This is a genomic window from Mesorhizobium sp. C120A (assembly GCF_030323105.1).
GTDB lineage: Bacteria > Pseudomonadota > Alphaproteobacteria > Rhizobiales > Rhizobiaceae > Mesorhizobium.
Map to the genome: position 1 here is coordinate 4535675 of NZ_CP100476.1, position 55963 is coordinate 4591637.

Consider the following 55963-nt stretch of genomic DNA (forward strand, 5'->3'; position numbering starts at 1 on the left):
CGCCATCTTGACGCCGTGCTGGCGGAACAGGCCGACCGGCGGCTTCCTGGTTTCGCGGATGAAATAGTAGGCGCCGGGCAGGATGGTCGCCACGGTGCCGGCCTTGGCCATCGCTGCGGCGCCGGCCTCGTCGGTGTATTCGAGATGGTCGGCCGACAGCGCGCCATAGCGGGCGGCGAGTTCGGCGCCATGCAGGTTGGACAACTGGTCGGCATGGAGTTTGACCGGCAGGCCAAGCGCCTTGGCCTTGTCGAACACGCGGGCGATTTGCTCCGGCGAGAAGGCAATGCCTTCGCAGAACCCATCAACGGCATCCGCCAGGCCCTCGACGGCGATGGCGGGCAGAATATTGTCGACGATATTGTCGATGTATTCGTCGTTGTCGCGATAGGGCTCCGACGGCACGGAAAGATCGCCCAGATTCTGCGGTAGTGTGTGTGCGCCGAGAAAAGTGGTGACCACGGACACATCCCGCATTGTGCCCAGCCGCCGCGCCGCACGTAGCGACCATCTCTCATGCATATGGCTAAGGCCGTAGCCCGACTTGATTTCGACGGTCGTCACGCCCTCGGCAATCAAAGCGTCGAGGCGCGGCAGGCTCTGCCGGACCAATTCATCCTCGTGCGCTGCACGCGTGGCTTTGACCGTCGAGACGATGCCACCGCCGGCTCTGGCGACCTCTTCATAGGTGACGCCGGCCAGCCGCATCTCGAACTCGTTGGCACGGTTGCCGGCATGGATGAGATGGGTGTGGCAGTCGATCAGGCCGGGCGTAATCCAGCGGCCTTCGCAATCGGTAGTCTCGCTGCCCTGAGCCAACGCTGACGGCATGTCGGCTTCCGGACCGGCATAGACGATGACGCCGTCACGGGCGATGATCGCGCCCTTTTCGACGATGCCCAGTCCGGCAACGCCTTCCGCCATGGTTGCCAGGCGCGCATTGCGCCAAAGCTGAAGGCCCCCTGCCCGGCTTTTGTCTTGTGCCGCCATCATCTTTTTCCGTTGCTTGGATGGCGATTATGTATATACATATTGAAACGCACTGCAAGTGCATTGTTCATGGAACGCGGAGAAAAACGTGACGGCGATCTTTGCGGAACAGGCGCTGCTGACCGATGGCTGGCATGACAAGGTGCGGATCGTCGTCACGGACGGTCGCATCGCGACGGTCGAGCCGGGCTCTTCGCAGCAGGCCGACGACGAACGCCACGCCATTCTGGTACCCGGCATGCCGAACCTGCACAGCCACGCCTTCCAGCGCGGCATGGCCGGGCTTGCCGAACTGCGCGGTCCCTCCGCCGACAGCTTCTGGAGCTGGCGCGAGGTGATGTACCGCTTCGCGCTGTCGATGACGCCGGACCAGGTCGAGGCGGTCGCCGCGCAGCTCTATGTCGAGATGCTGGAAGCCGGTTTTTCGCGCGCCGGCGAATTCCACTATCTCCACCATGACCGCGATGGAAATGCCTATGCCAACCTTGCCGAAATGGCCGAGCGCATTGCCGCTGCATCCGCCGAGACCGGTATCGGCCTGACGCTGCTGCCGGTGTTTTATGCGCATTCGTCCTTTGGCGGCGCTGCGCCCAATGAAGGCCAGCGGCGATTCATCAACGATGTGAATTGCTTCTCCCTGCTGGTTGAGAAATGCCGCGAATCGGTTCGTGCGTTGAATCAGGCTGTCGTCGGCGTCGCCCCGCACAGCCTGCGCGCCGCGACGCCGGAGGAACTCAGCGCTGTTGCCGCCATTGCGCCGGACGGACCGATCCACATCCACGTCGCCGAGCAGGTGAAGGAGGTCGAGGATTGCCTGGCGTGGTCGGGTGCGCGACCGGTCGAATGGCTGCTCGCCAATGCGGGGATCGACAAGCGTTGGTGCCTGATCCACGCCACCCACATGACCGAGGCTGAGACAACCGGCATGGCCAGAAGCGGCGCCATTGCCGGGCTTTGCCCGATCACCGAGGCCAATCTCGGCGACGGCACCTTTTCAGCACCTCTGTTCATCGAACATGGCGGCCGCTTCGGCGTCGGCTCGGATTCCAACGTGCTGATCGGCCTGCCGGATGAATTGCGCCAGCTCGAATATTCGCAGCGCCTCGCACACCGCGCCCGCAATGTGCTGGCGGTGGCCGGCGGCTCGACCGGGCGGGCTCTGTTCGACGCCGCCCTCGATGGCGGCAGCACCGCACTCGGCGCCGGCCCGTCGCGGATCGCCGCCGGCGCCGCGGCTGATTTCGTCTCCCTCGACGAAAACCATCCTTCGCTGGCCGGAAAAAGTGGCGATGCGATCCTCGACGCCTGGATCTTTGCCAATGGCGGCAAGGTCGATTGCGTCTGGGTGCATGGGAAAAAGCAGGTCAGCGGCGGCCGGCATTCCAGGCGCGAGCCGATTGCAGAGCGCTTTCGCCAGGTGATGACGGCGCTTGCGGCATGAGCATGATTGAGACAGCGGCGTCGGAAGGCGGCGGCTCGCTGCACCAGCGCATCCTGTCCGACATCAGCGAGAAAATAATGTCCGGCGCCTGGGCGCCGGGCCACCGCATCCCGTTCGAGCACGAGCTGACGGCGCAGTATCATTGCTCGCGCATGACGGTGAACAAGGCGCTGTCGCAACTGGCCAAGGCCGGGCTGATCGAGCGCCGCCGCCGTTCGGGCAGTTTCGTGCGCCAGCCGCAATCGCAGGCCGCGGTGCTGGAAATCCACGACATCAGGATCGAGGTCGAGGCGCTTGGCCTGGCCTATCGCTACGAGCGCGTGGCGCGGCAGAAAAGGCGCAGCAGCGCCGAGGATCGCGCCTTGCTGGAATTGGGAGCGGCTGGACAGGTGCTGGCGCTGGAATGCCGGCATTTCGCCGGCAAGCGGCCGTTCGCGCATGAACAGCGGCTGATCAATCTGGCCGCCGTCGCGGAAGCTGGCAATGAAGAATTTCTCGACATCGCCCCCGGCCCTTGGCTGATCGGCCGCGTGCCCTGGAGCGAGGCCGAGCACCGCATCCGCGCTGTGGCGGCGGACAAGCGCATGGCCGAAGCGCTCGACATCGCAGCCGGCGCGCCCTGCCTGGTGGTCGAGCGCCGGACCTGGGGCGCCGAGCACCCGGTGACGCAGGTGAGGTTCACCTACGCCGCGGAGAGCCACACGCTGGTGGCGCGGTTCAGGCCTTCGCAGGGGTAGCTCCTTTACCCTCCCCTTGTGGGGAGGGTCGCTGCGAAGCAGCGGGGTGGGGGTCGGCGCCAGCCCCCACCCGGACCTTCGGTCCGACCTCCCCACAAGGGGGAGGTAGAAGGCTGCACTTTAAATCGCCGCCGTGACGATAATCTCGACAGTGTATTCCGGCCCTGCAAGCTTGGCCTCACCCGTGGCGCGGGCGGGCGTGTTGCCTTGCGGGACCCACTTGTCCCATTCCTTGTTCATCTCGGCGAAGGTGCCCATATCGGCCAGCCAGATGATCGCCTGCAGGATCTTGGTCTTGTCGGTGCCGGCCTTGGCCAGCAGTTCGTCGATGGATGCGAGGATCGACCTGGTCTGTTCGCCAACGCTGGCGCCGGGCGTTCCGACCTGGCCGGCGAGATAGACGGTGTTGCCGTGGATGACGATCTGGCTCATGCGCGGGCCAACATCGATGCGACGAATGCTCATGGGATGGTTCCTTCGTTTGTCGGTGCGCCTGTTTAGAGTCGCTGCCGCCTCCGGGCAAGGCCAACAGCGCGAAACCTCTTGAGCCTGGGGGATCTTGGGCCGCAAATGTCTATCTGCGCCGAGGGATTTCTTTCCGGCGCGGATTGCCGACCTCGTGTGAGAGTGGCAAGACTTCGCGCCAAACCAGGTTGAGAGGATGAGAGCCATGGAATATCGAGAAATCAGCGAGGACTATTCGGTCTCGGGCCAGATCCAGCCCGAAGATGCCGCCGCCATCAAGGAAGCCGGTTTCAAGAGCGTGATCTGCAACCGGCCGGATGACGAGCAGCCCGACCAGCCTTCGGCCGACAGCGTCAAGGCGGCGGTCGAAGCCGCGGGGCTGGCCTTCCGCTACATCCCGGTAATCAGCGGCCAGATCACAGCCGAGAATGTCGAAGATCAGGCCAAAGCGCTCGACGCGCTCGAAGGCCCGGTGTTTGCCTATTGCCGCTCCGGCGCGCGCTGCACCAATCTCTACGGGCTGATTCAGCAGTCCAAGGGGTGAGCATCTGAGGCGCTGGCGATCCCTCACACCCCCCTCTGTCCTGCCGGACATCATCTCCCCCGCAAGGGGGGAGATCGGATGTCGCCTTCGCTTTTCGCCAATCGCCGACGTTGCAGGATGAGCGCTATCGACAAAGCTGCTGATCTCCCTCCTTGCGGGAGAGATGGCCGGCAGGCCAGAGGGGGGTGCTGTCCCGCCGACGTATCAACTGAAACTCTCTCAAACTAGATCGGCAGCGCCCCGGTCTCCTTCAGCGTCTCCAGCACGATCGCGGTCTTCACATGCTGCACCGATTCATGCGGCAGCAGCACGCCATTGACGAATTCCGACAGCGATTTGAGGTCGGGCGTCACCACCTTCAAGATATAATCCATCTCGCCGGTCAGCGCGTGCGCCTCCTGCACCTCCGGCAGCCGCGCCAGCAGCTCGCCGAAGCGCCTGGCATTGTCGCGGTTATGGGTGGCGAGCGTCACCGAGATGACGTTGACCAGCGAGAAGCCGAGCTTGTCGCGGTCGAGCACGGCGCGATAGCCCTTGATGTAGCCGTCTTCCTCCAGCCGCTGGCGGCGGCGTGAGCATTGCGATGCCGACAGGTTCACGCGCTCCGAGAGATCGTTGTTGGTGAGCCGCGCGTCGCCCTGCAAGAGAGCCATTATCTTGCGGTCAAATTGATCGATGCGCGCTTCATTCATCGATTCATCTCCAATCATGCATGAATTACGCACGAGATGATCATTTCAAGCGTTTGAATGCAAGCACCGTGCGGTCGCTTCGCACTATCATGCGTCATCTCGTGGTCCGATGCGGCCACCATCCGTTTGGAGGAATGCCATGGGTCCCTTCCCGCACGACGCCCCGCCCGCAAAGATCAGCAAGGAAAACCCCGCCGGCACCGACGGTTTCGAGTTCGTCGAGTTCGCGCATGCGGAGCCGCAGAAGCTAGCCGAACTGTTCACCCGCATGGGCTATGTCGCGGTGGCCAAGCACCGCACGAAGGACATCACCGTCTGGCGCCAGGGCGATATCAACTATGTCGTCAATGCCGAGCCGGGCTCGCATGCGATGAAGTTCGTCGACAAACACGGCCCTTGCGCCGCCTCGATGGCCTGGCGTGTTGTCGATGCCAAGCACGCATTCGACCATGCGGTGTCGAAAGGCGCGACGCCCTATGAAGGCGACGACAAGGCGCTCGACGCGCCGGCCATTGTCGGCATTGGCGGCTCACTGCTCTATTTCATCGAAGCCTATGGCAAGAAGGGCTCGGCCTATGATGCCGAGTTCGAGTGGCTGGGCGAACGCGACCCGCGGCCCCAAGGCGTCGGCTTCTATTTCCTCGACCACCTCACCCACAATGTCTATCGCGGCCAGATGGACAAATGGTGGGACTTTTATCGCGAATTGTTCGGCTTCAAGCAGATCCATTTCTTCGACATCGACGGCAAGATCACCGGCCTCGTCAGCCGCGCCATCACCTCGCCCTGCGGCAAGATCCGTATCCCGCTGAACGAGTCCAAGGACGACACCAGCCAGATCGCCGAGTATCTGAAGAAGTACAATGGCGAAGGCATCCAGCATATCGCCGTCGGGACCGACGACATCTACGCCGCCACCGACAAGCTTGCCGACAACGGGCTGAAGTTCATGCCCGGTCCGCCGGAGACCTACTACGACATGTCGTACAACAGAGTGAACGGGCATGACGAGCCGATCGAGCGGATGAAGAAGCACGGCATCCTGATCGACGGCGAAGGCGTGGTCGACGGCGGCATGACCAAGATCCTGCTGCAGATATTCTCCAAAACCGTGATCGGCCCGATCTTCTTCGAATTCATCCAGAGGAAGGGCGACGAAGGTTTTGGCGAAGGCAATTTCCGCGCGCTGTTCGAGTCGATCGAGCAGGACCAGATCAAGCGCGGCGTGATCAAGGTCGATGGCAAGGCGGCGTGAACCGTGAACGTCTCCATAACCGAAGCAAAGGCCAAACTAACGGAACTCGTCGGCCGCGCGGAGGCCGGCGAGGAGATAGTCATCACTCATCACGGCAAGATCGCGGCGCGGCTCGTGCCACCAGTTCGAGAAGACTTGTTGTCGCGCATAGGTGCCCTGAAGGGCAAGATTTGGATTTCTGACGATTTCGACAAACTCGGCCCTGAATGGAACGAGTACACCAGATAAAGGTCAGAGGCCCAGCCGCACGACCTCTTCCCTCCTCACCTTCAAATCATAATCGAGCAAGAACTCGTCCAGCTGCGGCGGCGCGACCGAGCTGCCCGAGAGCATCGCGTGAACCTGGCCGCGATGGTGGATGTCGTGCAGGAAGACATGGGCGAGAATGTCGCCGATCTTTTCGGGGATCATGCCGTCCTCGCGCCGGTCGGTGATGACCTGACGGTCGAGATCCGCCTCCGACAGCTTCTCGCAAAAGGCGATCAGGCGTCGATCTGCTGCGACCTGGGCGGCAAACAGCGCCTGCGGCACATCGAACGGCACGTAGTCGTCATGGGCGGCCGCACAGACGCCGCCTTCTTCGAGAAAATCGAGATAGAGATGATCGACCGCAAGGATGTGGTTGAGCGTTGCCTTGATCGACGGGAAGAAGCTGGTGCGTTCGGCTTCGAATTCGCCGGGCTTCAGCGCAAGCACAGCGCGGTAGAGCCGGTCATTCGACCAGAGATTGTTGCCGGCCATGCGGCTGAAGTGGGTGAGAATATCCATGTTATGCGCTTGGCCAACCGACCAAGTCCACCAACTTCAGAATGACGAGTATGGCAGCTGTCCCCAGAAGACGAGCGTTCATACCGCGGCGCAGTTCTTGCGTTCCTGCATCGCTTGCGACTTCCCGGTTCAAAGCGACGTACACAAGCCTCGGCAGGCGCGCCTCGCTGCTGAAATTACGCAGCCTTTCAGACCGATCCTCGACCTGCCGGCAGAGCCGAATTGCGGAAATCAAAAGCCAGCCGGTTGCGACGCTGCAAAGCCCAAGAAACCAAAGATAAGAAGCGGTATAGGCCATCTGCCATTCACGCTCCCGTCGATCGCATCAGATACAAGCCTGCCGCCATCACCGCGAAGCCGGCGACAACGATCAGCAACAGGCGGTTCATGCGCCGCCGCATCGCCTGCGTCTCCTCGTCCCGCGCCACATTGGTGTTGGTGATGGTGTGGAACATCATCGCCTTGCGCGGGTAGCCACTGCGGTTGGTCAGATCGGGCGAGCGCGCCTCGATGCGGTAGCTCAGCCGGATCGCCTGGATGAAGACCACCAGAATGGCCAGCGCCCAGACGCCGGCCAGCAGGTAGAACGCCTCTCCCGTCACTATTGCCCCCTCTTATGCCTGGGACTTCTCGACCTTCTGCTCGATGGCGCCGAAGATCGAGTTTCCGCTTTTATTCTTCATCTCGATACGCACCGTATCGCCAAAGCGCAGGAACGGCGTCTTGGGCTCGCCAGACTCAATGGTCTCGATCATGCGCAGTTCAGCGATGCAGGAATAGCCGGCGCCGCCGGCCGCCACCGGTTTGCCCGGCCCGCCATCCAGCTTGTTGGAGACGGTGCCGGAACCGATGATGGTGCCGGCAACCAGCGGCCGTGTCTTTGCGGCATGGGCAATCAGCGCCGGGAAGTCGAAGGTCATGTCGACGCCGGCATTGGCACGGCCGAACGGCTTGCCGTTGACGTCGGCGAGCAGAGGCAGGTTGACCTTGCCGCCATCCCAGGCGTCGCCGAGTTCGTCCGGCGTCACCGCCACCGGCGAAAAAGCCGAGGACGGCTTCGACTGGAAGAAGCCAAACCCCTTGGCGAGCTCGGGTCCGGTGAGCGCGCGCAGCGTCACATCATTGACCAGCATGACCAGCCGGATGGCGGCGCGCGCCTGGTCGATACTGGCGCCCATCGGCACGTCGTCGACAATGACGGCGACCTCTGCCTCCATATCGATGCCATAGGCTTCGCCGGCCATGCGGATCGGCTCACGCGGCGCGATGAAGGAATCCGAGCCGCCCTGATAGATCAGCGGATCGGTCCAGAAGCTTGCCGGCATATCGGCCCCGCGCGCTTTGCGCACCAGTTCGACATGGTTCACATAGGCCGAACCGTCGGCCCATTGATAGGCGCGCGGCAGCGGCGAATGGGCGTCATGCTCATGGAAGCGCGCCGACGGCACCGCATTGTTTTCCAGCGATTCCGCGATGGTTGCCAGATGCGGCGAAACCCGCTGCCAGTCGTCGAGCGCGGCCTGCAGCGTTCGCGCCAGGAACGAGGCGTCGGTGAAGCGCGTCAGGTCGCGCGAGACGACGACGAGTTTTCCATCGCGCGTCCCGTCCTTCAATGTGGCAAGCTTCATGCATCCTCCCAGTGGTTATTCTTAGTATGCGGTTATTCGTGAGATTTGCCGGCATAGAGAATTTTGGCGGCGGCTTTCCAAGGATTTTCGTCAGCTAGGAATGTCGGCCCATTGTCTTGGACGCAGGCGACCGCCGCTTCAAGAAATGTGGCTATCGAGCCATTGTACCAGCCATTCCAGCCGGGGTCGGATGGTCCGGGCCTCGCGTCCTCCTTGCGGTCGGCGTCCTCGCGGTCCTTGCGCAGCGCATCGATGAAGCGGACAAAGGACAGCAAGTCCTCCACTCGTTCGAGAAACAGAGAGAGCTGCGCCCAGGATGCCTCCCCGGATTTGCGTACCTCTTCCCAAAGCGCGTCGTCGGCCATCGTTACTCCCGAAACCCCACAACAAGGCCGTCGCGGGCAATCGTCAAGTCACCGGCCCACGATTTCCTGACGGCAGCCTCCCAGTCGGCCTCACCGATCGCGGGATCGTCGGCCGGAATGAGGTGATTGAGCACCAGTCTCCCGACGCCGGCATCGCTGGCGATGCGCCCGGCTTCCTCGGCAAAGCTGTGGCTGGCGAGCAGATGCTCCTTCAGCCGCGCGCCATTGCCGGTCCTGGTGACGAGACGCTCGATGCCTTCTTCCAGCATGGCCTCGTGAACAAGAATGTCGGCATCTCTGGCGAAACCGGCGAGCGGCGGGAAGAAGGCGGTGTCGGCCGAGAACACGACGCTTTTGCCGGCACGGTCGAAGCGCAGCGCAAAGCAGTCGGTTACGGGGGGATGGTCAACGCGCAGCGCCGAGACCTTCAGGCCGCGCTGCGTAAAAATCTCACCCTCGCCGAATTCGACGATCGAAACCAGTTCGCGGATGTCCGGCCTGCCTTCGTCAACGATGCGGATCTCGATGTCGAACTCCATCGCCTGGCAGAAGCGCCGCCAGTAATGGCCGGTGCCGGGCGGTCCGAACAACGTCACCGGATTGGCCAGACCGGCGGTCCAGGCGGTGTGGAGCAGCGCCCCTAGTTCCAGCACATGATCGGAATGCAGATGGGTGACGAAGATCAGGTCGAGCGCCTTCAGGCTGACGGCGGAATCGACCAGGCCGCGCGTGACGCCGAGCCCGCAATCGACGACGATGGTTCGCCCGCCCAGTTCCAGCAGCGACGAACTCGGCCACGGCCCGCCCGGCCGCAGCGCCGGGCCGCCCTTGGAGCCGAGAAGCACCAGCCGGTCGTTCATCGGGCTGATCTCAAGACCAGTCGCCCTCCGGCGTGCCGTTGAAACGCTTCTTCAGATCGGTCCAGCAATCGATGTAATTGTCCTGCCTTGTTTCAAGCTCGGCGCCGTAGCGGGTGAGCATTTGCGGGAATCGGGTCTCGAACATGAAGGCCATGGTGTTGTCGAGCTTGACCGGTTTCAGCTCGGAGCGCGAGGCCTTTTCGAAGCCAGGCGCGTCTGGGCCGTGGGCCAGCATCAGATTGTGCAGGCTGATGCCGCCCGGGACAAAACCTTCCTCCTTGGCGTCATACTGGCCGTGGATCAGGCCCATGAACTCGCTCATGATGTTGCGGTGGTACCAGGGCGGCCGGAACGTATCCTCCGCCACCAGCCAGCGCGGCGGAAAGATGACGAAGTCGATGTTGGCAGTGCCTTCCTCGCCGCTCGGCGCCGTCAGCACGGTGAAGATCGACGGATCGGGATGGTCGAACAGGATGGCGCCGACCGGAGAAAACGTCGCCAGATCATACTTGTAGGGCGCGTAGTTGCCGTGCCAGGCGACGACGTCGAGCGGCGAATGGCCAATCTCGGTGACATGGAAATTGCCGCACCATTTCACCGTCAGCCGGCACGGCGTCTCCTTCTCCTCGAACCAGGCGCAGGGCGTCTTGAAGTCGCGCGGATTGGCGAGGCAGTTGGCGCCGATCGGCCCGCGGTCGGGCAGCGTCAGCTTGGCGCCGTAGTTCTCGCAGACATAGCCGCGCACTTCCTCGTCGATGAGCTCGACCTTGAACACCAGCCCGCGCGGCAGAACGGCGATCTCACCGGGTCGCAGCTCGATGACACCCATCTCGGTGACGAAGCGCAAGGCGCCGACCTGGGGGACGATCAGCAACTCGCCATCGGCATTGAAGAAATGATCGTCGACCATCGATCGGTTGGCGACATAGACATGCGCGGCCATGCCGCTTTGGCCCAGCACATCTCCGGCAGTGGTGATGGTGCGCATGCCGGCGATGAAGTCGGTCGGCTCACTCGGCATCGGCACCGGGTTCCAGCGATACTGCCCGAGCGCCAGTTCGTGGTCGCCGACATTGGGTGCGGTCTTCCACAGGGGATAGCTCGCCGCCTTGAAGCGGCCGGTGTGTTTGACGCTCGGCCGGATGCGGTAGAGCCAGGAGCGCTCATTGGTGCCGCGCGGGGCGGTGAAGGGCGAGCCCGAGAGCTGCTCGGCATAAAGTCCGTAAGCCGGCCGTTGCGGCGAGTTCCGCCCCTGCGGCAGCGAGCCGGGCAGCGTCTCGGTTTCGAAGTCGTTGCCGAAGCCCGGCATGTAGGAAAAGGTCATCCGATCCTCCCTGATCCCGGCCCCGCGATGCGCTGCTTGCCGGCGATGTTGACCAAACTGGTTTCATTTGTAACCATCGAAAATGTAACTATCAAACGCGAACGCATCCACGGTGCAGATGGAAATCCTCGAACTCGAAAGCTTCCTGCCCTATCGGCTCTACCGGCTGGCCGACGCCGTCAGCCGCGAATTTTCAAAAATCTACCGCGACCGCCACGGCCTGACGCGGCCGGAATGGCGCACGCTGTCAGGGCTCGGACAGCGCGGCACCATGACGGCGACAGCGCTTGGCGAGCAGTCGGCCATGCACAAGACCAAGGTGTCGCGCGCCGTGGCCGAGCTCGAGCGGCGACGCTGGCTGGTACGCACAACCGACGAGAATGATCGACGTGTAGAGCATCTGGCGCTGACGAAGGCGGGGCTGGCGGCCTATGGCGAAATGGTGCCGCTGGCGAAGGCGTTTGAACGGGAGTTGCTGGAGAGGCTGAGCACAGAGGAGCGGACAGCGATTGTGAGCGGCGTGGCGGCGCTGGAGGGAGCGTTGGGTGAATAAAGATCTGCTCCGCCGTGATCCTTCACACCCCCCTCTGTCCTGCCGGACATCTCCCCCGCAAGGGGGGAGATCAGATGTCGCGAAGGCTTTCGCCAATCTCCAATGTTGCAGAGGTTGGCGAGCCGTCAAAGCTGCCAATCTCCCTCCTTGCGGGGGAGATGGCCGGCAGGCCAGAGGGGGGTGCTGTCCCGCCGGCTTCTCCAGCTAGAACGTGCCTCTGCGCCTACCAATCCATCACCACCTTACCCGAACTGCCGCTCCTCATCGCATCGAACCCTGTCTGGAAATCATCGATACCGATCCGATGCGTGATGAGCCCGCCGACATCCAGCGGGCCTTGCACCAGCGCGATCATTTTGTACCAGGTCTCGAACATCTCGCGCCCGTAAATGCCCTTGAGATGAAGCATCTTGAAGATGACCTTGTTCCAGTCGATCTCGAAGCCGGTCGGCGCGATGCCCAGAATGGCGATCTTGCCGCCATTGTTCATCGTGTCGATCATGTCGCGGAAGGCGGGCGCGGCGCCCGACATTTCCAGGCCGACATCAAAACCTTCGGTCATGCCGAGCGCCGGCATGACATCCCTAAGCTTTTCCTTCGAGGCGTCGACGACATGCTGGACGCCGAGCTTTTTGGCCAGCGCCAGCCGCACCGGGTTGATGTCGGTGATGACGACTTTTCGCGCGCCCACACATTGCGCCACCAGCGCGCCCATGATGCCGATCGGACCGGCGCCGGTGACCAGCACATCCTCGCCGACCAGATCGAAGGACAGAGCGGTGTGGACCGCATTGCCCAACGGATCGAAAATCGCCGCGATCTCGTCGGGCACATCGTCGGGGATAGAGACGACATTGTGCTGCGGGATCGCCAGATACTCGCCGAAGGCGCCGGGACGGTTGACGCCGACGCCGAGCGTGTTGCGGCACAAATGGCCCCTGCCCGCGCGGCAGTTACGGCAATGGCCGCAAACGATGTGGCCTTCGCCGGAGACGCGCTGGCCGACCTTGTATTCGGTGACCGCAGCACCAAAATCGGCAACCGTGCCGACGAATTCATGGCCGGTCACCATCGGCACCGGCACCGTTTTCTGCGCCCACTGGTCCCAATTGTAGATGTGCACGTCGGTGCCGCAGATCGCCGTCTTCTTGACCTTGATCAGCACGTCGTTGGGGCCGATCTCCGGCACCGGCACCTCTTCCATCCAGATGCCCGGTTCGGCCTTGGCCTTCACCAGCGCCTTCATCATGTTCGACATGCTACAACTCCTTACCCTCCCCCTTGTGGGGAGGGTGGCCCGAAGGGCCGGGTGGGGGTCAAAAAACTGGCGGAGGTCGTGACCCTGCAGACCCCCACCCCGCCTCCCGCCCGCTTGCTTCGCAAGCGGTCGAAAGTCGACCCTCCCGACATGGGGGAGGGTAAAACTCTCAGCCAATCACGCCCAATTCCTTGCCGACCGCCGCGAATGCCGCCACGGCGCGATCGATGTCGGCGCTGGAATGCGCCGCCGACATCTGCGTGCGGATGCGCGCCTGGCCTTTCGGCACCACCGGGAAGGAAAAGCCGATGACATAGATGCCGCGCTTCAGCATGCGCGCCGCCATTTCCTGCGCCAGGCTGGCATCGCCCAGCATCACCGGAATGATCGGATGATCGGCGCCGGCCAGCGTGAAGCCGAGCTTGCCCATTTCGGAGCGAAAGCGCGCCGCATTGGCATAGAGGCGTTCGCGCAGGGCGTCGCCATTGCGGATCAGCTCGAACACCTTGATGGAAGCGCCGGCAATCGCCGGCATCAGCGTGTTGGAGAAGAGATAAGGCCGCGAACGCTGGCGCAGCCAGTCGACCACTTGACTTTTGCCCGAGGTGTAGCCGCCCGAGGCGCCGCCCAGCGCCTTGCCGAGCGTGCCGGTGATAATGTCCACCCTGCCCTCGACGCCGCAATGTTCGGCCGAGCCGCGGCCGTTTTTGCCGACGAAGCCGACGGCATGGCTGTCGTCGACCATGACCATGGCGTCGTATTTTTCCGCGAGGTCGCAGACGCCTTTAAGATTGGCGATGATGCCATCCATGGAGAACACACCGTCGGTGGCGATCAGGCGGAAGCGGCAGTCTTTCGCCTCCTTCAGCCGGGCTTCGAGATCGGCCATGTCGTTGTTGGCGTAGCGGAAACGCTTGGCCTTCGACAGCCGCACACCGTCGATGATCGAGGCATGGTTCAGCGCATCGGAAATGATCGCATCCTCCTCGCCGAGCAGTGTCTCGAACAGGCCGCCATTGGCGTCGAAGCAGGAGCCGTAGAGGATGGTGTCGTCCATGCCGAGGAATGATGAAATCGTTGATTCAAGCTGCTTGTGCTCTTCCTGCGTGCCGCAGATGAAGCGCACCGAGGCCATGCCGTAGCCGTAGCGGTCCAGCGCGCCTTTGGCTGCATCGCGCAATTCTGAGCTGTCGGCGAGGCCGAGATAGTTGTTGGCGCAGAAATTCAGCACCTTGTCGCCGCCGACTTCGATCTCAGCCGACTGGGTCGAGGTGATCACCCGCTCGGATTTGTAGAGCCCGGCGGATTTCAGCCCTTGCAGTTCGTTGTCGATATGGGAGAGGAATGCCGCGCTCATGGATCAGGTCCTGTTGAGATTGGCGCGACTGTCGCGCTACGCGCACTAAAAATCCATCGCAAAAGCGACCGTTTCGGTGGCACGGCGGGCTCAACCCTGGCGCGACACGATCGCATGGCCCGCATGCTGGAGTAGCAGGCACGCGAATACGGCCATGCCGCGAAAGAACATGATAACCATCTCGGCAGCTTTCGTTTACTGCCGAAGCAACAGTTCCGCCGGCTTCCAGACCTGTTAACCCTTTCAAGCCAATGGTCTTCTCGCCACGAATCGGTGGCAGAATCAGTTCGACCGAGGGGTCACCTAGAATATGTCGCAGCAGCCGGCGCAAACCGTCTCGGGCAAACTCATCCTGCTGATCAAGAGCGGCTACTGGCTGGCGCTGCTGATCATCGCCGCCATGGTGATGGCCTCCTTCATCCTGCTGCAGCAGATGATGGCGGCGCAACAGCACAACCATACTCTGCTCGACATCGTCAGCACCCAGAAGGCGCTGTCGCAGCGCATTGTCTTTTTGACCAGCGCAACCGGCTCCGCCGCGCGTGACAAGCAGCCGGCCCTAGTTGCCGCGCTGAAACAGGCGACCGCCGAGTTCGAGACGAACTACGACCTGCTGCTCAAACAGACGGGAGCCGACCCGCTGTCGCCGGCATTGTCCGACCCAAAGTCGATCGAGAGCGTCCTTTACGGCAAGCCGTTCCACCTCGACTATTTCTCGGTCGGGCTGGTCGCCAATGGCGAAAGGCTGATCTCGTCCTTCGAATCCCAGCTCTCCGGCAATGCCGCCTACAAGGGCGGCGGCGAGCGCGTCAATCTCGATGCTTCCGTCGCCAATGCGACGCTGTCGGGTTATGCCGCGCTCGGCCAACGCATCGCCGCATTCGCCGACGAGCGGTCGGAAAAGCTCCTCGATCTCCACCGCACCTTGTTCTACGCCACCATCGGCGTCATCGTGCTGGTGGCGCTTTTCATCTTCCGGCCGATGTCGAAGGCGATCCTGCGCAAGACGCACGAGCTTGTCGATGCCCGCAACTCGATGGCCTTCATCGCCGTACATGACGGGCTGACCGGCCTGCACAACCGCACCTTCCTGACCGATCACTTCGAAACGCTGATCAAGGGCGCGCATCGCCGGCGCGAGAGGCTGGCGGTCATCCAGCTCGACCTCGACCGGTTCAAGCAGATCAACGACACACTCGGCCACGCCGCCGGCGACTATGTGCTGGTCGTCACCGCGCAGCGCATGCGCGATTCCTGCCGTGCGTCGGATCTCTGCGCGCGCCTTGGCGGCGACGAATTCGTGATGATCCTCAATGGCGCCGGCGGCCCCGAGGACATCAACATGCTGGCCCGGCGCATCCTGGAGGAGATCAACGAGCCGATTACCTTCCAGGGCACGACCATCCTTCCAGGGGCCAGCGCCGGCATTGCCGTCTATCCCATCGACGCCGACAATGCCGAGGATCTGCTCGTCCACGCCGACCTCGCGCTCTATTCCGCCAAAAAGCTCGGCGGCGGCAGCTTCTCGTTCTTCTCCGAGGAACTCAGGCGCGAGCTAGACTACCGCAAGCAGCTCGAGCACGACATCAAGGTCGCGATTTCGGAGAACGCCTTCCAAGTCTATTTCCAGCCGCAGGTGTCGCTGAGCAACGGCGCCATCAGCGGCATCGAGGCGCTGGTGCGCTGGAAGCATGCCGAGCGCGGCATGATTGCGCCGGGCGAGTTCATTCCGGTCGCCGAAAAATGCGGCTTCATGCCCGAGATCGGCCGCATCGTCTTTACCAAGGCGATCGAGCAAGCAGCCGAATGGGATCGCGCCGGCATCGCTTTCGGCCGGCTTGCCGTCAACGTGTCCGGCACCGAGCTGCGCGAACCCGACTTCGACCGCTTCCTGTTCGCGACGCTGGAAAAGGCCGGCCTTGCTCCGCAGAAACTGTCGCTGGAAATCGTCGAATCCGTCATTCTCGACGACGAGAAGACGGGCATCGCGGCGAAGCTGCGCCACATCCGCGCTGCCGGCGTCCATCTTGAGCTCGACGATTTCGGCACCGGCTATGCCTCGCTCAGCCACGTCAATCCCAACGAGATCGACCGGCTGAAGATCGACCGCCGCTTCGTCCAGAACATCAACGAGAATGGCGACAACACCAAGATCGTGCGCGCCATCACCGAGCTGGCGCGCGGTCTCGGCATTTCGATCGTCGCCGAGGGCGCGGAAACCGAAGCCGAGCTCGATTCGCTGATGGCAATCGGCTGCGATCAGGTGCAGGGCTATTCCATCGCATTCCCGATGCCGCAGGACAAAGCGCGCGAATGGCTGCTGGCGCGCAGCCCGAAGAAAGCCAAGCTGAAGGTGCTTCAGGGCAATTTAGCCTAGACTATTGCCCACCGGTGCCGGTCATTTGGCCGGCGCGACATTCGCCCGCAATGCCGCCAGCACCTCGGCGAACTCCGCCAGCCTGTCGTCCGGCAATCCCGCGCGCAGCCGCTTGTCGAAGATGAGAGCCGCCGCCCGCAGCTTCAGGAACATCGTTTCGCCCGCCTGCGTCAGTTCGACCAGATGAACCCGGCGGTTGTCCGGATCGCGGCGGCGCGTCAGCAAGCCTTGCGCCTCCATGGCGTTGAGATGGTGGGTGAGCGTGGCGCCCTGGATGCCGATCATGCCGGCAAGTTCGCGTTGGTTGGCAAGCTCGCTCGACTTGACCGAAAGCAAGGTCAGCCACACCGGCAGCGTGCCGCCGGCCTCGACCAAAGCGGCGTCAAAGGCCTGCGCCACCAGCTTGGAGGTGCGCGCGAGATTCATGCCGATTGGCGGACGGTCAAAGGGAGTCATGCGCCGACAGTAGAACAAGGCGCCGAGCGATGGAACGCGGCATTATACATTGACATCGAACCATTTGATACCTAACTATCATGCGTGTCGATCTACCCAGTTCGTATCATCCTGCATTCGACAGGGATCCGAGGACGGGCGGCGGGCAAGGAGGAAGCGGTCATGCAATATGTCTACATCGTCGTTATCGGCCTTCACGTCATGGCCGGTGTGTTCTGGGCCGGCACCACCATCACGCTTGCCCGCGACCCCGAGATCAGGGCGGAGCGCTTTATCGGACCGCAAATGGGCTCGGCCGGCATGGTGTTCGTGACCGGCGCCCTGCTCTGGTATTTCTTCCACGGCGCCTATTTCGGCTCGATGGAAATGGTGCTGGCGCTGGGCATCCTGGCCGCCTTCGCCGCTGCCGGCGTTCTCAGCGTCGTCGTCCGCAAGACAAGCCGGCAGCTTGCCGGCGCGGACGCCGCAACGGAAGCGGCGCTGCGCACCAAAATGGCCCGCGGCGAGCGCATCGCCGCCTGGCTTCTGGTACTCACCGTACTTTGCATGGCGACGGCCAGGATGATTTGAGCCCTGCCGCGCGTTGCCTCCCGGTTGAAAAGCATTCCGCATCGTGCGTCGCCTGGCTCTCGGCTGGTGGCGTACGCGGCGCGCAGTTCGGACGGATGTGCAAGGTGGCTCTCCGCACAGAGGTTTGGCTGCGCGCCACCCATCACTTTGATCGATCGAGTTGCGCCCGTCGGAAGGGTGAGATCGAGCTTTGGAACAAGCCGTAGGCCGGCTTGTAGGCTCAAACCCGCAAGCCGAACCTGATGCCGTCATAGATGGCGGCATGGATGTTGCGCGAGGCGACCGCATCGCCGATGCGCAACAGCACGAAGCCCCCTTCGGGGTTGCGTGAAGGAAAAATATCGCCGCCGCCGACCAGCCGCTCGTAATCGACCGCGCCACCATTCTTCGACAGCGGTTTCAGCTGGAGATAGAGATCGTCGAGCGGCGCCGTGCCGTGCTCGACCACCACCTGGTCGACCCGCCTCTCGCCGCGCCAGCCGTCGGCAAAGTCGGAGGCGAGTTCGGCGACCAGCTGGTTGCCCTCGCGCCGTACCGAGCGCAGCCTGGTGTTGATGGTGATGGTGACGCCCTTCTCCTGGAAGGCGCGCATATAGGGCACGTGGTTCATGCCGCCCATTTCGGGGGCGAAGAAGCGCTCCGGCGAAACCAGCTCCAGCTTCGAACCGGCATTGGCGATCAGCTCCGCCGCGCCCATGCCCTGGTGGCCGCCATTGTCGTCGAAGAGCAGCACGTTCTCCGCCGGCTTGACGCTGCCGGCCATGATGTCCCAGCTCGACGTGACGAGATTGTCGCCTGATGTCAGCGGCGGGTTCTGCGGCAGGCCGCCGGTGGCGATCACCACCACATCGGGCGACAGCGCCAGCACATCGTCCTGCTCGGCCCATGTATCGTAGCGGATCCCGACGCCGAGCCGGTCGAGTTCGGCCAGCCGCCAGTCGATGATGCCGATCAGTTCCTTGCGGCGCGGGTTCTGCGTCGCGAGCCGGACCTGGCCGCCGGCCTGACCGGAGGCTTCAAGCACCGTGACATGATGGCCACGTTCGGCCATGACGCGAGCTGCCTCGAGCCCGCCAGCGCCAGCGCCAACGACGACGACTTTCCGCCTGGGCCCTTCGGTCATGACGATGATTTGCGGAATCTCGGCCTCGCGGCCGGTCGCGGCATTGTGGACACAGAGCGCTTCGCCGCCTTCATAGATACGATCGAGGCAATAGGTGGCGCCGACGCAAGGCCGGATCTCGTGCTCGCGACCTTCCATGACCTTCTTGATGATGTGCGGGTCGGCGATATGGGCGCGGGTCATGCCGACCATGTCGAGCTTGCCGGTCGCGATGGCGTGGCGCGCCGTGGCCACATCGGAAATCCGCGCCGCATGGAAGGTCGGAAATTTCGTTGCCGCCCTCACCTCGCCGGCGAAATCGAGATGCGGGGAAGAGCGCATGCCGGTCACCGGGATAACCTTGGTGAGCGCCGCGTCGCTTTCGATCGAGCCGCGGATGATGTTCAGGAAATCGACCTTGCCGGAATTGGCGAGCCGTCTGGCGATCTCGACGCCCTCCTCCTTCGACAGGCCTTTGTCAAAATCCTCATCGGCGACCATACGGATGCCGACGACGAATTTTTCGCCGACCGCCGCCCGCACGGCATCCAGCACCATGTCGGTGAAGCGCAGCCGGTTGTCGAGCGAACCGCCGAACTCGTCGTCGCGATGGTTTGTGGCGGGCGACCAGAAGCCGTCCATCAGATGGCCGTAGGATTCGAACTCGATGCCGTCGAGGCCGGCGGCCTGGCAGCGCTGCGCAGCCGACGCATAGTCGGCGACGATGCGCTCGATGTCCCAGTCCTCGATGGTTTTGGGGAACGCGCGGTGCGCCGGCTCACGCACCGGCGAGGCCGACAGCACCGGCAGCCAGTCGGCCTTGTTCCAGCCGGTGCGGCGACCAAGATGGGTGATCTGGATCATCACCTTGCAGTCATGCTCGTGGCAGGCGTCCGCCAGTTCGGCCAGCCACGGCACGATGCGGTCGTCATAGACATGCAGATTGCCAAAGGCGGCCGGGCTGTCGCGCGAGACGATGGCCGAGCCCGCCGTCATGGTCAGCGCCATGCCGCCCTTGGCCTTTTCGGCATGGTAGAGCCGGTAGCGCTGTTTCGGCATGCCGTCCTCTGAATAGGCCGGCTCGTGGCTGGTCGACATCACCCTGTTCTTCAGCGTCAGGTGTTTGAGCTGGTAAGGCTGGAGAAGCGGGTCGTTGCTGGTCATCATCTTCCTGCCATTCCAGTTTGTGTCGGAGCAGCGCGCGCTGCTCCAGTTCTTGTCTTAAGCATCGAATTTATCCGAAAATCGCTGCACACTTTTTGATCCGATGCTAATGAGCGCGGAAAATCCCCAGGAAAACCACGATGATCGATACCAAAACCCTCACCCAGCTCGGCGCCCACGTCGAGACGCCACAGAGCCCGGAGACCGCGGTCCTGGAGACCGTGCCGTTCCAGCGCGGCGACGGACCGCCGGCGATCGTGCGCTTCACCTGCCCGGAATTCACCTCGCTCTGCCCGGTAACCGGACAGCCGGATTTCGCTCATATCGTCATCGACTACGCACCCGATACCACGCTCGTGGAATCGAAGTCGCTCAAACTGTTCATGACCTCGTTTCGCAACCATGGCGCTTTCCATGAAGACTGCACGGTGATGATCGGCCGCCGCATTGTGGCGGCAACGAAGCCGCTGTGGTTGCGCATAGGCGGCTATTGGTATCCGCGCGGCGGCATTCCGATCGATGTCTTCTGGCAGACCGGCGCTCCGCCCGAAGGCGCCTGGTTGCCCGACACCGGCGTTGCCCCCTATCGCGGCCGTGGCTGAACTGACGTCAGCCATAGGCGGCTCGGCAGAGCTTTGTCGCCAGAAAGGGAAGGACGGCATCGCGATAGCGCGGCTGGTCATACCGCAGCAGGTCCACATGGCCCGCTCCTTCGAACCAGACCAGTTGTGAGCCGGCAGCAGCGCTGTGCAGCGCCTGCACCTGGCTGCGATCGATGAAGGGATCGGTGCTTCCCGCAAGCAGCATCAGCGGTTCACCGATCTGGCCGAGGCGATCGACCGGCCTGACATTGCCGGCGCTCAACCCCAGACGAAGCGGCATCTGCGCCAAAAGCACATCGGCCTGAAAACCGCGCCAGAAGTTGAAAGGCATGCGCCATGCCGTGGTCTCGCGCAAACTCGCGTAAAGCTGCTCCAGAACATAGGCATCGGCGGGCGCTTGCTGTGCCGCAAAGACGAAAGCAGCGGCGCCTAGCGACGAGCCGACAGCGCCAAGCTTCTGGCCAGGAAAACGTTGCCTGGCATAGGCAATGATGCGGGCGGCGTCCTGCGCTTCCGTGTAGCCGAAACCTTGAATGGCACCGCCGCTCTCGCCGTGCCCGGACAGGTCGAACAGGACGACGGAATAGCCGGCGTCGAACAAAAGTTTCGCTCTTTGAACCAGGGCCAGCCTGTTGGCGCCGCGCCCATGCAGCAGTACGACCGCGCCGCAGCTGCCCTTTCGATCAGCCGCCCAGCCGACCAGATCAGGAGCGCCGGGCTGGTCGAGCACGACGCGCTCGACGGGCAAATCGCCGGGAGCCGCCAAAGCTTGCCAAGCCGCGCGGGCGATCAGCATCGTGCCGATGTGCCAGTCGAGGCCGCAGCCGGCAGCGCCCAACCCGACCAGCGCGATCGCGAGCAAAACGCGAAGCTTCATTGCCGACCACCCGGAAACAATCGGCGGCTTATTCGCACTGGTACTGGCTGAGCGCCCATTCACCGGTCACCGAAAGCAGATCGGATATCTTCCAGTCGCCGTCGACCTTCTTCAGCTTCCACTCCAGCCGGTGCTGGTTGCCTTCGACGACGAAGGCGACCACCACCTTGGCCTGATCACCATTGACGGCCTCGATGCTCTTCAGGCTCTTGTCGATTGCAAGCTTGTCGTAATCGGCATTGTCGAGCGCCATGTTGGGGTCGAGGCATTCGCCCTGCCCGGATTTGCGCAACGCGTCGCTCTTGTCGAGTACGGTCTTGGCCGGGTCGACGAAGTTCTTGCGCTGGGTCGGATCGAGCTCCAGTCCGAGATGTTCGTAGAACGGCTTGACCACAGCCGTCGGCGAGCCCGCCAGGACGGGCGCGGCCGGCTCGGCCGGCGGCCACCCAACCGGCGGTGTCGCCGGTTCCACCGCTGTCCCGGGTGGATTTGCGGGCGGTGCTGCGCCGGCCGGTGCCGCCACGGCCGGCGCATTGGCTGGCGGCGGGCCCAACAGGCCTTGTGCTGCGGCTGCGCTCATACCCACCGCCAGCACGCACATGGGCGACAGCGCCAGGGCAAGACGGCGGAGCACGGGATCACTCCGGCGCTTTGTCGGGCATGCATTCCAGCGCGCTCAGCGTCCAGCTGCTGGTCTTGGAGGTGATGTCGGCGACCTTCCATTTGCCGTCGATTTTCTTCAGCGACCACAGCATTTCGCGTTTGGAATCATCGCCTTCCGCAAAAAGGCTGAAGGTGGCGGTGACTTCGGCCGTATCGCCATTGACGGTCTCGGCCAGCTTCAATGTCTTGGCAATCGACTTCTGGTCGAAATCCTGCGCGTCGAGGCCGGGATCGAAGTCGAGGCAGGCGACTTCGTCGGGCTTGTTCTTCGTGGCCTGGTCGTTGAGATCGAACAGCTTGGTCACCGGCTCGGTGAAGCGGTCGCGGTACTTTGCATCTCCCTCGAATTTCACCTCGGGCAGATAAAAGAACTTCACGGCGTTGGAAGCCGGCCCGGCCAGCACTGTCGCTGGCAAGGCAATCGAAAAGACAGCGGCAAGCACTATCGGTTTCATGCAGGATCTCCGGACGTTTGGCGGCAAGGTGCAATACCAGACATCCTGCATATCGGCTTTTTTGCGGCTCATGAAGCACCGTCTCAGCCATCAAGCCAGACGTTCTGCAGGTCCATCTCGAAGGTCTGGTGGACGCCGTAGTTCTTCACCTTCTTGTTCATGTGGCTGTAGAGCTTCTGCCAGAAGGGTTGAATGATGACGCCGGAATCCTGCAGGATCTGCTCGACATCCTTCATCACCTCACGCCGCTTCTCCACATCGATCAGCGACAGCGCCTGCTTCAGCTTGGCGTCGAAGTCCGGGTTGGAATAGGCCGATTCATTCCAGGCCTCGCCGGTGCGATAACCAAGCGCCAGGACCTGGACGCCAAGCGGGCGCATGTACCAGATGGTCATCGAATAGGGATATTTCGTCCAGTCGTTCCAGAAGGTCGAGCCCGGCAGCACCGTGCGCTTGACCTTGATGCCGGCGTCGCGCAGTTGGCCGGCAATCGCGTCGCCGGTGTTCTTCTGCCAATCGTCCTCGACGGTGATCAGCTCGTGCTCGAAATCGGCCTGCCCAGCGTCGGCCATCAGTTTCTTGGCGCCGGCCGCGTCGCGCGTCTTCTTGGGCAGCGCGAAATATTCAGGATGGATAGGGCTGACATGGTGGTTTTCACCGACCGTCCCTCGCCCGGCATAGCCGAGTTCCAGCACCGCATTGTTGTCGACCGCCATCTGCAGCGCGTTGCGCACCCGCTGGTCGTCATAGGGCTTGTGGGTAACGTTCGTGCGGGCAACCAGCGTGGTTGCCGTCGCAACCTCGGACTTCTCCAGCCCCATCTTATCCAGGATGTCGATGAAGTCGGCCGGCGTCTCGAAATTGAGGTCTATCTCGCCGGATTCGAAGGCGTTGATCGAAGCGTTGAAGTCGGTGCCGTAGTCGATGAACTCGACGCTGTCGAGCGGCGCTTCACCACCCCACCACTTGCCGTTTTCACGACGCTTGACCACCGCCTTCTGGCCAACATCGTAGGAGACCAGTTCGAACGGGCCCGTGCCGATCGGCTTCTTGACCGGGTCGGCGCCTTCGGCGTCGAAATTGCGGTGGACGACGAGCGCGGGATAATCGGTGAGGTTCGGGATCAGCGAAATGTCGGGCGCGCTGAGCGTCAGCTTGACCGTATTGTCGTCGACCTTGGCGATCGCGCCTTCCCTGGCCTTGCCCGACTTTTCGTCGATCAGCCCGCCGACGCGAGCGGCCATGGAGTTGCCGGCGACCTTCTTCTCGCACCAGCGGGTAACATTGAAGACCACGTCATCGGCGTTGAAGGCATCGCCATTGTTCCAGGTGATGCCCTTGCGCACATGCAACGTGTATTCCGTGGCGTCGTCATTGATGTCCCAGCTTTCGAGCAGCACTGGCTCGAAGGTGAATTCCCTGGTGTAGCGGACCAGCGGCTCCAGCCAGCAGCGCGAGATGTTGGCCAGTTCCACCCAGTCATAGGTGCGCGGATCTTTTTGTGCCTTGACCGACATCGATATGTGCAGCGTGCCGCCCTTCTTCGGCTCCTCGGCAAAAGCCTGTCCCGGCGCGGCAAGGCCGATCATGCCGTAGGCCAGCGCCGTCGATGCGCCGAACGCACTTGCCAATGCAAGAAACTCGCGCCGGTCCATACGGCCAGCACGCGTCTCTTGCGCCATCGCCTCGATGGCCGTCGGCACGCGATCGCCATTGCTTTTGAAAAGTGTCATGTCTTTCTCCCTTGCGGTTCCCATCGGGTCTTCGCCCGTTATCAACTCATTCGTCGTTCTCTTAGCTAACGCTGTCGGGCAGCCTCTCTTCGCGCTGCGCGATAAAGTCCCTGAGGCCCTCGGCAATGCCCTCATCGAGTTTCGGCTCTTCATAGTCGGCCAGCATGTTGCGGGCTTTCTCGCGGCCGCGCGTGTCGTGGTCCTTCGCCCCTCCGGCCTTCCATTGTTCGTAGGAGTTGAAATCCATGATGGTGGGCATGAAGAATGCCGACTCGTAGTGATCGAGCGTGTGCTGGGTGCCGAGGAAATGGCCCTGCGGCCCGACTTCGCGGATCGCCGCCATGGCCTCCTTGAAGTCGTCGAACGACAGGCCGCCGGCATATTTGTACCAGCCGACAAGCTGCTCGCAGTCGGTGGCGAATTTCGAATAGCCGCAGGTGAGCCCGGCCTCGAGCCAGCCGGCGGAGTGCCAGATGTAATTGGCGCCGGCGAGGATGGCGGCATGCATCAGCATGTTGGATTCATAGCCGGCCTGGGCGTCGTTGAGCTTGGAGCCGACATGGAAGCCGGAGGTTCGCCAGGGCAGTTTGTATTTCCGCGCCAACGCGCCCATCAGATACATCATCTGCGCAGCCTCCGGCGTGCCGCCCATCGGCGCGCCGGTCTTCATGTCAACCGTCACCATGAACTGGCCGTAGATCTGGGGCGAACCCGGGCGCAGCAGTTGGGTGAAAGCGACCCCGGCCAATGCTTCGGCATTGACCTGCGCCACCGCGCCGACGGCCGAGGCCGAAGTCGATGCGCCGCACAGCGCAAAGGGCGCCAGGATCAGCGGCTGATTGCTGCGGGCATAGACCTTCATCGCGTCCAGCATGGTGGCGTCCCACACCAGCGGCGAGTTGCAGTTGGTAATCGACACCAGCACCGGATTGTCGCGAACGAAATCTTCGCCAAAGACGATGCCCGCCATCGCCATCGTGTCTTCGGCGCGGTCTTTGGAAGTAACGATGCCCATGAACGGCTTGTCGGAATGCTTCAGCGCCGAATGGATGATGTGGAGATGCCGTTTCGGCACCGCGATCTCCATCGGCTCGCAGATGATCGAACTCGACGAATGCAGCGCCGGGGCCATGTAGGCGAGCTTGTGAAAATTGTTGAGGTCTTCAAGCGTGCCATAACGCCGGTTGTTGTCGAGGTCGCGCACGTAAGGCGCGCCATACATCGGCGCGAAGATGGAGTTCTTGCCGCCGACGCGCACGGTGCGCTCGGGATTACGCGCATTGAGGGTGAATTCGGACGGAACCTTCGCGACCAGTTCCATCAGCAGGCCGCGGTCGATGCGGACGCGTGTCTCGGACACGTCGGCGCCCGCCGCCTTCCACATGGCGATCGCCTCGTCGTCGCGGAACTCGCAACCGACCTCTTCGAGGATGGCGAGTGACTCCTGGTGGATCAGTTCCACCGCCTCGTCCGGGACCATCTGGTAGGTGGGGATCTCGCGGACCAGCGTTGGGAACGAGGTGACGGGGGCGCTCCTCAGCGCCTTGCGTCCGAGGCGACCGCCGCCGCGGCGGTGGGTTTGCTCGGTCAGTTCAGTGGCCGGTGCGTTCATGGAGCCTCCTCATTCCGTCCAACCAAGTTAGCGAGAGGAAATATGGATGTGATGCTGGAAAATCCTGATCTCTTGTATAAGCTCAGCTTATGCGAAGCCTGCGCCACCTCTTGCCCTCGGCCGGCAGCCTGATCGTCTTCGAGGCGGCGGGCCGGCTGTCGAGCTTCACCGCTGCCGGGCGCGAGCTTGGCATGACGCAGGCCGCCGTCTCCTATGCGGTGCGCGGGTTGGAGGAACAGCTTGGCGCCCAGCTGTTCCAGCGCCGCCACCGCCAGGTCGTCCTGACAGAAGCGGGCGAACGCTTCCATGCCGACGTCTCACTCGGCCTGTCGCATATCCGCAAATCGGCGGAGGATCTGCGCCTGCAGGCGACCGGCGGTCATGTCACGCTGGCGGCGTCGACCGCCTTCGGCTCGTTCTGGATGATGCCGCGGCTGCAGCAGTTCCGCGACGAACTGCCGGGCATCGACTTGCGCATCCAGACCGCCGACCGCGATCTCGACATCATCGCCGAGGGCATCCCGCTCGCCGTGCGCGGCGGCGAGCCGCGCGACTGGGCCGACTATCATTCGCTGCCGCTGGCCGACGAGGAGATTTTTCCAGTCGTAGGCGCCAGCTATCTCGCGAAATTCGGCATGCCAAGGAGCGTCGCGGAGCTGGCGACGCATCGCCTGATCCACCTTGAGGAGCCCTACCGCGAGGCGGCTAGCTGGGACGAATGGTTCCAGTCGGCGGGCGGCAGCCTCGACAACACCGCGCGCGGCCTGCGCATCAACGATTACGGCCTCGTGATCCAGGGCGTCATGGAGGGCCAAGGCATCGCGCTCGGCTGGCGGCATCTGGCCGAACGGCTCCTGGCTTCGGGGCTGCTGGTGCCGGTGACCGATCATGTGCTGAGAACCGGCAAGGCGTTCTACGTGGTTTGGCCTAAGAACCGTGAGCTGAGCGAGAATGCGCGGAAAGTCAGGGACTGGCTGGCGGCGCAGGCTTGAAATCGGTTGCAGCGTAGTCACTATCGCGGAGTTCCTTCACACCCCCCTCTGTCCTGCCGGACATCTCCCCCGCAAGGGGGGAGATTGGCAGTTCATATGTCGCGTCACCCTTCAGGCATTGAAGATTGGCGAAAGCCGTCGTGACATCTGATCTCCCTCCTTGCGGGGGAGATGGCCGGCAGGCCAGAGGGGGGTGCTGTCCCGCTGGCGTCTCCAATGTCCGGCATTCATTGAAGCCTTCCGCACACCCTTCGAATCCGCCTATAATACCCCCATGCCCATTCGCCAGCTTTCCGAAACGATGATCAACCAGATCGCCGCCGGCGAAGTCATCGAGCGTCCGGCGAGCGTGGTGAAGGAACTGGTCGAAAACGCGCTCGACGCAGGCGCCTCCCGCGTCGAGGTCGTCACTGCCGGCGGCGGGCTGAACCTGATCCGCGTCACCGATGACGGCTCCGGTATCCCCGAACAGGAACTGGCGCTGGCCATTGCGCGCCACTGCACCTCGAAACTTGCCGACAACATTCACGATATCCGCTCGCTCGGGTTCCGTGGCGAGGCATTGCCGTCAATTGGTTCGGTGTCGCGACTGTCGGTTCGCTCGCGCACGGCTGCAGGCGACGCTGCCGCCGAGATCGCCATCGAAGGCGGCCGCGTTTCGGCGGTCAAACCGGCGGCGGCCAACCGCGGCACCACGGTCGAGGTGCGCGACCTGTTCTTCGCCACGCCGGCCCGGCTCAAATTCATGAAGGGCGAGCGCGCCGAAAGCTCCGCCACCAGCGACGTGCTCAAGCGCATCGCTATCGCCTTCCCCGCCGTGCGCTTTACGCTCGCCGGCTCGGACCGCTCGACGCTGGAATTGCCGGCGACCGACGACACGGCGGAAGGCAGCCTGCGCCGCGTCGCGCAAGTCATGGGCGCCGAGTTTCCCGACAATTCCATCGCTATCGACGCCAGCCGGGACGGCGTGCACCTGACCGGCCACGTCTCGATCCCGTCCTTCACCCGCGCCAACGCGTTGCAGCAATATGCCTATGTCAACGGCCGGCCAGTGCGCGACAAGCTGATTGCCGGCGCGATTCGCGGCGCTTTCGCCGATGTGCTGCCGCGCGACCGGCACGCGGTGACCGTGCTGTTCCTGACGCTCGATCCGGCGACCGTCGACGTCAACGTCCACCCAGCCAAGGCCGATGTGCGCTTTCGCGACCCCGGCCTGGTGCGCGGGCTGATCGTCGGCGCCATTCGCGAGGCGCTGGCCAATGCCGGCATCCGCGCCGCCACCAGCGGGGCCGCCGGGATGGTGGCGGCGTTCCGGCCGGGAGCCGCCTCCTACGCCCATGCGGGTCCTGCCAACGGTCATCGCAGTTATGACGCGGCCTACCGGGCCTCGGGCTTTTCGGGCTTTGACCGCTCGCCACAGCGGCCGCTGGATATGGGATTTGACGGCGCCGGCTTCCGCGAAAACGACCAGGCTGCATTCGACGCCGGTCCGCTCGCCAGCGCCGATGCGCGTGCCGGCTTAGCCGAGCCGGCCGAGACGCTGCTCGGCACCGCGCTGGGCGCCGCCCGCGCGCAGGTCCACGAAAACTATATCGTCGCGCAAACGCGGGATTCTCTGATCATCGTCGACCAGCATGCCGCGCATGAGCGGCTGGTCTATGAGGCGCTGAAGAATGCGCTGCACTTACGCGCGGTGCCCTCGCAGATGCTGCTTTTGCCGGAGATCGTCGACCTGCCGGAAGAAGACGCCGAGCGGCTGGCCATGCATTCGGAGACACTTGCCCGGTTCGGTCTCGGCATCGAGCGCTTCGGCCCCGGTGCGGTGGCGGTGCGCGAGACGCCGTCCATGCTCGGCGAAACCAATGTCCAGCAATTGGTGCGCGACCTTGCCGATGAGATCGCCGACAATGATACAGTCGAGACGCTGAAACAGCGCCTGGACAAGATTGCCGCCACCATGGCCTGCCACGGCTCGGTGCGTTCCGGCCGTCTGCTCAAGGCCGAGGAGATGAACGCGCTGCTGCGCCAGATGGAGGCGACGCCGGGATCCGGCACCTGCAACCACGGCCGCCCGACCTATATCGAGCTGAAGCTTGCCGATATCGAGCGGCTGTTCGGACGGCGGTGAGCACAAGCCAGGTCAGGGCACACGCTCAATTCACCAACAGGCGATAGTCCTTGAATCTATGAGAGAAAACGTAATCCCTTGAGTAGCCGGCGCTACCGCCGCGAAAATTCACGGAGATTGTCTCGAAGCTTCCCCCAACCTGTTTTTGAACATTCATGTAGATGGGAGTCATCAGCATGCCGGCATCGCAATCGTCGTCATCGAAAACGATCTCCTGAACGACCTTCTTTTTCTTCTTGTCGATGACCCGCAGCTTACTCATGCAGACGAGAAAGCCGGCTTTCTCGTAGACCCCGGCAAATCTGTGGGTGGCTGTCTGCGCCCAGAAGGGGATCTCGACGGTGCCGTCAACCTTCGCCTCACCGGTATCGTCGAGGCTTGCGACCTTCTTCAGCACGATCGGGAACTTGTCCAGGCCTCTGTTCCAGGTCCCCGTTGCGCCGCTTTCGCCAAGGTCGAGAGAAAACGGACATCGGGCGGTGTCGACCGGCGTTTTCGATCCAATGACCAGGACCCGGTCGAATTCCTTGTCGTCCGCAATCTCGCAAAGGGAGACGCTGGTACCGGTGATCTTGCCGTACACCGCTATCGGGCTTTGCTTCGCGTCGTAGAAATAGCTTCCTTCGACCGTAATCCCGCTGCCCTGTCATATCTCTGCAGTGACAGATGGACTGGATTAGGCCCGATGGACCCTTCGTAGTTTTCGACCTGGTACCAGCCAGCGAAGGCTTTCCCGGTCAGCAGCAAAACGCAAAAGATTGCCGATATGAACAGTTTTCCCATTCCATCCCCCAGCCAGGCAACTCACCATAACGGTCCTTCCTCCGGGTGTCTGCATGCTGGGGATACGGTTCCCGGTTTGAGTCCGGAAACGGTTCCAACTTTTTGATTTAACGCTTCAAATTCACCACGATCACACCGCCGAGCGCCAGCGCGCCGCCGAGGAGACCGAGCAGTGTCGGCACTTCGCCCAGCCAGAAGAAACCGATCAGGGCAGACATGGGCGAGACCAGATAAAGGAAGTTCGAGGCACGGGCGGCCGGGAGACGCGACAGAGCGGTTGCCCAGGCGGCATAGGCGATCAGGCTGGGCACGATGCCAAGAAAGATCACGGCGCCGATCCCGGCCGTGTTGGCGACCGCTGCCTGCGCAAAGCCGCTTGGCAAAAAGGGCGCCAGGCAAAGTGCGCCAAGGATCATGTTCGAGGCCGAAATGGTCAGCGGGTGATGGCGGGCAAAGAGCGGCTTCTGGACGATCGTGTTGACGGCCGAGCACAGCGCGGAGCCAAGAACCAGCAGCGCGCCGGTGTCGAAACTCAAGCCATTGCCGTCGGCGACCGCAATGATGCCGATGCCGGCGAAAGAAATGGCCGTGCCAAACCAGGCCCACGTTGAGAAACGCTCGCCCAGCAATGCCATTGCCATGATGGCGGTGAAGATCGGGCTGACATTGATGATGAAACCGGCGGCGCCAGCCGACACGGTCAGTTCGCCGTAATTAAGCATGACGGTGTAGAGCGCGACGAAAATGGCGCCGCCAAAGCCGAGGCGCCACACTTCATCGAGCCTCGGCAGTGCCGGGCGCTTGACGGCAAGAAAGATCGCCGCCGGCACCGCGGCAATGGCAAAGCGCAGCGAACCGAGTTCCAGCGGCCCGAAGGCGGCGAGACCCGCACGAATCGCTGGAAAGGCCGATGCCCAGCCGACCACCGTCAGAGCCACGGCGATGGCTGCCGTGGTGTCCATCCGCTGTGTCTGATTCGATGTGCCGGTTACTGCGCTCATCCCACTGTCCTCGCGTTTTTCAGTCATGAACCGCAGAAAGCGCCTTTTCGGCGCCGTTGACAAACGATCAAATCGAGGATCACCTGTGACTATGGATCACAGCTCAGACACAATGGTGCCGCTCGAGACACTGCGTGCTTTCGATGCGGCGGCGCGCACGGGGAGCTTTTCGGCCGCGGCCGAGAAGCTCAACATCACCCATGGCGCCGTCAGCCGGCAGATCGCCAAGCTGGAGGACTGGCTGGGCCTGAAAGTGTTCGACCGCGGGGCCCGCGGCGTCTCGCTGACCATCGAGGGCAACCGCCTGCATCTGCGCACGGCGGCAGCCTTTGCGCTGATCTCCAGCCATTCCGACCGCTGGGTCGAGCCGCGCGGCACCGCCGTGGTGCGGCTGACCTCGATACCCTCCGTCAGCGGGCTGTGGCTGATGCCACGCATGGCGGCGCTGGAGAACAATCCCACCAAGCTGCGCATCGTCCTCGACGTCGACATCCGCCAGGCCGACCTTGCCGATGAAGGCATCGACCTGTCGGTCCGCTGCGGCCGCGGCGGCATTCCGGGCCGCATCTCGGTGAAGCTGTTCGAGGAACATGTCTTTCCCGTCGCCGCGCCCGGCCTTGCCCGCGAGATCGGCCGCGGCGACCCGGCCCGGCTGCTGAGGTTTCCACTGATCAACGATTCCGACGCCTCCGGCTGGCGTGCCTGGTTTGCCGCGCAAGGGATGGACTACCGCCCGCGCCCGCAGGATCGCCGCTTCGAGGACTACAATCTCGTGCTCGACGCCGCAGCTTACGGGCTCGGCATCGCGCTGGCGCGGCCACCGCTGACCGGACACCAGTTGGAGGCAGGCCGCATCGTCGCCGTCGACGAGCGCAGGGCGCTGAACCCGGTGTCGTACTGGCTCGACCGGCCGCTGGGGCGGCCACGCACGGCTGCCGCCGAACTTTCACGCCGTATCGCTGTCGAGGCGGGGCTGGCGATGGACAAGATGGAAGCATTCCTCGAAGCCGAGCGATAGCGGCGATCGTTCGGTGCTCAGCCAAGCACCAGCAAGGCGAGCCCGACAATGGCAACGGCCAGAAACCCGGCAGCCAGCGCCATCAGGCCGACACGCATCTGCTGCCGGCTTCGGGCTGGACCGTGTCATTCGACCCAGACATCGCCTGCCCCCGCTTCGCCGCCGCGTCGGTGGCGGAGGCGCGGCGCGGCGGCGAAACCCCCGGTGCGAGAAGCGCAAACCAGGGCAGTCCTGCCGGCTTTGCGGCAGCGCCATCATCGGCCCTGGCCGGCGGCACCGGCAGACCGCGCTGTGCATCGTCGTTGGCTGGCGTCGCCTTGCCTGTCGCAGCCGTTGTCGGCCCGAAATCGTCGGGCGCCGCGTCACCCGGTTCGGCAAGGGCCAGATAGGCCTGCAGGATCTCGGCTGAACCCGTCTGCTGCCCCTTTGCGGTGGCTGCGGACAACAGCGCCTGCAGCGCCGGCGCCGCTGCCGGCTGCAAAGGCGCACCGGATGGCGTCGGCGGCTGCACCAGCGCCTTTATAAGTGCTGCTTTCGCCGGATCGGCCTTCGCCGACGGCACCGCTGCCAATATCATGGCCTCGCGCAGCAGCGCAGTCAGGCGGGCGGATGAAATGTCCATGCCGGTCCCATAAGAATGGTTTGGAGCCGACAATAGCGCCTCAGCATTGCGTCAAGCTTGACCTTGCCGGCAATTTATGGCGATGAAATCAGCATGAACTCTGGCACCACCCCATGATGAACCGCTTCGAAGGCCCTGGCGGCAAGGAAGCCCGGATCCGCTATCTCGACGGCGACTTCCAGGTCACCAGCCCCGGCGCATTCGTGCGCTGCGCTGTGACCGGCGAGAGCATTCCGCTGGACGAGCTCAAATATTGGAGCGTCGCCAGGCAGGAGCCCTATGTCAGCGCCGCCGCCTCGCTGCGCCGCGAGATCGAGATGCATCCGGACCTGCGCAGCCGGGGTTAAAGGCGCGCACAGAGCCGTTGGTCGCGTTCCTTCACACCCCCCTCTGTCCTGCCGGACATCTCCCCCGCAACGGGGGAGATTGGATGATCATCTTTGCTTTCGCCAAATCACCAGCGTTGCAGAATGAGCGCCATTGGCAAAGCTGCTGATCTCCCTCCTTGCGGGGGAGATGGCCGGCAGGCCAGAGGGGGGTGCTGTCCGCCAGCATCTCCGCGTGACGCTGCACGCCCTACCCTCGCAGCTTGCGCTGTCTCCAGGCATCCAGCGTCTCGTCGATGATGCGCTCCGGCACAGTGTCGAGTTCGAACGTGGCGTCGATCTCCAGCACGGCGAGTTCAGCGAGGAAATCGGCCGGGGCAGCGCCATGGCGCAGCCGGGCGGCGTCCTTGGCGGTGGTGACGAGGCCCAGTCCATCGCGGCGCGCGGTTGCCGCCAGTTCCGCGAGCTCATCAGGGGCATAGAAGTGATGGTCCGGAAACGACCGGGTCAGCGCCACTTCCGCACCGGTGCCGCGCAGCGTCTCGAAGAATTTTTCGGGATGGCCGATGCCGGCAAAGGCGAGGAACCGCCGGCCGGCGAACCGCTCCTTGCCGCCCGGTTCAGCATGCGCCTCGAAGATCGGCCGGCCGGCGCGCGCCGCCTGGCGCACGACCTGGTCGGCGGCGGTGCCCTCGCCCATCTTCAACAGCCCATCGGTGAACACCAGTTGGTCGACGACGTTGGCGCGCAGCGGCCCACCCGGAATGACGCGGCCATTGCCGATGCCGTAGCGGGCGTCGACGACGACCAGCGCATAATCAATATGGATGCGCGCGCTCTGAAAACCGTCATCCATGATCAGGAAATCGCAGCCATGGGCTTCCATGAGCAGCTTGGCGCCGGCGGCGCGGTTCGGGCTTACCGCAACCGGCGCATGCTCGGCCAGAAGCAGCGGCTCGTCGCCGACATGCTTGGCGGCGTCGTGACTGGCATCGACAACATGCGGCTGCGCAAACGAGCCGCCATGGCCGCGCGACAGGAATCCGGGATTGAGCTGCATGCGCCTGGCCTGCTTGGCCAGCGCGATGGCGACCGGCGTCTTGCCGCTGCCGCCGACGGTGAAGTTGCCGACGCAAAGCACTGGTGCGTCGATCTTTTCACGTACCGCCCGGTGCATACGGCGGCCGGCGACCATGCCATAAATCGCTGATAGCGGCGACAGCGCAAAGACCCGCCAGTCCGGCGCTTCCCACCAGAAAGGTGGTGCTTCGGACGCCACCTATCGCCCGTCGGCGCCCTTCAGGCGCGACTTGACGATCAATGGCTGGATATAAGGCTCAAGCGATTTCAGCGTGTGCGCCAGCGCACCGCGCATCTGGTCGACGGTGGCGGCACCGGCCGCCATCATCTCATGGCGCGCGACTTCATTGCTCAACAGGAAATTGACGGCGCCGGCCAGCATGTCGCGGTCGCGCACCAGCTTGGCGCCGCCACTGTCGAGCAGACGCTGATAGGCTTCGCGGAAATTCTGGACGTTGCGGCCGGCAAGCACGGCGGTGTCGAGCATGGCCGGCTCCAGCGGGTTCTGGCCGCCTTCCGAGGTCAGCGAGCGGCCGACAAAGGCGATTTCCGTCAGCCGGAGATAAAGCCCCATCTCGCCGATCGTATCGCCGAGCAGGATATCGGTGTCGGCGGTGATCCTGTCGCCCTTGCTGCGCCGCGCCAGCTTCAGCCCCATGCCGGAAATCTGCGCCGCAAGGGCTTCGGCGCGGTCGGGATGGCGCGGGACGATGATCGTCAGCAGGCCATGGTGGCGCTTGTAGAGCGTGGCGTGGACTTCCGCCGCGACCACCTCCTCGCCGTCATGGGTCGAAATTGCCGCCCAGGTCGGGCGGCCGGCGATCTGGCGCTTCAGCGTCGCCAGCGCCCGTTCGTCGACGGGGGGCGGCAAGGTGTCGACCTTGAGGTTGCCGGACACGGTGACCGGCCGGGCGCCAAGCGCGCGAAACCGTTCGCCGTCGACATCCGACTGGGCAACGACGTGTGCGAGGTTCTCGAACAGCGCCTCGGCGATGTTGGCGCGCTTCTTCCAGGATTTGAACGAACGGTCGGACAGCCGGCCGTTGACCAGCACCTGCGGCACGTGTCGGGCGCCGAGCTCGAGGATGGTCATCGGCCATATCTCGGATTCGGCGATGATAGCCAGGTCCGGCCGCCAGTGATCGAGAAAGCGGCTGACGGCCGGCTTCAGGTCGAGCGGAACATATTGGTGGATGATGCGGTCGCCCAGCCGTTCGTCGGCAACCTGCGCCGAGGTCACTGTTCCCGTCGTCAGCACGATGTTGACACCGTAGTCGAGGATGCTTTGCACCAGCGGCACGACCGCAAGGGTCTCGCCGACGCTTGCCGCATGGATCCAGATCACCGGCCCTTCGGGGCGCGGCCGCCCGGCAACGCCGTAGCGCTCACGGCTGCGGCTGCGGTCTTCCTTGCCCTGCGATGTGCGCCAGGCGACATAGGGACCCATCAGCGGATAGGCGGCTGCACCGGCAAGGCGGTAGGCCGCCAGGAAGGCGCGCGCCCAGCCGACGCTCATGGCCTGCCGTCCACGAGCCGATAGGCCTCGGCGGTTGCGGCATTGAGCGCGGCCGTGACTTCCTGGCGCTTGCGCTCCATTTCGGCCTCGTCGGCATTGGCCGGCACGAAAACCGGCGTTCCGATGACGATCGAGGAGCGGCCGAACGGCAGGTTGATGGTGGTCTTGTCCCAGCTCCTTTCCAGCACCTTGCGGCGGCTGGTGGCGATGGCGGCAGGCATGATCGGCCGGCCGGAAAGGCGTGCCAGCAGAACGATACCAAGCCCCGCGTCGCGCGGCGTGCCGTGGGGAATGTCGGCGATCATGGCGACGTTCTTGCCGGCCACGAGTGACTTTTTCAGGGCGATGAGCGCCTTGGCGCCGCCCTTGTCGAGATGCTTCGTGCTTTCACGCCCGCCGGAGCCGCGCACCGCCTCGATGCCGAATTTTTCGATCATCAGCGCGTTGAGTTCGGCGTCGGCGCTGCGCGAGACCATGGCGACCAGCGGCCGTCCCTTGGGATAATAGGCTGGGGTCAGCAGATGCTGGCCATGCCAGAGCGCGATGATGCCGGGTTCGAATTCGGCGTAGTCGCCGCCTGAAAATTTAGCCGAGCCTTCGACCACGCGGTTGGTCAGGCGCACCAGGCGGACGAACTGGGCGAGCAGGCTGACGATCATGCTCTTGACGATTCGCGACTGCGCCAACGGCTCGCGGATCTTGCGCCAGAATGTCTTCGAACTGCCGCCGCGTCTTCTTCGGACCGCGGCGCCGGTGGGCTGCCCTTTCACCGCTTCATGCTCCATCGCTGTCAACCGGCGGCCTTGCTTTCAGGGTCGAGCAGCCGGTGCAGATGGACGACGAAATAGCGCATATGGGCATTGTCCACGCTGGCTTGCGCCTTTGCCTTCCACGCGGTGTGCGCGGTTTGATAGTCCGGATAAACGCCAACGATGTCGAGCGCGTCGAGATCGCGGAACTCGGTGCCTCCCAGCTTCTTCAGCTCGCCGCCGAACACCAGGTGCAAAAGCTGTTTCTTTCCGTCTTCCGCGGCCATTTCGGTCCTTCACATATTGTGAGTTTGCGACAGGTCTAGCCCAAAGCTGCCGACTTTGGAACCTTCGATCACGCTTCCGTATCGGCAATGACGCCGGCAAGCACGGTCAGCAACTGCCCGCTGCCGGCGACCAGCGCGCCGTGACGGATGATCTCCCCGGCATAAAGCGGCGCGCGGCCATGGCCGTCGAGCACGGCGCCGCCAGCCTCGCGCAAGATGAGATCGGCGGCGGCGATATCCCAGTCATGCGCGTTGGGCTTGACGAAGGTGGCGTCGAGCGTGCCGTTGGCGACCATCGCCAGCCGGTAGGCGAGCGAGGGAATGTGCGCCGCCCGCCGCACCCGGCCCTGCCATTGCGGCGGCATCAGGTCGATCAACTGCTTCAGCCCGCCGATCTCGACCGTCTCGCCCAACTGGCGCACGGCAATCGGCTTGCCGTTGCAGAAAGCTCCATGGCCAGGCAACGCCCAATAGGTTTCGCCCTTGGCCGGACATTCGAGCACACCGGTGAGCGTGCGGCCGTTCTCGACCACGGCGACGCTGACGCACCAGGAGCGCAGACCTTCGAGGAAGCCGCGGGTGCCGTCTATGGGGTCGACGACAAAGGTGCGCCGCGCCAGAAGCCGCGCCGGATCGTCAGTCGTTTCCTCTGATAGCCAGCCATAGTCCGGCCGCGCCGCAAGCAGGGTCTCGCGCAAATAGGCGTCCGCCGCGTGGTCGGCTTCGCTGACCGGCGAGGTGCCGCCCTTCATCCACACTTGCGGGTTCTTGCCGAAATAGCGCATGGCGATCGCGCCCGCCTCGCGGGCGGCGCCGCGCAGCAGATCGAGGTCGTCCGAGGCCCCGGCCGATATGACCGGGTCACGCTCCGGCAAGGGTCATTCCTTCGATCAGCAGCGTCGGTGCGGCGGTGCCGAAATCGCGGTCAAGATCGCTCGCCGGCACCATGTTGAGGAACATCGTCTTCAAATTGGAGGCGATGGTCACCTCGGCCACCGGATAGGCAAGCTCACCATTGTCGATCCAGAAGCCGGATGCGCCACGGCTGTATTCGCCGGTCACCATGTCGACGCCCTGGCCGAACACTTCGGTGACATAAAAGCCGGATTTCAGCGACCTGATCAGGTCTTCCGGCGTCCTGTCGCCCGGCTCGATGGCGAGATTGGTCGAAGACGGCGATACCGACGAGCCGCTGCGCGCGCCGCGTCCGTTGGTGGTCAGCCCCAATTCCCGCGCGGCGGACGTCGACAGGAACCAGTGCTTCAGCACGCCGTTCTCGACCATCAACAGCTTTTCGCCCTCGACGCCTTCGCCGTCGAACGGGCGCGAGGCCTGGCCGCGACGCCGTAGCGGCTCGTCGGTGACGGTGATGGCAGCCGACGCAACCTGCTTGCCCATCATCTCGCGCAAGAAACTGGTCTTGCGCGCCACCGAAGCGCCGTTGATGGCGCCGGCGAGATGGCCGGCAATGCCGCGCGCGACGCGCGGATCGAACACAACGTTGACCGGACCGGTCGCCGCCTTGCGGGCGCCGAGGCGGCGCACGGCGCGCTCGCCGGCCTTGCGGCCGATCAGCTCCGGCGCGTCGAGATCGGAAAAATGCTGGTTCGAGGAGTATTCGTAGTCGCGCTCCATGCCGGTGCCTTCGCCCGCAATAACGCTGGCCGAACGCGAAAAGCGCGATGCGACATAGTGGCCGACGAAGCCGTTCGACGTGGCCAGCACCAGCCCGCCAAGACCGGCGCTGGCGCCGCTGCCGGCCGAATTGGTGACGCCCTTGACTGCAAGGGCCGCTTCCTCGGCGGCAAGGGCCGCTTCCTTCAACTGATCGGCCGAAACCTCGGTGGCGTCGAACAGATCGAGGTCGCGCACCTTGCCGACCAGCAAAGCCGGATCGGCGAGACCCTGATAGGGGTCCTCGGGCGAGACTTTGGCCATGGCCACGGCGCGTTCAGCCAGCGCCTTGGGGTCCGATGCCGCCGTCGCCGAGACGCTCGCCACCCGGTTGCCGACGAAGACGCGCAGCGAGACATCGTCGCCCTCGGACGCTTCGGTGTTCTCGACCTTTCCCAGCCGCACCGACACGCCGATCGAGCGGCCGCGCACGGCAACCGCGTCGGCGGCGTCGGCGCCGGCCCGCTTGGCAGCCTCGACCAGTGCCGCGACGCGGTCGGTCAATTTCGCTGCCTCTGATGTATCGGTCATGCGCGTGGTCCTGGCTGAAGCCGCGCCGGGCGGTAGCGGCTGTTGCACCATCTATTGTCCCAATGCGGCTTGTGCAATGGCGCACGGACAATTGTCCCGCTGCGGCATAGCGCCCGAGCGGAGCGCGAAAGCTATCCGCGGCGGCGGCCGCCAGAGACGCGCGGCTTGACCGGTTTGTGAGTTTAACCGAGGCCGATTTCCGTCAAGGAGTGGCGGCCGGCGTCCAGATCACGTCATCGATCCTCGTCGCGCCCGTTGCCAGCATCACCAGCCGGTCGAAACCGAGCGCCGAGCCGCTGGCTTGCGGCATGATGGCGAGGGCGGCGAGAAAATCCTCATCCAGCGGATAGCGCTCGCCATAGACGCGCTCCTTCTCGTCCATCTCGGCGGCAAAGCGCCGGCGCTGCTCGGCCGGATCGGTCAGTTCGCCAAAAGCATTGGCGAGCTCGACGCCGCAGCAATAGAGCTCGAAGCGCTCGGCCACGCGCTGGTCCTCCGCGCTCGGCCGGGCGAGCGCCGCTTCCGAGATCGGATAGCCGTACAAGATGGTGGCCCGCCCCTGCCCCAGCACCGGTTCGACCTTCTCGACCATTACCCGGCTGAACAAATCGGCCCAGTTGTCATCGTCGGCCGTGCGCAGGCCGGCCTTGACCAGAGCATCATGGAGTGCGGCGCGGTCTGTGCCGCCATCGGCAGAAACGGTGGCAAGAAGATCGATGCCGGCGTAACGCGCAAAAGCTTCCGCCACGCTCACGCGTTCCGGCTCGGCAAACGGATCGGCCTCGCGGCCGCGAAAGCGGAAGGTTTTGGCGCCGGCCCGCTCAGCCGCGAGCTTCAGCAGTTCGGCGCAATCAGCCATCAGGCTCTCATAGGTTTCGCCGACCCGGTACCATTCGAGCATGGTGAACTCCGGGTGATGCAAAGGACCGCGCTCGCGGTTGCGCCAGACGGCGCCCAGGCTGAAGATGCGCCGTTCGCCGGCGGCAAGCAGCTTCTTGCAGGCGAATTCCGGTGAGGTGTGGAGGTAAAGCGGCCGGCGCGCACCGTCGGCGCCGATAGCCTCGGTGGCAAAGGCGGAGAGATGCGCCTCATTGCCCGGTGATATCTGCAGCGCCGCCGTCTCGACCTCGATGAAGTCGCGCTCGCCAAACCAGCTGCGCATTGCGGCAGCTATGGCGTTACGCGCCATCAGCCGCGGCCGGCGGTCGGCGTGAACATCCGGCGTCCACCAGGGCGAAGCGCCAGTCATGGGTTTGCCGGGCAACGGAATTGCTGACAGGGCTGGCGGTTCGGGCCAAGATGCGCTACGGCGACGGCTCTCGCAGCCGATTTGCGCCGAACGATCGTTTCAGGCCAACGAAGTCTAGGATTGAAAACCGTGGTGAAGGTCATCGCCAGTTCGCTCCGTAAAGGCAATGTCGTCGACAAGGACGGCAAGCTTTACGTGATCCTCTTTGCCGAAAACATCCACCCTGGCAAGGGTACGCCGGTCACCCAGCTCGACATGCGCCGCATCTCCGACGGGGTGAAGGTTTCGGAGCGCTACCGCACCACCGAGCAGGTCGAGCGCGCCTATGTCGAGGAGCGCGAGCACACCTTCCTCTACGCCGACGCCGAGGGGTATCACTTCATGAACCCGGAAAGCTACGACCAGGTCGCGGTGCCGGAAAGCGTGGTCGGCGACATGGCGCCCTACCTGCTCGAAGGCATGGCGGTGCAGATCTCGCAGTTCAACGGCATCGCCATAGCCCTGGTGCTGCCGCAGCGCGCTACTTTCGAAGTGGTCGAGACGGAGCCGACGACCAAAGGCCAGACGGCGTCCTCGTCCTACAAGCCGGCCGTGCTTTCCAACGGCGTGCGCACGCTGGTGCCGCCGCACATCGCGCCGGGCACCCGCGTGGTGGTGATGACGGCTGACGGTGCTTATGTGGAGCGGGCGAAGGACTGACGCGCGAGCGCTTCCGTCCGGGTTGATCCGTTGCATTGCCTTCTGCGGCCGCTGGCTCGATAGTCCTGCCGATGTGGCAGACCTTTGTGACCTACTGGCCTCTGATCCTTGTGATCATTCCGATGCTGATGGCCGCCATCGGCATCGTCCACGCAATCATGACCAAGGAAGACGTGCGCGCCGCCACCGGCTGGGTCGGCGTGATGATCTTGTCGCCGTTCCTTGGCGCGATCATCTATGCCATTGCCGGCATCAACCGCATCCGACGCGCCACGATCAGCGCCATGCGGCCCGTCGCCGGTGAAGCCGAGACAGCCAAACACGACCACGACATTGCGCTCGAAACACTCATCTCAGCCGAATTCGGCCAGCGCTTTGCCGGCCTGAAGACGCTAGGCGACAGGGTGGCGCGGCGCGCACTGACGTCGGCAAACGCGATCACGATCCTCAGGACCGGCGACGAAGCTTACGCAGCAATGTGCCGGGCGATAGACAGCGCACAGCGCAGCATTCTGCTCGAGACCTACATCTTCGACAATGACGAGATCGGACGACGTTTTGTCGAATCGCTGGCCGGAGCGGTCCGGCGCGGCGTGACGGTTCGCGTGCTGATCGATGCGGTCGGCGTGCGCTATTCCGTGCCCAGCATCCTTGGGACACTCCGGGAAGCCGGCGTCACCGTCGATCTGTTCAACGGCAACATCGTCATGGGCCTGAGACTTCCCTATGCGAATTTGAGGACGCACAGAAAAATCCTGATCGTCGACGGTGTGGTGGCGTTCACGGGAGGCATGAACATCCGCAAGGGATTTTCGGCCGAATTCGCCGGCAGCGCCAGTTCGGCGGATACGCATTTCCAGGTGACGGGGCCGGTCGTGGCCGACCTGTTCGCGGTTGCCGCCGAAGACTGGCGTTTTGCCGGCAACGAGGCCCTCAAGGACGAGGTTTGGCACGTAGAAAAGCCCTCGCCGCCACCCGGTCAGCCGATCCTGGTGCGGGCGGTGGCGTCGGGGCCGGACGCCAGCATCGAAACCAACCACAAATTGCTGACGGGGGCATTTTCCGTCGCCCGCAAATCGATCCGCATCATGTCGCCCTATTTCCTGCCGGACCGGGAATTTGTCAGCGCGCTGGTCACGGCTGCCCGGCGCGGCGTCGAGATCGACATCGTCGTGCCCGCGGTCAACAATCTCTTCCTGGTCGGCCGCGCCATGACGGCGCAGTACGACCAGGTGCTGAAGCACTATTGCCGCGTCTGGCGCCATGAAGGGTCGTTCGACCATTCGAAGCTGTTGTCGGTCGATGGCGTGTGGGCCTATGTAGGCTCCTCCAACCTCGACGCCCGGTCGCTGCGGCTGAATTTCGAAATCGACCTGGAGGTGCTGGATACCGGCTTTGCCGCCGAGATCGAGGGGCGCATCGGAGCGGCAATCGCTTCCGCCAAACCCGTCACACTCGCAACCCTAAGAGCGCGGCCATTTGTTATCCGGGTTTTTGACCGGTTGTTATGGCTGGGATCGCCCTATCTTTAGAATCAGGACAGATTGAACGCAGGCCTATGGACATAAACGGACGCAGCCTTCCTGAAACAGTGCTCCTGTCGATCCGCGGCAGGAAAGCGCGCAAGGCGAACGCGACGGCGCGCAAGCACATTGAAGGCGCCCAGATGGTGGTCGCCTCCTACAACGTCCACAAATGCATCGGCACCGACCGCAGGTTCGACCCCGAACGCACCGCCCGCGTCATCCGCGAGATCGGCCCCGACGTCATCGCGCTGCAGGAGGCCGACAACCGCTTCGGCGATCGCGCCGGGCTGCTCGATCTTGCCCGGATCGAACACGAAACCGGGCTTGTGCCGGTGCCGGTTTCCGGAAGCGGCAAGGGCCATGGCTGGCGCGGCAACGTGCTTTTGTTCAAGCGCGGCACCGTGCGCGACGTCCATCAGATCAAGCTTCCGGGACTGGAGCCCCGCGGCGCGCTGGTTGCCGAGATCGACCTCGACGAAACGCGCACTCTGCGCGTCATCGCCGCGCATCTCGGCCTGTTGCGCCGCTCGCGTTCGGAGCAGGCCCGCGTCGTGCTCGACATCATGAGCAACCAGGATGAAAGGCCGACCTTGCTGCTCGGCGACCTCAACGAATGGCGGCTGGGCAACCGCTCGGCGCTCAAGACGCTGCACGCCACCTTTGGTTTCACGCCGGCGGCGGTGCCGACTTTCCCCTCAGGCCTGCCGGTGCTGGCGCTCGACCGGATCATGGCCAACCGGCACGGCATGGTCTCGTCGGTGGAAGCCCATGACACGCCGCTGTCGCGGGTTGCGTCGGATCATTTGCCGCTGACGGCGTTCGTCAGCCTGTAACTCATCCGTCCCGCAGCCAGACCAGCATCTCACCGGGTTCACGGTTGTCCCAGGCAAAGTACGGGACGGCGGTGATTTTCGTTTCGCTCACCGCCGGCGGATCGGTGCGATAGAGCCCGGTTTCCCAGTTTTCCTGGGCTTCCTTGCTGGCAAGTGCCGAAAGCGTGACGATGCCGCCGAGCAGGTTCGGCTCGGCATGCGCCTCGATTGTTGCCGTTCGCGGCAGAGCGATCCGATGCAACTGGCCGGGATTGTCGGTCTCCTCGACGCAATAGATCAGCGGACCGCGCGCAAGTGCGACGCGGCCGATGTCCTGACGCACCTCCGGATTGGCGAACAGACGGGCGATCGACATTTCGAGATCGAGTTCGACCCGGTCGCCCTGGCGCCACTCGCGCCGGATCGCCGCATAGCCGTCGCTGGTGATGCCGTCCAGATCGACCGCGGCGCCGTTGATCTTGAGCGCCGCCTTGCCGCACCAGGACGGGACGCGCAGGTGCAAGGTGAATTCCACCGGAGCGTCGGCTTCGATCCGGATCGAGACCGCGCCATCCCAGGGATAATTGCTGGTCTGAATCAGACTGACCGCCCGGTTCGATATGTCGAAGCGCGCGGTGCTGTCGCCGTAGAGATGGACCGCCAGCGCATCATCCGAGAGGGAGTAGAAATAGCTGCCGATGGAGGCGACCATGCGGCCGATATTGGGCGGGCAACAGGGGCAGCGATGCCATTTCCAGCGATTGTGCCTGCCCCGGCTCTCCAACGGGTTCTCGTAGAAGAACAGGGAGCCGTCGAGCGACAGGCCGGAGATCGAGCCGTTGTAGAGCGCCCGCTCCATCATGTCGGCGTAGCGGGCGTTGGGACCCATGCCGAGCATGCGGCTGGCCCAGAACACCAGGCCGACCGAGGCACAGGTCTCGGCATAGGCGGTTTCGTTGGGCAGGTCGTAGTCGCTGGTAAAGCCCTCATTGTGCGCCGACGGCCCGAGGCCGCCGGTGACATAGAGGTTCTTGGTGGTGAGATCGTTCCACAGACGGTCGAGCGCTGCCCTGAGCGTGTCGTCGCCATATTCGGTGGCGATGTCGGCCATGCCGGAATAGAGGTACATCGCCCTGACCGCATGGCCGACGACCTTGTCCTGCTCGCGCACCGGCTTGTGCGACTGGTTGTACTCATAAGTCTTGAAATGATAGGCCTTTGGGTCGGCGCCGCGCGCACGCGCCTCCTCGTCGAAATAATGCGGCTGTTGCCCGCGCTGGTCGATGAAATACCTGGCCAGGTCCATGTATTTCTGCTCGCCGGTCGCCCGCGCCAGCTTGACCAGCGCCAGCTCGATCTCCTCATGGCCGCAATAGCCCTTCTTCTTGCCCGGCTCCGGGCCGAAGGTGTCGGCGATGTGGTCGACATAGCGGCACATGATATCCAGCAGCTTGCGCTTGCCGGTGGCCTGGTAGTAGGCGACCGCGCCTTCGATCAGATGGCCGGCGCAATAGAGCTCGTGACAATCGCGCAGATTGGTCCAGCGCTTGCCGGGCTGGATGCGCTGGTACCAGCTGGAGAGATAACCGTCTTCCTGCTGCAGTCTGCCGTAGAGGTCGATGACGGCATCGATCTTCGTCTCGAGTGCCGCGTTCTTGCGCCGGTAGAGCGAATAGGCCGCGGTCTCGATGGTCTTGCCCCAATCGGAGTCCCAGAACATCTGCGTCGTCACCGTCGAGCCGGTGAAGCCGGGGCTGGCAGCCTCGTCGGGCGACGGCGAATGAAACGGAATGACGACGCCCGGCGAGGGCCGGTCCGGGTCGATCTGCTCCAGCATGCGCGCCTCGACGCAGCGCTCGTAGAGGATGTCGGCTGTGCGCGACGCCACGGCATCGACACGGTCGCCCCAGAAGCCGCGGACATCGACCTGCGGCACCGGCAGTGGGCGGAAGGCGAGTTTGCCGGGCTTGGCGGATGGTTGAACGGTCATCGTGTCACTCCGTTGGATATTGGTCATTTCACGGCGGCTCATTTCACCGCGCCGGCCATCAGGCCGCGGATGTAGAAGCGCTGCAGCAAGAGGAAGAGCACCAGGCACGGCACCATCATCACGGTGACGCCCGCCTGCACCGCGCCCCAGTCGATGGCGCCGAAGCGGCCGGACTGAAGTGCGGTCATCATGATCGGCAGCGTGAATTTGGACTGATCGGTCATCAGCACGAGTGCGGCCAGGAATTCGTTCCAGGCGCCGAGGAAGGCAAACAGTGCGATGGTGACGATGCCCGGCCAGACCAGCGGCAGCATCACCTTCAACAGCATGGTGACGTTGTTGGCGCCATCCATGCGCGCGGCCTCCTCGATCTCGCGCGGTACCGCGTCGAAGGCGTTGCGCATCATGAAGATCGAGAACGGCAGCTGCAGCGTGACGTAGACCAGGACCAGCCCGGTCAGCGTGTTGTGCAGGCCGACCTTGGTCAGCACCAGGAAGATCGGCGTCAGGATCGACTGGAACGGGATCATGATCGTCGACAGGATGACAATGAAGAGCACATCCTTCATCGGAAAGCGGAAGCGCGAAAAGCCGTAGCCGGCCAGCACGCTGACGATCACCGACAGGATCACCGTCATCGAGGCGACATAGAGGCTGTTTTGCGCCGGCAGCCAGAGGCCGTCGCCAAAGGTGTCGAGCGTGCGATAGTTCTCGACCGAGAAGCCTGTCGTCGGCCATGGCGGCAGCGGCGGCTGGCGCGCCTCCTGGGCCGGCTTGAAGGTCGACAGCACGGCCCAGACGATCGGCGCTATGAACAGCGCGGACGCGATCATGCCGGTCGAATGCTCGGCGATCCTGAGCCAGAGGCGGCTGCTGCGGCTTCTTGCCTGCGCCATCAGTCGATGCCCTCCGGCTTGCGCAGCAGCCACAGCTGAACCAGGCTGAGCGCCACCAGTATGGCCAGCAGGATCATCGACAGCGCCGCGCCATAGCCGAGCTTGAACGAGACGAAGGACTGGTTGAAAATCCAGTAGACGGCGGTCAGCGTCTGGTTGCGCGGGCCGCCGCGCAGGATGATGTAGAACTGGTCGAAGGCGAGGATCGAACCGGCGATCGACAGGATCAGCGCCAGCGCCAGCGTGCGGCGCATCAGCGGCAGGGTGATGGCGCGAAAGCGCGCGAACGGCCCTGCCCCGTCGATCATCGCGGCTTCCTGCAGGTCGGTCGGGATCGACTGCAGGCCGGTCATCAGGATGATCATGGTGAAGCCCGCCACCTTCCAGACGACCATGGCGATGATCGACCAGAAGGCCGGCTGGAACGTCGCCAGAAGGTTGAACTTCTTCGCGGTCAGGCCGAAATCGTAGGCGGCCGGGCTGAACAGGCCGGAATCGACATTGAGCAGCCACGACCACAGCAGGCTGGCAGAAGCGAAACCGACGACCGCCGGCATGAAGAAGGATGTCCGGTAAAAGCCGGTCAGCCGCCTGGGCTTTTCGATGAACAGCGCCAGCGGAAAGGCGACGGCGAAGATCACGATGGTGACGATCACGGTGTAGTAGGCGGTGAAACTCAGCGCGTTCCAGAAACGGTTGTCGCGCAGGATCGCCCGGTAATTGTCGAAGCCGATGTAAAAATGCTCGCCCATCAGCGGCCAGTTATGCAGCGACATCCAGGCGGTCATGCCGAGCGGAATGATGAAGAACACGACGACCAGCGCCACGGCCGGCGCGACATAGAGCAGGCCGATCCACTGCCGGCGGCCGGCGCCGACCAGTTTTCTGGCGCGTGGCGGGGTGGTGGTGATGGCGGTCATTTACCCTCCCCCTTGTGGGGAGGGTCGCTGCGCAGCAGCGGGGTGGGGGTGCGGCGCCGCCCCCCCCATCCGAACCGGTCCGACCTCCCCACAAGGGGGAGGTAGGGCGTCGGTGCCATGATTGCGAATGCCAGGGGTCATGCTGCTCTTCCGTTGGATCTCGTAGGGCGGTGGGACACACCTCCCCCACCCCGCTGCTGCGCAGCGACCCTCCCCACAAGTGGGAGGGTAAGGAGCGCCGGCCGCCCGTCCAGGGAGACGGACCGGGCGGCCGGATCAGGACCCGCGACGGCAAGGGCGTTGCACCGCCCTCGCCGCCGGCCAGTCCTTATTTCTGCGCCTGGTCGATGATCGACTGCATGGTCTCTTGTGCATTGGCGACGGCGCCGTCGACGTCGTCGCCGAAGACGACCTCGTTGATCATCTGCGTCCACGGACCGTTGGCCGAGTTGATCAGGTCGTTGAACACCACGGAATAGGGCGTGCGGCCCTTGGCCATGGCTTCGGCGGCGATCTGGTAGCGCGGATCGAGATCTTTCAGCGCCTCCTTGGCGATGTCGCCGCGCACCGGCAGGCTGCCGTATTTGGCCAGGATGGTCTGGCCTTCGAGCGAATAGGCGAAGTCGAGAAACTCCTTCACCACGGCGAGCTTCTTGGTGCCCTTGGTGACGACGAAATTGTCGCCGCCGGCAAACGAAGACCAGCCGCTGTCCTTGCCCGGCAGGAAGGTGACGCCATAGTCGATATCCGGATACTGCGTGTTGAGCGCGCCGATGGCGAAGGCGCCGGACGGCGAAATGCCGATATTGCCGGTGGCGAAGGCGGCAAAGAAGTTGGCGCCGGTGTCGGTCTGCGCGCCGGCCGGCACCAGATCCTTCTTGACCATCGAGCGGTAGAGGTCGATGGCGCCGCGCAGCTGCGGGCTGTCCAGCGTCGCCTTCGAGCCGTCCTCGGAGAGGATGTCGCCGCCCGAGGCCCAGATCAGCGGCGTGAAGGTGAAGATGTTGCAGCCGCCGCAATTGCCGGAGAAGTAGAAGCCCTTGATGTCGCCGCCGAGCGCGTTGACCTTTTCGGCATCGGCCTCGATCTCGGCCCAGTTGGCCGGCCCCTTGTCGGGATCGAGCCCCGCCTGCTTGAACAGCTTCTTGTTCCAGATCAGCACCGAGGCGTCGGCCGAGAACGGCAGCCCGTAAATGTGGTCCTTGTAGGTGCCGGTCTTGACATGCGCCGGCGACAGGCTGGCGAAATAGGGCAGCGATTTCGCCCAGTCGGTGATGTCTTCGAGCTGGCCGGCGGCGGCAAAGGACGGCGTGTAGATCAGGTCGAGCGACAGCGCGTCGGGCGCCGTGCCGCCGGCGGCGGCGGCGCCATATTTCGGGATGATCTCGGCATTGGGAATGATGTCCAGCTTGACCTGGTTCTCATGGCCCTTGTTGAAGGCATCGACGATGCGCGGCATGAAGTTCGAGCCGTCGGCGCGAACCCAGATGTTGGCGGTGTCGGCGGCCATTGCAGGCAAGGCAATGATACTCGCGGCGAGCGCGAACCCGGTAATCACGGTTTTCATGGTTTTCCTCCTCATGGTTCTGTTCTCCTCCCTGTTGCGGCGCAGATCGCGCCGCGCGTTCTCCTAGCCGTCCAATGGGCGGCCGCATGACTGACGCACCACCAGCCGGCACGGCAGTTTTCGAATGCCCGGCGCGGCGGGTTCGCCACCGACGAGCGAAAGCAGTGTGAGGCCGGCCTCGCGGCCGAGCGCTGCCAGGTTCATGTCGACCGAGGTCAGCGGCGGGCGGGTCGCCTCGGCCACGATCTCCCAATTGTCGAAGCCGATGACGCCGACATCGCCAGGCACGCCAAGGCCACGCTCGCGCAGCGCATCGATGACGCCGCGCGCGATCTGGTCGTTGCCGCAGAACACGGCGTCGGGTTTCTCTCCCTTCTTGTTGAAGAGCGTTGGGCCGTCGAACAGCTTTCCGACGGCTTCATGCCCCCAGGCTTCCGACCACGAGCCGAGCAAGGGCTCGGTGACCGGCAGGCCGTGTGCGGCCAGCACATCGCGAAAAGCCTGCGCCCGCTCATTCACCACGGCAAAACTGGCGGGACCGCTGACATGGGCGATGCGCCGCCGCCCGAGGCGGCAAAAATGCTCGACCGCCAGCCGCGCCCCGCCGGCATCGTCGGAGACGAAGGCGATGGCATCGGGATCGGGCTGGCTGAAGGCGTAGATGACGGGCACGCCGAGATTGGCGAGGTCGACCGGCAAATGGCGGTCGATGCGCTTGCCGCTGGCGATGATGCCGTCGATGCGCTTGTCCAGCATCGCCTCGACATGCAGCTGCGCCAGCCGCGGATCGTCCTCGACATTGCACATGAACACCGACACACCGGCATCGACCAGCGCATCCGAAATGCCCGACATGACCGGCAGCGAAAAGCGGCCATAGGTATCATTGGTCAGCAAGCCGACGGTAAAGGAACGCCGCCGAAGCAGGCTCTGCGCCAGGCTGTTGGGGCGAAAGCCCAGACGCTGCGCCGTCTCGCGAATGCGCTGGCGCGTCTCGGCAGTCATCCGCCCCTGCCCGTTCAGCGCCTTCGACGCCGTGGCTACGCTGACGCCCGCCATCGCCGCGACTTCACGCAGGGTGACGGGGGTCTTGGCGGGTGCTGGCGACGTTTCGGAGGGCATTGGTCGGGTGTAAGTCCTCGGTTGGGAAAAGGTTTTCTCTTACTGGGCTGTGGCGTGTCGACATAGTGATCGACGGGCACTGCGAGGTTTGGGAAAAGGTTTTCTCAAAGGGAGATTAGGATGAGAATTTGGGGATGGCAAGGGGGTGTTGCGCGATCCACGAGGTGGCTCGATATAATCACTTTGCGCCAAAAGCGCATTGGACGACCAAATGCCGGAGCAGACCGACTGCTATTCGCCCGCGAAAATTGATATCGATCGTTTAACTTTGCGAAGTCTGGTCGCGGATTGGTCGGAAGGTCAGGCAGGTCCTTGTAGCCTCAGCCATTCCGATCCGTTGAGTGCTACTCGGTTGAACTTCCCGACAAGAAGGGTAGTGAAGTGCTGGTTTTCCGGCTGTCGAAGCTCAGCGACGAATTCCCAGAATACGTTGTCGACCGATGTGAATCGCAGCTTCTTACCATTCTTCTTGACTGTGACAACCTTGCGCGTCGTATCCGGGGCAAAGCTCATCATCACCAAATCGCGGGGGAGTCTGTTCATTCTAAAAGGCTTGTCGACACCATCCACACGCAGAAGAAGGTCGAACTTCTTCTCGTCTAGAACGAGCGTACAGAAGGGAAACGCCGTGGTCTCGGTCAAGCGCACGGCGTCGCATCCAGGTTGCACGCACAAGAGGTACTTTTCGCGTCTATTCGCCCCTTTCCCTGTAATCGAACGAACCAGGACGCCGCCGGTTAGATGGATCGCATCCTTGGCGAGCCTTCGTTGCCCGTCCGCCTCGCGCACGAATGAACCCATTCGCGCAAAGGCCGACATCGATGCCTTAGCGTGATCGTCGTCCTGGAAGAACTGCTCCTGGAGCTTGATCAGATCCTCACGTGTCAGTGGCACCATTTGGCTATCGAGACCGATCTTCACAAGCTTCCCTAGCGAGTTAGCCGTCGTTGAGATGGTGGCCTTTCCATTCTGGGGCGCGACGACCACGCCCTCGTAGAGCCTTTGCGGATCATTGTATTTTTTTACGGTCAAGGTTGCCGCCGGCGTGCGGGCGCTGAGTGCGTGGACTGCCCCGAGAGGACCAAGGATTTCCTTCGTGATGCCCCGATCTAGTATCGAGCAGGAAAACTCGGATGTGAGCAGCGACGTCATCATGTCCTCTGCATCGCTCGGCGACCCAATACCCGCACGCTGGGCAAGATAGGCGGAGTCGAGCGAAACATCGAAGACTGAAAGGAGGTGGTGCGTATCGTCTCGAACCGCCCCTATGCCCTTTAATGCGAACGACTGAAGCAACCCCTTTGCCAGGAACGAGTATTGTTCCAGGACAAACGCTGGCAGCTTCTCCCAGGAAATCGGGCGCGCGCCTGCACCTGTCAACTCGTCCTCCGGTTTCACGGCGCGCGGCTTGTTGGCGAAGGTGATCAGCACATTCTTGCCCGCCAAAGCGCGCCCCTCGTCGTGCGATACGAGATCAGTCAACCCCTGTCCCTGCAGATGCATCAGGAGTTTCGCGCATTCTCCGTCGATACCGCGTTCGCCTGTGTAGACTACCACAAGCCTCAATCGTCCGCCGACACCTTCGTCATCCTTGATGAGTCTTGTGATCAGCTCCCGGGCGGGGCCGGTGTCCTTCGGACGCAGCTGCCAGTCGACGATTGTTGCGTCGACATAGCGAGCAGCATTGAGCGCTGTCTCCACAACACCGGGGTCGTCGTTGGCGGGAAAGTAGAAACCACACGTAATGCGCCGGCTGGCAAAGCCATTGGTGACAGGCTGAACCCAAAGCCGATGTGACTCCTTAGCCGCAGGTTCGGCGGCGGCTGGTGGTTCACCGATTTCTGCCGGCAGCGGAACGGCTTCTCCTTGGTTGGCGCCATACGCAGCCGACTTTGCCACCATTGCAGGCTCACCAGTGGGAGCCTTGGCGATAGCGGGTTCGTTGTCGATAAGTATGGCAGTTCGAACGAAGGATTCGACTGCTGCCTGACGCAAGGCGCCGATCGACTTATGCTTCATCACTCTCTGAAATCTCCCCCTCATTCCGGCGTATTCTAAACACCGGCCGCTCGCTCACCCCAGCATTGAGCAATTCCAGTTCGCAACCGATCTTTCGCAGGGCGTCCCTAGAAATCGCAAGCCCCATCCCTCGGCCACCCGGCTTCGTACTTACGCCGAACTCGAAGATTCGTTCTTCCATGCGCAGTGGAATGCCTGGTCCGCTATTGCTGAAGAGCCATCCTCGATCATCCGCATCCAAGACGACGTCCGCTTCGTCGCCTTGAGCGGTGCCAATCCAGTAGATCGCATTATCGACTAGGTTCAGCGCCGCACCCATGAGCGTGGGTAGGGTGCCCTTGATCACGAATTTCCGAAACGCATCCGTGACAACCAGCCGGGTCTTGGTCTGCTCGAAACGGGATCCAAGCGCCTCGTTAATGTACTTCTCCACGGCGGTGCCGGCAATGTCCGAACTACGACCATGGCGGCGACGACTCAACGGTTCGAACAGCACGAGGTAGTCGCTGATCTCGCCATAGTATGACACGATATCATCGTAGATCGGCCGCAGTGCTGCCGTTCCACTTGCCCACGGCTTGAGTCGTTCGATGCTTTGCCTGAGCCCAGAAGCGACGTTATCGAATTCATGGCCGAGAATGCCAATGGCCGACCCTGCCTGCGCCATATCCGTGTACAAGTCCAAGCGGTCCTGAAGCTCGACATTTCGACGCTCTAACGCGGCTGCCGTTTCTTCCAGATCATCGCTTCTGGTAACTGCTTCGGCAACCGCAGTCAGTTGGTCGCGGACGCCTGACAGCAGCTCGCGGCCGGCCTCCAGACGTCTGTCGAGCTCCCTCTCGATCTCGCGTTGACGCTCGTGTGCCTCGGGCTCGGGTAAGTGATCCAAGTTGGTACGGCTCAATGCGGCGACCAGCGACTCGACGTCGCGCTGAAACGCAGCGATTTCATCCTGCACCGCGTCACGGACAGCGCGATCGACCTTGACCATCGCGTTCTCGGCCTCCTTACGAAGCTTTCGAACTTCAGCAAGTGAGGCGTCGCGCTCACGGCCGAATATCTCGACGGCCCTGCGCTGCCGATCGACGGCAAGCGCTCGGGTGCTTCGAAATTGCTCGAGCGTCGCCACACCCTCGGCGCGCGCAGGCTCGAAGAGATTTTCCTGCATGTTCCCAGCCGCCCGTTCATACGATCGCCAGGCGGCTTCAACGCTTTTAGATGGGGCCAGACCGCGTGGGCGGGTAACCGCAGTCATAGCGCGAAGACGGGCCAGATCGCCGAGAAAATCCGCTTCCATCTCGAGCAGATCCTGTGCGGCGACCTCGCTATCAGTTCGGTCGAACGTACCCAGACGTTCACGCAGAGCTCGCAGCAACTCCGCAACGCTCTGCGCCGGCTCCCCGGCTTCGATCGAAGACAGGGCAGCCGTCAAGTCAGCTGTGAACTTGGCCTTGCGCCCACTGACCGAAGCCTCGCGGCGTTTAAGGCGCTCGTAGTCGGTCTTGATCCGCCCGCGTTCTTGTCGAAAATCGTCACCAAGGTCTGCCCCAGGTTTGAAGTAGTCGATCGCCAGTTGCCGGAAGAAGTTCTCCAGTATTTCGCGAAACTGGCGATATGGCCGGTTCTCCCTGAACCCTTCTCGACCGGCTTTCTCTACGAGACTAGCATTCTCGTCGAATGAGATGTCGACCCAACCGATCATTCTCCGATACGAGAAAAACCAGTCCTTCGCCGCCAGCGTGCGCCTCTGTTCGATATTGAGAAAGTCGTAGTCCGAGTTGCCGTACGGCAGTACCCGAATTCCATCACGATAAATGTAGAGGCCGCCCAGCCTATTGAGTTTATCGTACATCGTGCTGTGCAGATCCCGAGGTAGCTGGCTCTCGTCTTGGAGACCCATCAGATAACCGAGCTTAAGTCGGAAGGGGCCGCAATCGGTTGGTCGTCCCAAAGCCTTGGGCCAGCTTAAAACGTACGGTTCCCGCTGACCGCGATACAGCTGAATGGTGCCCGTGAACTGTCCGAACTCATCGAACCGCCCGTCAAAGTGATGATCGAGCGATACAAATTCGTCGACGGTAAAGAACGATTTGGCTCCGATCAGCTCAGCGAAACGACCATCGGCGTGGTGATCCCGGAACTCTGCGACGAAATCGGCGTCGTCACCGGCCAATGTATTTCCGAATCCAAGGAGCAATCGCTCAAAAGGCGACGACCCCCAAGTTCCTTTGCTATCAATGTCCGCATCTAGGATCGGATCGACATGAGCCACGATGAAATGGGTGCCGTGCCCATTGCCCGCGAGCGAAAGGTCCATCCGACCCTCACGGACAGCGGCAGCGGCCAGCCAATCGGATAGGCCCCGAGGATCGACCAACGCCATAGCATCGAGCGCTTTGACGTGGACCTCGCGTAGAGGGTTGTCGGACAGGATGCGGTCCACGACTTTCCGAAGCTCGGACACGAGCTCTTGCAAATCGGCCCTAGTCGGAAGATAACCGCCAGGATAGGTACGTATCGGTATCTCGATCGCAGACAGATCGATTGCCGGAACCTCAAACAGCCCCCAGTGCACCAGAGCAACGGTCAGTTCATCCTTAACCGCATAGGTCGGGTCTTGCCGGGTCATTACGAAAACGATCGAGCCGATAGCCGCGATCGCCAATCGGCCAATCCCCTTCTCACCCAGGATCTTGCGGGGCTTCAATCCTCTAGGCCCAGGCATCTGCTGGCCGAGATTGACGCCCACCTTGCTTTCGGTCCCGAGAGTAAGCCACTTGCTGACGAAGTCTTGCCCGCTCATGCCATTGCCGTCGTCCCTCAAGACGAGCTGGCGTTGTCCCCGAAAGTAGTCCACCTCTACCCGACGGGCATAGGCGTCGTGGGCATTCTTGAAAAGTTCGTGCAACGCCGTCGGAATGCCAGCGATCTGTTGCCTGCCTAAGAGATCGACGGCCCTGGCCCGAACGGCGAAGCTAACCATGGTCGAGCCACACGGCTTTTCGTGGGCGCAAGCATCGGTGGGCATTACGATACTTGGGGTCTCGCGCAGCCGGTCTTAACATGCCTGCAACCGGACGGGTTGACCTCATCGCTTCGTGGCCATCAGAGCCGCCTTGAACGCAGGAACAAACGCTCCGACCATGTCAGGCGGAACAGCATTGCCTATCTGGGCTGCAATTTGTGACGTATTCCCGATGAACGAATAGTCGTCTGGGAAGCTTTGAAGGCGTGCCGCTTCACGAAGCGTGATCGCCCGATCCTGCTCGGGATGGGCGTAACGCCCTCTGGTCACGTCGGTACAACCCGTCGTCAGGGTGGGGGCTACATCTGACCACGCCATGCGACCGTAGACGTCGGAAAATTCATGCTTCTTTTTGCCCACGTGGCAGCGCAGCTCCAAATGGGCGGGCAGACTGCTGCGGCTTCCGCCATCCTTGGGAATTCTGCGCAGCCGCTCTATTGCGATCGGCAAATGCATTCTCGCACGATGCAATGGATCCCGCGTGCTTGCCTCGCCGGCGCCCAGAGCATCCAGATCAGCAATTGCCTGCATGACGGTCTTTGGAGGTACCCGAACGTCGCTGCGCACGAAGGCATCAACTGCAGCCTGCTTCTTTGCGGCAAACATTATGCACCGGCGCCGGCGTTGAGGCACACCGTAGTCCGCCGCGTCGCGCACCATTGGTTTGGAAAGAGCATAGCCGAGATAGGACAGCTTGTTGCGAACCTCGTCGAGGACGCATCGGTAAGCCGCTGATGCGAGGCCGGGGACGTTCTCAAAGAAGATCATGTCCGAGTCGAGCCGCTCGGCGACGGCAAGCGCTCTGACGATCAGCTGCTCTCGGTCGTCCTTGCCACGAAACCTGTTCTGGCTGCTAAACGGCTGGCAAGGTGCGCAAATCACCAGCAGATTGATATGTTGGGTTCCCACCTTCGTGACGATCCGATCGATCGTGGCATCTTCCTCGATATTCCCTTCGATGAACTTCGTCTTAGGGTGGTTGGCACGATAGGTGGCAGACGCCGTGGGGTCGTTGTCGCAAGCGGCTACGACCTTCCAGCGAGCACTTCGCAGCCCCTGCGACACGCCGCCCGAACCACAGAAAATATCAACAGCAGTTGGCATCGGTCGCTTCTGGTCCCCCGTGCGACTTACAATACATACCGAAAGTAAAGAAGAAAGTGGTTCCTGCGGCCACCAACATCTACGGCACCCGCCGCTCCCGCGCACCGGCTGGGGCGGCGAGTTGCTCAAGCTAGGGACTCGATCCTTATACTTACCGCCACTGCTTCCCGCAACGGGGGCGTCCGCTGGCCTTCGTTGGAAATGGCGACAAGCATTTTTCTCCTGCTCGTCCTTCGTATCTTCATCAAATCGAGCAGGTGCCGTTTCGGCACCAAAGACAAGTAAGGTGTGCCCCCGCAAGAACCAACGGGCGGCGAGCTGATGCCCGCCCAGACACACTCCAGAAACAAAATTGAACAGTTCGGAAAAACCGGCGAAAAGATCGGGTGGCATAAGCTTCCCAGTCGGGATTCCGGATTCTTCCTTTTTGGACCACCAACAAAATCGCAGCGGCGGCGCAGTGCCTGCTGCAGCGGCGG

General features: G+C 63.2%; 54 protein-coding genes (2 of these 54 cut by a window edge). 16 read left to right on the plus strand and 38 right to left on the minus strand.

What is annotated here, in order from left to right; all coding sequences use genetic code 11:
• Positions 1 to 990 carry the 5' portion of an imidazolonepropionase gene (gene hutI, locus NL532_RS22055; protein ID WP_023829520.1) on the minus strand. The gene continues 273 nt to the left of window position 1, outside the view, so only the first 990 of its 1263 coding nucleotides appear in the window; its start codon is at positions 988 to 990; the stop codon falls past the left edge of the window.
• An 88-nt stretch (positions 991 to 1078) separates the two neighbouring features.
• On the opposite strand from hutI, the gene NL532_RS22060 reads away from it, so the two are divergent.
• Together NL532_RS22060 and hutC are read left to right on the plus strand one after the other, a co-directional pair.
• On the plus strand, positions 1079 to 2431 hold the full coding sequence (locus NL532_RS22060; RefSeq protein WP_023829519.1) for a formimidoylglutamate deiminase: 1353 nt from the start codon (positions 1079 to 1081) through the stop codon (positions 2429 to 2431).
• The gene (hutC, locus tag NL532_RS22065) at positions 2428 to 3168 is read left to right on the plus strand and encodes a histidine utilization transcriptional repressor HutC (protein ID WP_023829518.1); all 741 of its coding nucleotides are present in this window, start codon (positions 2428 to 2430) and stop codon (positions 3166 to 3168) included. Before NL532_RS22060 ends, hutC begins: the two co-directional genes overlap by 4 nt.
• A gap of 120 nt (positions 3169 to 3288) precedes the next feature.
• Here the strand turns inward: hutC and NL532_RS22070 are convergent, their stop codons facing one another.
• Positions 3289 to 3633, minus strand: a complete 345-nt coding sequence (locus NL532_RS22070) for a RidA family protein (RefSeq protein ID WP_023672906.1) — start codon at positions 3631 to 3633, stop codon at positions 3289 to 3291.
• Between the two features lie 205 nt (positions 3634 to 3838).
• Here NL532_RS22070 and NL532_RS22075 point away from each other — a divergent pair, with 205 nt between their 5' ends.
• On the plus strand, positions 3839 to 4177 hold the full coding sequence (locus NL532_RS22075) for a protein tyrosine phosphatase family protein (protein ID WP_023689629.1): 339 nt from the start codon (positions 3839 to 3841) through the stop codon (positions 4175 to 4177).
• A 224-nt stretch (positions 4178 to 4401) separates the two neighbouring features.
• Here the strand turns inward: NL532_RS22075 and NL532_RS22080 are convergent, their stop codons facing one another.
• Positions 4402 to 4869, minus strand: a complete 468-nt coding sequence (locus tag NL532_RS22080; protein ID WP_023734215.1) for an Lrp/AsnC family transcriptional regulator — start codon at positions 4867 to 4869, stop codon at positions 4402 to 4404.
• A gap of 139 nt (positions 4870 to 5008) precedes the next feature.
• Here NL532_RS22080 and hppD point away from each other — a divergent pair, with 139 nt between their 5' ends.
• Both hppD and NL532_RS22090 read left to right on the plus strand, forming a co-directional pair.
• Complete coding sequence (hppD, locus tag NL532_RS22085) at positions 5009 to 6124, plus strand: 4-hydroxyphenylpyruvate dioxygenase (protein ID WP_023698020.1); 1116 nt, start codon at positions 5009 to 5011, stop codon at positions 6122 to 6124.
• Between the two features lie 3 nt (positions 6125 to 6127).
• Positions 6128 to 6352 (plus strand): type II toxin-antitoxin system Phd/YefM family antitoxin, encoded by a 225-nt coding sequence (locus NL532_RS22090; RefSeq protein ID WP_023743658.1) that lies wholly within the window; start codon positions 6128 to 6130, stop codon positions 6350 to 6352.
• 3 nt (positions 6353 to 6355) lie between these two features.
• On the opposite strand, the gene NL532_RS22095 is transcribed toward NL532_RS22090, so the two are convergent.
• The 7 genes from NL532_RS22095 to hmgA are packed head-to-tail and all read right to left on the minus strand — an operon-like array spanning position 6356 to position 11069.
• Positions 6356 to 6892, minus strand: a complete 537-nt coding sequence (locus NL532_RS22095) for a DinB family protein (protein ID WP_023829517.1) — start codon at positions 6890 to 6892, stop codon at positions 6356 to 6358.
• 1 nt (position 6893) lies between these two features.
• Positions 6894 to 7190 (minus strand): hypothetical protein, encoded by a 297-nt coding sequence (locus tag NL532_RS22100; RefSeq protein WP_023753720.1) that lies wholly within the window; start codon positions 7188 to 7190, stop codon positions 6894 to 6896.
• A gap of 7 nt (positions 7191 to 7197) precedes the next feature.
• On the minus strand, positions 7198 to 7494 hold the full coding sequence (locus tag NL532_RS22105; protein ID WP_023743661.1) for a hypothetical protein: 297 nt from the start codon (positions 7492 to 7494) through the stop codon (positions 7198 to 7200).
• Positions 7495 to 7506: 12 nt separating this feature from the next.
• A complete protein-coding gene (locus NL532_RS22110) occupies positions 7507 to 8520 on the minus strand; it encodes a fumarylacetoacetate hydrolase family protein (RefSeq protein ID WP_023753721.1) in 1014 nt (337 codons plus the stop codon).
• Positions 8521 to 8552: 32 nt separating this feature from the next.
• Positions 8553 to 8885, minus strand: coding sequence for a hypothetical protein (locus NL532_RS22115; RefSeq protein WP_023753722.1), 333 nt, complete (start codon positions 8883 to 8885; stop codon positions 8553 to 8555).
• 2 nt (positions 8886 to 8887) lie between these two features.
• The gene (locus NL532_RS22120) at positions 8888 to 9745 is read right to left on the minus strand and encodes an MBL fold metallo-hydrolase (protein ID WP_286487462.1); all 858 of its coding nucleotides are present in this window, start codon (positions 9743 to 9745) and stop codon (positions 8888 to 8890) included.
• Between the two features lie 10 nt (positions 9746 to 9755).
• Positions 9756 to 11069, minus strand: coding sequence for a homogentisate 1,2-dioxygenase (hmgA, locus tag NL532_RS22125; RefSeq protein ID WP_023753724.1), 1314 nt, complete (start codon positions 11067 to 11069; stop codon positions 9756 to 9758).
• Between the two features lie 118 nt (positions 11070 to 11187).
• On the opposite strand from hmgA, the gene NL532_RS22130 reads away from it, so the two are divergent.
• A complete protein-coding gene (locus tag NL532_RS22130; protein WP_031203942.1) occupies positions 11188 to 11622 on the plus strand; it encodes a MarR family winged helix-turn-helix transcriptional regulator in 435 nt (144 codons plus the stop codon).
• Between the two features lie 223 nt (positions 11623 to 11845).
• Here the strand turns inward: NL532_RS22130 and tdh are convergent, their stop codons facing one another.
• Both tdh and NL532_RS22140 read right to left on the minus strand, forming a co-directional pair.
• A complete protein-coding gene (gene tdh / locus NL532_RS22135) occupies positions 11846 to 12880 on the minus strand; it encodes an L-threonine 3-dehydrogenase (RefSeq protein WP_023829515.1) in 1035 nt (344 codons plus the stop codon).
• 169 nt (positions 12881 to 13049) lie between these two features.
• Positions 13050 to 14237, minus strand: a complete 1188-nt coding sequence (locus NL532_RS22140; protein ID WP_023829514.1) for a glycine C-acetyltransferase — start codon at positions 14235 to 14237, stop codon at positions 13050 to 13052.
• A gap of 310 nt (positions 14238 to 14547) precedes the next feature.
• On the opposite strand from NL532_RS22140, the gene NL532_RS22145 reads away from it, so the two are divergent.
• The gene (locus NL532_RS22145; protein ID WP_023672920.1) at positions 14548 to 16614 is read left to right on the plus strand and encodes a putative bifunctional diguanylate cyclase/phosphodiesterase; all 2067 of its coding nucleotides are present in this window, start codon (positions 14548 to 14550) and stop codon (positions 16612 to 16614) included.
• Between the two features lie 21 nt (positions 16615 to 16635).
• Here NL532_RS22145 and NL532_RS22150 read toward each other — a convergent pair whose 3' ends face one another.
• Entirely contained in the window at positions 16636 to 17040 is a 405-nt protein-coding gene (locus tag NL532_RS22150; protein ID WP_023672921.1) for a MarR family winged helix-turn-helix transcriptional regulator, read from the minus strand.
• 192 nt (positions 17041 to 17232) lie between these two features.
• Here NL532_RS22150 and NL532_RS22155 point away from each other — a divergent pair, with 192 nt between their 5' ends.
• The gene (locus tag NL532_RS22155) at positions 17233 to 17640 is read left to right on the plus strand and encodes a hypothetical protein (RefSeq protein ID WP_023745497.1); all 408 of its coding nucleotides are present in this window, start codon (positions 17233 to 17235) and stop codon (positions 17638 to 17640) included.
• A gap of 220 nt (positions 17641 to 17860) precedes the next feature.
• On the opposite strand, the gene NL532_RS22160 is transcribed toward NL532_RS22155, so the two are convergent.
• A complete protein-coding gene (locus tag NL532_RS22160; RefSeq protein WP_023753729.1) occupies positions 17861 to 19906 on the minus strand; it encodes an oxidoreductase in 2046 nt (681 codons plus the stop codon).
• Between the two features lie 140 nt (positions 19907 to 20046).
• Here NL532_RS22160 and queF point away from each other — a divergent pair, with 140 nt between their 5' ends.
• Positions 20047 to 20508, plus strand: coding sequence for a preQ(1) synthase (gene queF / locus NL532_RS22165; RefSeq protein ID WP_023672924.1), 462 nt, complete (start codon positions 20047 to 20049; stop codon positions 20506 to 20508).
• A 7-nt stretch (positions 20509 to 20515) separates the two neighbouring features.
• On the opposite strand, the gene NL532_RS22170 is transcribed toward queF, so the two are convergent.
• The 5 genes from NL532_RS22170 to NL532_RS22190 all read right to left on the minus strand — a co-directional run bounded on the left by NL532_RS22170 (position 20516) and on the right by NL532_RS22190 (position 25848).
• Positions 20516 to 21385: an alpha/beta hydrolase gene (locus NL532_RS22170; protein ID WP_023829513.1), complete on the minus strand. Its 870-nt coding sequence runs from the start codon at positions 21383 to 21385 to the stop codon at positions 20516 to 20518.
• A 28-nt stretch (positions 21386 to 21413) separates the two neighbouring features.
• A complete protein-coding gene (locus NL532_RS22175; RefSeq protein ID WP_023753731.1) occupies positions 21414 to 22019 on the minus strand; it encodes a YqhG/Tai3 family protein in 606 nt (201 codons plus the stop codon).
• 4 nt (positions 22020 to 22023) lie between these two features.
• On the minus strand, positions 22024 to 22503 hold the full coding sequence (locus tag NL532_RS22180) for a DUF3828 domain-containing protein (protein WP_023671589.1): 480 nt from the start codon (positions 22501 to 22503) through the stop codon (positions 22024 to 22026).
• 83 nt (positions 22504 to 22586) lie between these two features.
• Positions 22587 to 24236: an ABC transporter substrate-binding protein gene (locus NL532_RS22185; protein WP_023682934.1), complete on the minus strand. Its 1650-nt coding sequence runs from the start codon at positions 24234 to 24236 to the stop codon at positions 22587 to 22589.
• A gap of 61 nt (positions 24237 to 24297) precedes the next feature.
• Positions 24298 to 25848 carry a trimethylamine methyltransferase family protein gene (locus tag NL532_RS22190; protein WP_023753734.1) on the minus strand — a complete coding sequence of 517 codons (1551 nt, stop codon included), beginning with the start codon at positions 25846 to 25848 and terminating at the stop codon, positions 24298 to 24300.
• An 89-nt stretch (positions 25849 to 25937) separates the two neighbouring features.
• Here NL532_RS22190 and NL532_RS22195 point away from each other — a divergent pair, with 89 nt between their 5' ends.
• Positions 25938 to 26840: a LysR substrate-binding domain-containing protein gene (locus tag NL532_RS22195; protein WP_023682936.1), complete on the plus strand. Its 903-nt coding sequence runs from the start codon at positions 25938 to 25940 to the stop codon at positions 26838 to 26840.
• Between the two features lie 274 nt (positions 26841 to 27114).
• Positions 27115 to 28968 carry a DNA mismatch repair endonuclease MutL gene (gene mutL / locus NL532_RS22200; protein ID WP_023826122.1) on the plus strand — a complete coding sequence of 618 codons (1854 nt, stop codon included), beginning with the start codon at positions 27115 to 27117 and terminating at the stop codon, positions 28966 to 28968.
• Between the two features lie 25 nt (positions 28969 to 28993).
• On the opposite strand, the gene NL532_RS22205 is transcribed toward mutL, so the two are convergent.
• Positions 28994 to 29551, minus strand: coding sequence for a hypothetical protein (locus tag NL532_RS22205; RefSeq protein ID WP_023689599.1), 558 nt, complete (start codon positions 29549 to 29551; stop codon positions 28994 to 28996).
• Between the two features lie 307 nt (positions 29552 to 29858).
• On the minus strand, positions 29859 to 30752 hold the full coding sequence (locus NL532_RS22210) for a DMT family transporter (protein ID WP_023734232.1): 894 nt from the start codon (positions 30750 to 30752) through the stop codon (positions 29859 to 29861).
• A gap of 91 nt (positions 30753 to 30843) precedes the next feature.
• On the opposite strand from NL532_RS22210, the gene NL532_RS22215 reads away from it, so the two are divergent.
• Positions 30844 to 31770 (plus strand): LysR substrate-binding domain-containing protein, encoded by a 927-nt coding sequence (locus tag NL532_RS22215; protein ID WP_023829512.1) that lies wholly within the window; start codon positions 30844 to 30846, stop codon positions 31768 to 31770.
• An 82-nt stretch (positions 31771 to 31852) separates the two neighbouring features.
• On the opposite strand, the gene NL532_RS22220 is transcribed toward NL532_RS22215, so the two are convergent.
• Positions 31853 to 32392 carry a hypothetical protein gene (locus NL532_RS22220; RefSeq protein ID WP_023829511.1) on the minus strand — a complete coding sequence of 180 codons (540 nt, stop codon included), beginning with the start codon at positions 32390 to 32392 and terminating at the stop codon, positions 31853 to 31855.
• Between the two features lie 113 nt (positions 32393 to 32505).
• On the opposite strand from NL532_RS22220, the gene NL532_RS22225 reads away from it, so the two are divergent.
• Positions 32506 to 32739, plus strand: coding sequence for a DUF2093 domain-containing protein (locus tag NL532_RS22225; RefSeq protein WP_023694434.1), 234 nt, complete (start codon positions 32506 to 32508; stop codon positions 32737 to 32739).
• A 229-nt stretch (positions 32740 to 32968) separates the two neighbouring features.
• Here NL532_RS22225 and lpxK read toward each other — a convergent pair whose 3' ends face one another.
• The 7 genes from lpxK to epmA form a co-directional block, all read right to left on the minus strand.
• Positions 32969 to 33997, minus strand: a complete 1029-nt coding sequence (gene lpxK, locus NL532_RS22230; RefSeq protein ID WP_286487464.1) for a tetraacyldisaccharide 4'-kinase — start codon at positions 33995 to 33997, stop codon at positions 32969 to 32971.
• Positions 33998 to 35314: a lipid IV(A) 3-deoxy-D-manno-octulosonic acid transferase gene (waaA, locus tag NL532_RS22235; protein WP_023671577.1), complete on the minus strand. Its 1317-nt coding sequence runs from the start codon at positions 35312 to 35314 to the stop codon at positions 33998 to 34000.
• Positions 35311 to 36099 (minus strand): lysophospholipid acyltransferase family protein, encoded by a 789-nt coding sequence (locus NL532_RS22240; RefSeq protein ID WP_023682942.1) that lies wholly within the window; start codon positions 36097 to 36099, stop codon positions 35311 to 35313. The genes waaA and NL532_RS22240 overlap by 4 nt, the downstream gene beginning before the upstream one ends.
• Positions 36100 to 36104: 5 nt before the next feature.
• Positions 36105 to 36350, minus strand: coding sequence for a DUF4170 domain-containing protein (locus NL532_RS22245; protein ID WP_023682943.1), 246 nt, complete (start codon positions 36348 to 36350; stop codon positions 36105 to 36107).
• Between the two features lie 68 nt (positions 36351 to 36418).
• Positions 36419 to 37225, minus strand: a complete 807-nt coding sequence (locus NL532_RS22250; protein ID WP_023829510.1) for a 3'(2'),5'-bisphosphate nucleotidase CysQ — start codon at positions 37223 to 37225, stop codon at positions 36419 to 36421.
• Positions 37212 to 38555 carry a TldD/PmbA family protein gene (locus NL532_RS22255; protein WP_023709712.1) on the minus strand — a complete coding sequence of 448 codons (1344 nt, stop codon included), beginning with the start codon at positions 38553 to 38555 and terminating at the stop codon, positions 37212 to 37214. The genes NL532_RS22250 and NL532_RS22255 overlap by 14 nt, the downstream gene beginning before the upstream one ends.
• A 202-nt stretch (positions 38556 to 38757) precedes the next feature.
• On the minus strand, positions 38758 to 39804 hold the full coding sequence (gene epmA, locus NL532_RS22260; protein ID WP_023829509.1) for an EF-P lysine aminoacylase EpmA: 1047 nt from the start codon (positions 39802 to 39804) through the stop codon (positions 38758 to 38760).
• A gap of 129 nt (positions 39805 to 39933) precedes the next feature.
• Between epmA and efp the strand changes: the two genes are divergently transcribed.
• The 3 genes from efp (at position 39934) to NL532_RS22275 (ending at position 42862) form a co-directional block, all read left to right on the plus strand.
• Positions 39934 to 40503 (plus strand): elongation factor P, encoded by a 570-nt coding sequence (gene efp / locus NL532_RS22265; protein WP_023682947.1) that lies wholly within the window; start codon positions 39934 to 39936, stop codon positions 40501 to 40503.
• Positions 40504 to 40574: 71 nt separating this feature from the next.
• On the plus strand, positions 40575 to 42035 hold the full coding sequence (locus tag NL532_RS22270) for a phospholipase D-like domain-containing protein (protein WP_023816275.1): 1461 nt from the start codon (positions 40575 to 40577) through the stop codon (positions 42033 to 42035).
• Between the two features lie 26 nt (positions 42036 to 42061).
• Positions 42062 to 42862, plus strand: a complete 801-nt coding sequence (locus tag NL532_RS22275) for an endonuclease/exonuclease/phosphatase family protein (protein WP_023739242.1) — start codon at positions 42062 to 42064, stop codon at positions 42860 to 42862.
• Position 42863: 1 nt separating this feature from the next.
• On the opposite strand, the gene NL532_RS22280 is transcribed toward NL532_RS22275, so the two are convergent.
• From NL532_RS22280 to NL532_RS22320, 9 genes are all read right to left on the minus strand, one after another.
• The gene (locus NL532_RS22280; protein ID WP_023829508.1) at positions 42864 to 44831 is read right to left on the minus strand and encodes a glycoside hydrolase family 127 protein; all 1968 of its coding nucleotides are present in this window, start codon (positions 44829 to 44831) and stop codon (positions 42864 to 42866) included.
• A gap of 38 nt (positions 44832 to 44869) precedes the next feature.
• Entirely contained in the window at positions 44870 to 45727 is an 858-nt protein-coding gene (locus tag NL532_RS22285) for a carbohydrate ABC transporter permease (RefSeq protein WP_023739240.1), read from the minus strand.
• Positions 45727 to 46647 carry a carbohydrate ABC transporter permease gene (locus NL532_RS22290; RefSeq protein ID WP_023705752.1) on the minus strand — a complete coding sequence of 307 codons (921 nt, stop codon included), beginning with the start codon at positions 46645 to 46647 and terminating at the stop codon, positions 45727 to 45729. The genes NL532_RS22285 and NL532_RS22290 overlap by 1 nt, the downstream gene beginning before the upstream one ends.
• A gap of 328 nt (positions 46648 to 46975) precedes the next feature.
• The gene (locus tag NL532_RS22295; protein ID WP_023829507.1) at positions 46976 to 48214 is read right to left on the minus strand and encodes an ABC transporter substrate-binding protein; all 1239 of its coding nucleotides are present in this window, start codon (positions 48212 to 48214) and stop codon (positions 46976 to 46978) included.
• A gap of 63 nt (positions 48215 to 48277) precedes the next feature.
• Positions 48278 to 49336: a LacI family DNA-binding transcriptional regulator gene (locus tag NL532_RS22300; RefSeq protein ID WP_023739237.1), complete on the minus strand. Its 1059-nt coding sequence runs from the start codon at positions 49334 to 49336 to the stop codon at positions 48278 to 48280.
• 300 nt (positions 49337 to 49636) lie between these two features.
• On the minus strand, positions 49637 to 51355 hold the full coding sequence (locus NL532_RS22305; RefSeq protein WP_023739236.1) for a response regulator receiver domain: 1719 nt from the start codon (positions 51353 to 51355) through the stop codon (positions 49637 to 49639).
• Complete coding sequence (locus tag NL532_RS22310; protein ID WP_081731023.1) at positions 51345 to 54383, minus strand: ATP-binding protein; 3039 nt, start codon at positions 54381 to 54383, stop codon at positions 51345 to 51347. The genes NL532_RS22305 and NL532_RS22310 overlap by 11 nt, the downstream gene beginning before the upstream one ends.
• A 60-nt stretch (positions 54384 to 54443) precedes the next feature.
• Positions 54444 to 55484 carry a DNA cytosine methyltransferase gene (locus NL532_RS22315; RefSeq protein ID WP_023739234.1) on the minus strand — a complete coding sequence of 347 codons (1041 nt, stop codon included), beginning with the start codon at positions 55482 to 55484 and terminating at the stop codon, positions 54444 to 54446.
• Between the two features lie 125 nt (positions 55485 to 55609).
• On the minus strand, positions 55610 to 55963 hold the 3' portion of the coding sequence (locus NL532_RS22320) for a hypothetical protein (protein WP_286487469.1). 57 nt of this gene lie beyond the right edge of the window; the window shows 354 of its 411 coding nt (coding positions 58-411); its start codon lies beyond the right edge, outside the window; the stop codon is at positions 55610 to 55612.

Bases quoted from the DNA above. Each gene is read 5' to 3' on its own strand.
- hutC (WP_023829518.1), top strand. From the start codon at position 2,428: ATGAGCATGATTGAGACAGCGGCGTCGGAAGGCGGCGGCTCGCTGCAC.
- NL532_RS22070 (WP_023672906.1), bottom strand. From the start codon at position 3,633: ATGAGCATTCGTCGCATCGATGTTGGCCCGCGCATGAGCCAGATCGTC.
- NL532_RS22075 (WP_023689629.1), top strand. From the start codon at position 3,839: ATGGAATATCGAGAAATCAGCGAGGACTATTCGGTCTCGGGCCAGATC.
- NL532_RS22080 (WP_023734215.1), bottom strand. From the start codon at position 4,869: ATGAATGAAGCGCGCATCGATCAATTTGACCGCAAGATAATGGCTCTC.
- hppD (WP_023698020.1), top strand. From the start codon at position 5,009: ATGGGTCCCTTCCCGCACGACGCCCCGCCCGCAAAGATCAGCAAGGAA.
- NL532_RS22095 (WP_023829517.1), bottom strand. From the start codon at position 6,892: ATGGATATTCTCACCCACTTCAGCCGCATGGCCGGCAACAATCTCTGG.
- NL532_RS22100 (WP_023753720.1), bottom strand. From the start codon at position 7,190: ATGGCCTATACCGCTTCTTATCTTTGGTTTCTTGGGCTTTGCAGCGTC.
- NL532_RS22110 (WP_023753721.1), bottom strand. From the start codon at position 8,520: ATGAAGCTTGCCACATTGAAGGACGGGACGCGCGATGGAAAACTCGTC.
- NL532_RS22115 (WP_023753722.1), bottom strand. From the start codon at position 8,885: ATGGCCGACGACGCGCTTTGGGAAGAGGTACGCAAATCCGGGGAGGCA.
- NL532_RS22120 (WP_286487462.1), bottom strand. From the start codon at position 9,745: ATGAACGACCGGCTGGTGCTTCTCGGCTCCAAGGGCGGCCCGGCGCTG.
- hmgA (WP_023753724.1), bottom strand. From the start codon at position 11,069: ATGACCTTTTCCTACATGCCGGGCTTCGGCAACGACTTCGAAACCGAG.
- NL532_RS22130 (WP_031203942.1), top strand. From the start codon at position 11,188: ATGGAAATCCTCGAACTCGAAAGCTTCCTGCCCTATCGGCTCTACCGG.
- tdh (WP_023829515.1), bottom strand. From the start codon at position 12,880: ATGTCGAACATGATGAAGGCGCTGGTGAAGGCCAAGGCCGAACCGGGC.
- NL532_RS22140 (WP_023829514.1), bottom strand. From the start codon at position 14,237: ATGAGCGCGGCATTCCTCTCCCATATCGACAACGAACTGCAAGGGCTG.
- NL532_RS22145 (WP_023672920.1), top strand. From the start codon at position 14,548: ATGTCGCAGCAGCCGGCGCAAACCGTCTCGGGCAAACTCATCCTGCTG.
- NL532_RS22150 (WP_023672921.1), bottom strand. From the start codon at position 17,040: ATGAATCTCGCGCGCACCTCCAAGCTGGTGGCGCAGGCCTTTGACGCC.
- NL532_RS22155 (WP_023745497.1), top strand. From the start codon at position 17,233: ATGCAATATGTCTACATCGTCGTTATCGGCCTTCACGTCATGGCCGGT.
- NL532_RS22160 (WP_023753729.1), bottom strand. From the start codon at position 19,906: ATGACCAGCAACGACCCGCTTCTCCAGCCTTACCAGCTCAAACACCTG.
- queF (WP_023672924.1), top strand. From the start codon at position 20,047: ATGATCGATACCAAAACCCTCACCCAGCTCGGCGCCCACGTCGAGACG.
- NL532_RS22170 (WP_023829513.1), bottom strand. From the start codon at position 21,385: ATGAAGCTTCGCGTTTTGCTCGCGATCGCGCTGGTCGGGTTGGGCGCT.
- NL532_RS22180 (WP_023671589.1), bottom strand. From the start codon at position 22,503: ATGAAACCGATAGTGCTTGCCGCTGTCTTTTCGATTGCCTTGCCAGCG.
- NL532_RS22185 (WP_023682934.1), bottom strand. From the start codon at position 24,236: ATGACACTTTTCAAAAGCAATGGCGATCGCGTGCCGACGGCCATCGAG.
- NL532_RS22190 (WP_023753734.1), bottom strand. From the start codon at position 25,848: ATGAACGCACCGGCCACTGAACTGACCGAGCAAACCCACCGCCGCGGC.
- NL532_RS22195 (WP_023682936.1), top strand. From the start codon at position 25,938: ATGCGAAGCCTGCGCCACCTCTTGCCCTCGGCCGGCAGCCTGATCGTC.
- mutL (WP_023826122.1), top strand. From the start codon at position 27,115: ATGCCCATTCGCCAGCTTTCCGAAACGATGATCAACCAGATCGCCGCC.
- NL532_RS22210 (WP_023734232.1), bottom strand. From the start codon at position 30,752: ATGAGCGCAGTAACCGGCACATCGAATCAGACACAGCGGATGGACACC.
- NL532_RS22215 (WP_023829512.1), top strand. From the start codon at position 30,844: ATGGATCACAGCTCAGACACAATGGTGCCGCTCGAGACACTGCGTGCT.
- NL532_RS22220 (WP_023829511.1), bottom strand. From the start codon at position 32,392: ATGGACATTTCATCCGCCCGCCTGACTGCGCTGCTGCGCGAGGCCATG.
- NL532_RS22225 (WP_023694434.1), top strand. From the start codon at position 32,506: ATGATGAACCGCTTCGAAGGCCCTGGCGGCAAGGAAGCCCGGATCCGC.
- waaA (WP_023671577.1), bottom strand. From the start codon at position 35,314: ATGAGCGTCGGCTGGGCGCGCGCCTTCCTGGCGGCCTACCGCCTTGCC.
- NL532_RS22240 (WP_023682942.1), bottom strand. From the start codon at position 36,099: ATGGAGCATGAAGCGGTGAAAGGGCAGCCCACCGGCGCCGCGGTCCGA.
- NL532_RS22245 (WP_023682943.1), bottom strand. From the start codon at position 36,350: ATGGCCGCGGAAGACGGAAAGAAACAGCTTTTGCACCTGGTGTTCGGC.
- NL532_RS22255 (WP_023709712.1), bottom strand. From the start codon at position 38,555: ATGACCGATACATCAGAGGCAGCGAAATTGACCGACCGCGTCGCGGCA.
- epmA (WP_023829509.1), bottom strand. From the start codon at position 39,804: ATGACTGGCGCTTCGCCCTGGTGGACGCCGGATGTTCACGCCGACCGC.
- NL532_RS22270 (WP_023816275.1), top strand. From the start codon at position 40,575: ATGTGGCAGACCTTTGTGACCTACTGGCCTCTGATCCTTGTGATCATT.
- NL532_RS22275 (WP_023739242.1), top strand. From the start codon at position 42,062: ATGGACATAAACGGACGCAGCCTTCCTGAAACAGTGCTCCTGTCGATC.
- NL532_RS22280 (WP_023829508.1), bottom strand. From the start codon at position 44,831: ATGACCGTTCAACCATCCGCCAAGCCCGGCAAACTCGCCTTCCGCCCA.
- NL532_RS22285 (WP_023739240.1), bottom strand. From the start codon at position 45,727: ATGGCGCAGGCAAGAAGCCGCAGCAGCCGCCTCTGGCTCAGGATCGCC.
- NL532_RS22290 (WP_023705752.1), bottom strand. From the start codon at position 46,647: ATGACCGCCATCACCACCACCCCGCCACGCGCCAGAAAACTGGTCGGC.
- NL532_RS22295 (WP_023829507.1), bottom strand. From the start codon at position 48,214: ATGAAAACCGTGATTACCGGGTTCGCGCTCGCCGCGAGTATCATTGCC.
- NL532_RS22300 (WP_023739237.1), bottom strand. From the start codon at position 49,336: ATGCCCTCCGAAACGTCGCCAGCACCCGCCAAGACCCCCGTCACCCTG.
- NL532_RS22305 (WP_023739236.1), bottom strand. From the start codon at position 51,355: ATGAAGCATAAGTCGATCGGCGCCTTGCGTCAGGCAGCAGTCGAATCC.
- NL532_RS22310 (WP_081731023.1), bottom strand. From the start codon at position 54,383: ATGCCCACCGATGCTTGCGCCCACGAAAAGCCGTGTGGCTCGACCATG.
- NL532_RS22315 (WP_023739234.1), bottom strand. From the start codon at position 55,484: ATGCCAACTGCTGTTGATATTTTCTGTGGTTCGGGCGGCGTGTCGCAG.